Raw genomic sequence first — 56916 nt, forward strand, 5'->3', positions numbered from 1 at the left:
GCGGTCCAGTATGGCGTCCAGTGAGGTACCGAGGCGCGCTGATTCGGCCGGGTGCCGCTCATGACAGCCGGTGGCCGACCCCGCGTGCCGTGCCGATGGTCCGCTCGCTGCCTGCCGCGCGCAGCTTTCGGCGCAGGCGGGTCAGATACTGGTCGAGGGTGTTCTCGTGGACCTGGGCACCCTCGGGCCAAGCCGCCCGGACCAGTTCGCGGCGGCACACGATGCCGCCGGATGCAGCCATGAGCGCCGCCAGGAGACGGAACTCGATCGGTGTCAGGTCGACCCCGATGCCTCGGACGCTGACCACGTGCCGGACTGCGTCCAGCGCCAGGTCTCCCGCAGTGACGGCATGCGGTGGTGCGGCCCGTTTGAGGGCTGCCCGCAGGCGGGCCGCGAGTTCGGTGAGGTGGAAGGGCTTGGGCAGGTAGTCGTCGCCTCCAGCCGAGAACCCTGACAGCCGGTCGCTCAGTCGGTGGTGGGCGGTCAGGAAGATGACGGGGGAGAGGAACCCGTTCGCGCGCATGGCCGTGCACACCTCCCGTCCGTCGGCATCGGGCAGCCCGATGTCGAGCACGGTCGCGGAGATGTCGGCGGTGGCAAGCCGCAGGGCGGTGGCGCCGTCCGGTGCGGGCACGGGGTCGAAGCCCTCGGCGCGCAGTCCGCGCATCAGCACGTCACGCAGGGCGTGATCGTCCTCGACGACCAGGATCGTCCGGCGCATGGTCCTCCCTCTGCTCTCGTGGGACGTCCATGTGTTCCGGTGTCGCGTGCGTCCGGCCCCCTGCTGTGCCGGCCGTCGGTTCTGCCGTGCCGCGCGCCGAGTCCGCCTCCGTGTCCGTGTCCGTGTCTGTCGTGCCGAGGGCCCATCGGCCGGGAAGCCAGCGGGCCACAGCGCTCAGATACAGGCCGAGCCACCCGAGGGCGAACAGCCAGCCGCCGACGACGTCGGTGAACCAGTGCACTCCGAGGTAGACGCGGGTCAGCCCGACCAGCGCGCCCCAGCCGCCGATGACCAGGGTGAGTACAGTCCTGCCACGCGGGCCGCGTATGCGGATGGCGATGATCAGCAGCCCCGCGGTGAGGGCCGCGGTGGTGGTGTGACCGGACGGGAACGCCCATCCCGAGGCATGCGTCGCCCAGTCCGTCAGGGGTGGCCGCGGCCGGGTGACAAGTGCCATCACCGCGTACCGCAGCGCCTGGCCCGCCCCAAGGCAGCCCAGACAGAGCGCCACGGCGAGCCCGCGCTGCCGTGGGGTGCGCCCCGCGATGAGCGCGGCCAGCACCGCCAGCGCGTACGGGATGACACCGGTCCCGGTGTCGGTCAGCCCGCGGGCGAGCGCCACCGCCACGTCGGGCCGGTGGCCGACGGACCACGAGAGCAAGTCGGCGTCCGCGAACAGCGGTGTGCCGTCGTGGCCCACCACGACCATGGTCAGCACGCCGAAGGCCGTCCACGCTCCGAGACCGCAGCTGCCGGCCAGTTCGGCGACCTCGCCGCGCTTCACGACACCACCAGCAGTGGACGCAGACGGGTGGCCGCGAGCCGCAGGGCTGCGGCCTCCGCACGCCTGCGCAGTGCCGACATGACGAGGAAGGCGGCGAGCGCGCCCACCACGACCCCGGCCAGCACGTCGTGGGGATAGTGCGCGCCCACCCAGACACGCGAGGCGGCCATCGCGCAGGCGGCCACGACGGCGACCGCACCGAGTCGGCGGGAGACGAACAGCAGGGCGACGGCCGCCGCGGCGGCGATGGCCGCGTGGTTGCTGGGGAAGGACCAGTCGCCGGGCGCCGGACACGCCTCCAGTGTGGTCACCCGCAGGCTCTGGCAGGGCCGGTCCTCGCGCACCAGCAGCTTCAGCACCGCGTCCACCCCGAAGGCCACGACCACGACGAACGGCACGGCGAGTGCGGTCACGGACGCGGTGGCGCCCACACGCCGGGCGTGCCACCAGCCGACGGCCATGAGCACCGCGAACAGGGCGAGACCGTACGTCGACCAGGCCGACACCGTGTCGTCCAGCCAGACGGGGGAGTGCCGGGCGAGGTTCACCACGTCGGTGTAGGCCGGGCCGTCGACCGGCGAGCCGTCAAGTGCGATGATCATCCGCGTGCCTCCTTCGCCTTCGCGTCCCGGCGCGAGCGGTACACCTCGGAGGCGACCGGAATCAGCGACAGGCCCACGATCACCGCGACCATCGGCAGCAGATAGCGGTCCACGTTCGGCACGGAGGAACCCAGCGCGTAGCCCGCCAGGGTGAGCCCCAGGCTCCACACCAGACCGCCGGTCACCTGCCAGACGGTGAACGTCCGCACCGGCACCCGCAGGGCGCCCGCCATCGGGTTCAGGACCGTGCGCACCACCGGAACGAAGCGGGCCAGGATGATCGCCTTCGCGTACCCGTAGCGTTCCAGCAGCTCCTCCGCGCGTCTCGCCCCCTCGTGCAGGCGGGCTGAGCGGCTTCGGGCGAGCAGGGTGCCGCCCGCTCGACGGCCCAGGAGGTACCCGCACTGCGAGCCGGCCAGCGCTCCCACCGCCGCGGCGACCAGGAGCGGGGCGAGCGACAGCTTCAGGCCGCTCCCGGCGGTGCCGGTGCACAGCAGGCCGGCCGTGAACAGCAGGGAATCGCCCGGGAGGAAGAAGCCGATCAGGAGCCCGGTCTCGGCGAACAGCACCACGCCCACGCCCAGCACGCCGAACGCGGACAGCAGCGACCGCGCGTCGAGCACATTGACGGCGAGCTGCGACGATAGGTGTACGGCTGTGGTCATCGTCGGAGGCCCCTTCATCGTTCTTCCGGAGTGTCGGATGCGGCGAAACGCTGAAGCGAGGGCATCCGGCGACTGACTACAATCTTGTAGACGGTCTACTGAACTGTAGACGATGGGGGAGTGAGGGACGTTCCCATGACCGACGCGAGGGACGAGAGGCGGCCGGCAGGCGAGCTCGAAGCCGCCGTCATGGCCGCGCTGTGGGCCGCCGGGGCCCCACTCACGCCAGGGCGGGTGCAGATCGAGCTCGGCTCCGGCCTGGCCCGGACGACGGTGGCGACGATACTGACCCGTCTGCACGAGAAGGGCGTCGTCGACCGGGAGCGGCAGGGCCGCGGCTACGCCTACTTCCCCGTGCAGGACGCGCCCGGCCTGACCGCCCGGCGCATGCACACCGAACTCGACCGTGACACCGACCGGGAGACGGTCCTGGCCCGCTTCGTGGCCCAGCTCAGTCCCGGCGACGAGCAGCACCTGCGCCGGCTCCTGGAGGGTGAGGAGCGATGACCGCTCTGCTGCTCCTCCCGCTGATCCTGCCCTTCCTCGCGCCGACACTGGCCCGCCGAACCCTCGACCGACTGGCTCCCGCCACCGCGCTGTGGGTCCTCACCGCCTCTACCCTGGCGCTGGCGGGAACCTGCGTCGCCGCTCTCGGCGCCCTCGTCCTGACCGGACTGCTCAAACTCCCCGCCTTCGCCGCCCTCGGCGAACTCGTCCACCCCCTGCGGACCCCCTCGGACTACGTCGTCCTCCCCGCCGCCATGGCGGCCACCGGGGTGCTCAGCCTCGGCGTCTGGACTCTCGCACGCTCGGCCTTCCGGCAGACCCGCGCCTTCCAGACCGCCCGCAGGCAGGCCGACCGCCGTCCCACCGCAGGTGACCTGTGCGTGATCGAATCGCCCGATCCGGACGCGTACGCCCTGCCCGGACGGCCCCACCGCATCGTCGTCACCACCGCCATGCTGCGCACTCTGGGACCTGCCGAGCGTGAGGCCCTTTTCGCCCATGAGCGCGCCCACAACCGGGCCGGCCACCACTACTTCCTGGCCGCCGCCGAACTCGCCGCCCACTGCCACCCCGCCCTGCGCGCCACCCGCGCCACCATCCGGTTCGCCGCCGAGCGGGCCGCCGACGAGGCCGCCGCGGAGGTCACCGGGGACCGGCGCCTGATCGCCACGGCCATCGCCCGCGCCGCCCTCGCCGGAAACGCCTCTGCCTCCACCCGACCGGACTTCGCGCCCGCGGCGACGACCGGACCGGTGCCGCAACGCGTCGCGGCGCTCCTCGCGCCCGCCCGGACCCGCCCGCGCACCACCCGCCGTACCGCGTTCCTTCTCGTGGCCTGCACGGTCCTGTCCGTCGCCGCCGGAGCGGCAGGCGTCGTCGACTTCCACCACGAGGTCGAGGTCGCCCAGGGCGAGGAGGCTCCCTGACCGGTTCCGCCCCGGAGGCCCACCGCCGGAGACGGGATCGGCCCGCCGCGTGATCATTCGCGGGCGAGGACCAGCTCCAGCAGCCGGAGCAGGTCGCCGGTCGCGTCGGCGGCGCCCAGTGCAGTGAGGGCGCCAAGCGCCAAAACGGTCCCCGCCCTGCGGCCACAGGTGTGGAGGTGGGGTGGCCTTGAGGGCGACTATACGGCGGGAGACCGCGCGGCCGGTGGAGCCGAATCCGTGCGGTGGCGCCGGGCGGCCGGCCCGCGAGCGCTGCCCGGGCGAGGGCGCGGGCGGTCGACGCGCGCTCCGTGACCGCCGCTTCTGCATGGAGTATCTCCTTGCCGGCGGCGCCACCGTACTGCTTCCCACCCCGAGTGGTCCGGGCTTGCCGGGGTGCCGGCAGCCGCGGCCCTGTCGGCGGTCTTCGGCTACCGGCCGCTGGCGGCCTGGCTGCCACTGTTCCCCGGCCTGCTGGTGCCGGGGCCAGTGATCCGCCGCTCCGTCCTGTGATGCCGGCTGATGCCAACGGAATCCGAGGCTGCACGGCGCCCTGCCGGCCGCCGTGCCGTCCTGCGGCGCCTGGCGAGCGGTGCCCCCGCGCGAGTGCGGGCCCTCTGGTCCCGCCTCCCCCACCGCACGTCATGACGAGCGCCTTCCCTGGGGCCCCTGTGCCACGCGGGTACTGGCCGACGCCGCGTCGGACGGCGAGGCCCCTGGTCGAGAAAGGGCCCGGTGCGCCGCAGGCGCTGGGAGGGCGCCCGCTGTGACGGCTGTGGGGCCGGCGAACACGGAAGCAGCGCAAGTGGCCACGTAGTACCGCGGTACTACGCGCCCGCCGCGGTTCAGCCTCCCGGTACCACCGGATCCGGGTGATTCGGCACCTAGCGTTGCCGGTGAGGCGTCCGAAGTGACGGACGCCGGAGCCCGACAGGGAGAACGCGAATGATCGACGCACGGCGGTTGACCAAGAGGTACGGCGAGAAGACGGCCGTCGACGGGCTGGACTTCGTGGTGAAGCCCGGCACGGTGACCGGCTTCCTGGGGCCCAACGGCGCGGGTAAATCCACGACCATGCGCATGATCGTCGGCCTTGACGCGCCGACCAGCGGTTCCGTCACCGTCAACGGCCACCACTACGCCCGCCACCAGGCTCCGCTGCAGGAGGTCGGCGCCCTCCTGGAGGCCAAGTCGATCCACCCGGGCCGCTCGGCGTACAACCACCTCAAAGCGCTCGCGCTCACCCACGGCATTCCCGGCAGCCGGGTCGACGAGGTCATCGGCCTCGCCGGGCTCGACAGCGTGGCGAAGAAGCGGGCCGGCGCCTTCTCCCTGGGGATGGGCCAGCGGCTGGGCATCGCGGCCGCGCTGCTGGGCGACCCGCAGACGGTGATGCTCGATGAGCCGGTCAACGGGCTGGACCCGGAAGGGGTGCTCTGGATCCGCAACCTCCTGAAACGACTCGCCGACGAGGGTCGGACGGTGTTCGTGTCCTCCCACCTGATGAGCGAGATGGCCCTGGTGGCGGACCACCTGATCATCGTGGGACGCGGACGGCTGCTGGCCGACACGACCGTGGCAGACCTGATCCGCGAGGCCGGCGGCGACACGGTGAAGGTCGTCACCCAGGACCCGGCCCGGCTGCGAGACGTACTCGCCGGGCCGGACGTCGACATCACCGGCCGGATCGGCTCCGAGGAGCTCCAGGTGACCGGGCTGACCGCCCGCGAGATCGGGTTGAAGGCCGCCGAGCACGGGATCGCGCTGTTCGAGCTGAGCGCGCGGAGCGTGTCACTGGAGGAGGCGTTCATGGACCTGACCAGGGATGCCGTGGAGTACCACGGCTCCACGACCGGCATCGACACCCTCGGGAGGCCCGCATGAGCACCCTCACCGCGACCGCGGAGGAACCCAGGACCACTCCCGCCCGCCCCGCCTACCGGGTGACCGGACGGCGCGTGCTCGCCTCCGAGTGGGCCAAGCTGTGGTCCCTGCGCTCGACCTGGATCACCCTGGGCCTCGGCCTGCTCTTCCTGGTGGCCTTCGGCCTGATCTCCGCGAGCCGCTACAAGTCGGGGATCGGCTCCGGCCACATGGACCGGGACTTCGCCGATTCGACGGCCGTCAGCCTGTCCCTCTTCGGCACGAACTTCGCCGAGCTGGCCCTCGGCGTGCTCGGCGTGCTGGTCACGGCAGGCGAGTACTCGACCGGCATGATCCGTTCCACGCTCGCGGCGGTGCCCCGCCGGCTGCCCGTGCTGTGGTCCAAGGCTGCTGTCTTCGGACTGGTCGCCCTGGTCGTGGGGACGGTGGGTGGATTCGTCGCCTTCCTGTTCGGCAGTGGAATCGTCTCGGGCACGCCCGCGGCCATGAGCCTCTCGCACGCCGGCGTACTGCGGAGTCTGCTGGGCGCCGGGCTCTACCTCGGCCTCGTCGGAGTGATCGGAACCGCGCTGGGCGCGCTGCTGCGGTCGGTGGCCGGTGGGATCTCGGTGCTGGTCGCCGCCCTGATGCTGATCCCGGGGCTGATCTCCCTGCTGCCGAGTTCCTGGCGGGACGACATAAGCCCCTATCTGCCGTCCAACGCGGGTGAGTCGATGTTCGCGCTGACCCACGACTCGACGACCCTGTCGCCGGGCGCCGGGCTGATGGTCTTCCTGTGCTGGACGGCGCTGGCGCTGGGCGGCGCGGCGTACCGGCTCGCGCGCACCGACGTCTGACGCCCGCACCATGGACAGGTGACGTCCGTGACCAACGATGACATCAGCGGGATGGGACCGCTGGTCGCCCGGCTGTCCCGGGGTGGCCAGCGGTTGCGGCAGGCCGACCGGACACATCCGTGGGTGCTGGACACCGCGGTCCTGATCGTGGTCTTCCTGATGTTCTGCCTGCCCGACCTGCTGCGCGGCGGTGTGGACGACGGCGACGGACCACGCCGCTTCCGGCTCGCCTTCACCGAGCTGCCCGTCGCGGGAATGCTGGCACTGCAGGCAGGACTGGTGCTGCCCCTGCTGTGGCGGCGACGCAGGCCGATGGCGGCCTTCGGCGTCATCGCCGCGGTGTTCGTCCTCCAATGGTCCCTGGGCGCGGCGCTGCGCGCTGACGTCGCCCTCTTCATTGCCCTGTACAGCCTGGCCCTGCACGGTCGGCTGCGGCAGCTGCCGTGGGCCGGTGCGGTGATGGCCGGGGCCATGCTGCTGGTCGCCGTCCGCGCGTCCTCGGCCGTGTCCGTCTGGGACGCGCTGTTCTTCCTGCTGAGCACGGCGACCGCGGCCCTCGCGCTCGGCCTCGTGGTACGAATCCGCCGGGCCCAGCTCGCAGGACTGCGGGACCGGGCGGCCCGGCTGGAGATCGAGCGCGACCAGCGCAGCAGACTCGCGGCCGCCACCGAACGCACCCGGGTAGCGCGCGAGATGCACGACATCGTCGGCCACAACCTGTCCGTCATCATCACGCTCGCCGACGCCGGCGCCTACGCCACCGACATCGCACCCGAACGGGGCAAGGAGGCCCTGCGGCTCATCGGCGACACCGGCCGGCAGGCCCTCGGCGAGCTGCGGCGCGTGCTCGGCGTACTGCGCGAGACCGGGGACGGCCCGGCCGGCGGGCCCGAGCTCAGCCCGCAGCCCGGCATCGCGGACGTCGGCGCCCTGTGCGCCACGGTGCGCGCCGCTGGACTGGAGGTCGTCTACCGGACCTCCGGCGACGCCGAGGCCCTGGACGACGGGGTCCAGCTGACGGTGTACCGCATCGTCCAGGAAGCCCTCACCAACACCATGAAGCACGCCGCCGACGACGCCCGGGCGCACCTGGCGGTCGCCGTGACGGACACCCGGCTGAGCATCCGGGTCCAGGACACCGGCCCGGCCGCACAGCCGGGACCGCCGAACGAGGAAGGGCACGGCCTGGTGGGCATGCGAGAAAGAGCCGCTCTGTACGGCGGCACCGTCAGCGCGGGACCCACGGACGACGGAGGGTGGAGCGTCGAAGCCGTCCTCGACCTCACGCCCCGGGGCGGTGACCGGTGACCACCGTCCTCATCGTGGACGACCAGCCGCTGCAACGCTACGGCTTCCACCTGCTCCTGGACTCCGTCCCCGAGACCGACGTCGTCGGGGAGGCCGCCCACGGCGCGGAGGCCGTCCGCAAGGCCGCCGAACTGCGCCCGGACGTCGTCCTCATGGACGTCCGCATGCCCGGCATGGACGGCATCGAGGCCACCCGCCGTATCGTCGCCGCCGGCGGCCGCTCACGCGTCCTTGTGCTCACGACGTTCGACCTCGACGAGTACGTCCACGCCGCGATCCGGGCCGGCGCCAGCGGCTTCCTCCTCAAGGACGCGCGCCCCGAGGAACTCCTCGCTGGCATCCGCGCGGTCGCCTCCGGTGACGCCGTGATCGCACCCGCCCTCACCCGCCGCCTCCTGGACGAGTACGCCCAGTACGTCCCCGCCCACCGGGGGAACGCCGCCGACGACCCGAGGCTCGGATCCCTCACCGACCGCGAACGGGAGATCCTCGTCGCCGTCGGCAAGGGCTGGACCAATGGCGAGATCGCCGCCCGGTTCGTGCTCTCCGAGTCCACCGTCAAGACCCACGTCGGCCGCGTCCTGGCCAAGATCGGAGCCCGCGACCGGATCCAGGCCGTGATCTTCGCCTACGACCACGGCCTCGCCCGGCCCAACGCCGACTGAACCCGATGAGCGGCGGCCGGGAAGACCGGCGGCCTGCTCGCTGCTGCCGCGCCGCGGGGCCCGTCAGAGTTCCAGGCGGTAGCCGTGCCCGCGCAAGGTGCTGATGCGGGGCAGGACGGTGGGGCGGACCGAGGCGTCGGCGGCCTGCGCGAGGCGGCGGCGCAGGCCGGCCATGGTGACATCGAGGGTCTTGGTGGAGCCGAACCAGTTCTCGTCCCAGACCTCGGCCATCAGGGTCTCCCGGGAGACGGCCTCCCCTGCGTGCCGGGCCAGGACGGCGAGCAGGTCGAACTCCTTGGGACGCAGGTCGATGTCCACGTCGAGCAGCGTGCAGCGGCGGGCCACGACGTCGAGGACGAGGTCGGCCAGCCGGACGGGTTCCTGCGGCGGCGAGGCGACGACCCGGCGGCGCAGATGGGCGCGGAGCCGGGCGAGCAGCACGGTCAGAGTGAAGGGCTTGACGAGGTAGTCGTCCGCCCCCGCGTCCAGCCCGGCGACTACGTCGATGTCGTCCGTGCGGGCTGTCAGGATGACGATCAGCAGGTCAGGGTGCCGGGCGCGCACGGCGCGCGCGACGTCCAGACCGTCCATGTCGGGCAGTCCCAGGTCGAGCAGCAGCACGTCGTACGGCGTCCGCGCGGCCTCGGTCAGCGCCGCGGAGCCCGTCCGGCTCCAGGTCGGTGCGTAGCCGTTGCCGCGCAGGCCGGTCTCCAGGTGGCGGCCGATGGTCTCGTCGTCCTCGACGATGAGGACGCGGTGACGGCTCGGGTCGGCGGTCGCGTGCGTACGCATGCTGGACAGCGTAGGAGCGGGCGACGCACGCGGCCCGTCCACTCCCGTCCGCTCACAGGTCACGCAGCTCCTCCACGGCGGGCCGGCCGGCGCTGCGGATGCCGTTCAGCGCGGCCGCCAGTACGGCGACGACGGCCGCGCCCGCGGTCAGGGCCAGGTAGCCGCCCGGCACCGACAGACTCGCGGGCGGCGGATCGAAGACACCCGTCAGGACCTTCACGAGCATCTCGGACAGGGCCCAGCCGATGAGGGCGCCGCCCGCCAGGCCACCGGCGGCCAGCAGCAGGGCCTCGGTGAGGACCATGCCGCGCAGTTGGCCGCTGCGAGCGCCCAGGACGGTGGCCACGGCGAAGGTACGGCGGCGCTCGGCGAGGCCCAGGGCGAGGACGAGCCCTCCCGCCCCGGCGGCCAGCAGCACCGCGAAGGCCAGCTCGATCCGGGTGAGTCCGGCCAGGTCGACGGAGGTCAGACTGGTGCCGACCGTGCCGCGCGTCTGCGTCAGGTCGGTGACCGTGGCGCCGGTGCCCAGCTGCTTGCGCAGATGCGCGGCGATCTGCTGCTGGTGGCTGCCGCCCGTGTCGAGCAGGAAGGCGCCGACCGCGTCGCTGCCGGTCGCCCTCGCGACGTACGCGGCGTTGGCGACGAAGAAGCTGTCCTTCGGCGCGGTCGGGAACTCCTTGACGATCCCGGCGTAGTGGAAGGGCACGGTGCGCAGCGTTTTCGTGCGGGCGTCCTGGATCCGGAGGTTGACGGTGTCGCCGGGGGAGAGCTGGAAGTCGTGCACGGTCTCCGCGCTGACCAGCAGGTTGTCGGGGCGCTGGGCGAGCCGGTGCATCAGCTGACCGGCCGTGCCGCCCGAGAAGTAGGCGTCCTGGAGCGAGGTCGCCTTCGCGACGGTGGCGGGCCGGACGCCGTAGAGGTCCTGGAGGTCGGAGCCGACGTAGGCGTAGCGGTGCTGGAGGGGCTCGACGTTCCGGACGCCGGAGACCTTCAGCGTGTCGGCCGCGCTCGCCCGGACCTGTGCGCCGGGCGGTTCGGTGACGGTGACGTCCGCGCCGTTGGTGAGGCGGGCGTCGACTTCGGACTGCTGACGGTAGGTGGAGTTGAAGACGGCCGTCGAGATCGCGAACGACACGGCGAGGGCGAGCAGTACCACGGAGCGGGCCAGCGGCCGCCGGTCGCGGGAGAGCACGGCCGCCGTGGTCGTGGCGAGGGTCGCGGTCAGCGGCCGGGCGAGGCGGGCCAGGGCCGGCCGGCCGTGGGCGAGGACCAGCAGGGTCAGCCGCCACAGCAGCAGGGCCGCGCCCAGCCACAACAGGGCCGGGCCGAGGAACGCCCAGTAGGAGACGGACACGCTGGGTACGCCCTCCGGGGCGAGGACGAGGGCGTACTGGTTGCCGGAGGAGGCGCGGAACACCAGCCAGGAGCCGGTCAGCAGCGCGAAGTCCAGGCCGTACCGCAGCCACCAGGGCGAACGCGACCCGCGCGGCTCCCGCCTGGTGTCGGCGACGGTCACCGTGCGCAGATCCCGCAGGGCGGGCACGAGCACGGCGGCGGCGGCCACGGCCACGCCGAGGACGAAGGCGACGGCGTACCAGAGGGCCCAGGTGCCCGCGCCCGCCCCGAAGGAGGCGGCCCCGAAGGCGAGGCGGCCGGTGAGCGCGGCAAGCCCGAGCCCCGCCAGGCCGCCGACGGCCCCGACCAGCGCGGCCTCCAGGCCCGCGAGCGCGGTGACCTGACGGGGACGTAGCCCGCGCAGCCGTAGCAGGCCCTGCTCCCGGCGACGCCGTTCGCCGCCGGCCGCTGCGACCGCCACCGTCAGGGCGGCGGCCAGGACGGCGCCGGGCACGCCGAGGAAGAGGAAGAGGATCTGGGCGTAGAGGGCGTCCTGGCGGGCGGAGTCGAGGGCCGCGCCCAGGTTGTTGCCGACGAGCGCGGAACCGGCCGACCTGGCCTCCAGGTGGTGTGCGGCACCGGTGACCGAGGTGAAGGCGGCGGCCGGGTCGGCCGGCAGTCTCGCGTCGCGGGCCACGTGGATCTGGGTGGTGACGTCGGTGGCTCCCCGGGTGAGGGAGGCGAACCGGGCGGCGGGCAGGAGGACGACGTTGTCCGGGGGAGCGGTCGGCTGGGACTGTGTTGGCGCGCCGACCTTCTGGAACAGGGAGTCGGCCTGGGGCAGGTCGACCACGCCGTCCACCCGCACCTGCCGCAGTCCGGCGCCGGGCAGCCGTACGCCGATGGTGTCGCCGGGGGCGGCGTGCAGGTTGGAGGCGGTCTGCTGGGCGAGCAGGACGCCGGTGCCGGAGCCGGAGAGCGTGCGCAGTTCGTCGGGGAACTGGCTGCGGTAGCCGGCCGGCAGGCCGAGCGCGACGCCGGGGCCGGTCGTCTGTGTGCTGCCTCCCACGGTGGCGGTGAAGCCGGTGGTGCGGGCGAAGCCGACGGGCAGCGCGGCCCGGGTGCCGCCGGCGGCCTGCACCAGCGACCGGACGGCGTTCGGGTCGGCGCCCGGCTGTACCTCGACCTGCCAGTCCACGGCGACCGAGCGGACCGCGCGCTGGGTCATGGTCGCCTTGGACGCGGTGAGGAAGGAGCCGAGCGCGGCGACCAGGGCGACGGCGAGGGCGATCCCGGCGACGGCGGCCAGGAGCCGTCCGATGCGGTGGCGGGCCAGTCCGGCCGCCCAGGCGGTGATCATGACAGGCTCCCTCGTGGGTCCGGCGCTGGTGCTGCTTCGAGGGCGAGCAGCCGGCCGTCGCGCATGTGCCGCCGAAGGGTGAGCCGGGCGGCGACGGCGGGGTCGTGGGTGGTGACGACGAGGGCCGCGCCCGTCCGGTCGGCCGCCGCGAGCAGGGCGTCCAGGACGCGGGCGCCGGTGGCGTGGTCGAGGCGGCCGGTGGGCTCGTCCGCGAGGATCAGCCGCGGCGCCTGCGCCAGCACCCGGGCCACAGCCACTCGCTGGGCCTGGCCGCCGGAGATCTCGTCGGGCAGCCGGTCGGCCAGCCCGGCCGCGCCGACCACGTCGAGCGCCTCGGCGACCGGACGGAGGGTGTCCTCCTGCGGACGTCCCGCCAGGACGAGCGGCAGCGCGGTGTTCTCCGTGACGTCGAGGGCGGGGATGAGGCTGTCGGCCTGGAAGACGAGGCCGATGTCCCGGGGGGCGTGGAGTCCGGGCCGGGTGATCGTGCCGCTGGTGGGGCGTTCGAGCCCGGCCAGCAGATGGAGCAGGGACGACTTCCCCGACCCGGACGGTCCCACGATCGCCAGCCGGTCGCCGGAGCGGACGTCCAGATCGGCGCCGTGCACCGCCACCACGGCGGTGTGGCCCCGGCCGAAGGTGAGCGCGACGCCCCGGCAGGAGACGAGCAGGTCAGCGGAGGACATGGCTGCTCTCCTTCGCCTGAGCGGTTCCCTCGTGTCCCTCGTGTCCCTCGCGGGCCCGCCCATCGTCCAGTGTGATCACTCGGTCGGCGCCCCGCACCGCTTCCGCGCTGTGCGTCACGATCAGCACCGCGCAACCGTCTGCCGCCCGGTCCCGCAGCATCCGCAGCACCAACTCCTCGGTCACGCCGTCGAGTTCGCCGGTCGGCTCGTCGGCCAGTAGCACGGCGGGGGAGTTGGCCAGCGCGACGGCGAGCCCGGCCCGGGCCAGCTCACCGCCGGACAGCTGCCGCGGCAGCGCGCCCGACCGCCGCCCGAGCCCCATCTGTTCCAGCAGCGCTGCGGCCCGCACGGCGGGACGGCCGCGCACCGCATGCTGGGCGAGTCGGATGTTGTCGCGCACGGTCAGATGCGGCAGTAGGTTATGGGACTGCAGGAGCACTCCCACATGGCGCGCGCGCAGCCGGGCGCGTTCGGTCTCGGGCCGGTGGCTGATGCGCACGCCCGCCACCCGGACCTCGCCGCCCGACGGCTCGTCGAGCCCGGCCAGGCACGCCAGCAGGGTCGACTTGCCCGCCCCTGACGGGCCGACGACGGCGACCGTCTCCCCCCGCCGTACCCGCAGTGACACTCCGCGCAGCGCGAGCGTCTCCTCCTCGCCGGCCCGGTAGAAGCGGTAGAGCTCCCGGGCGGCCAGCACCACGTCGTCGTCGGACGGTCCGGCGGGCATCGCACTCACCGCCACGCGAACGAGTCGCTGACGATCCGCCACGGGTCGACGTTGTCGGCGTTGACCGGGCCGGACAGCGTCAGGTCCACCTCGTGGCCCTGCCGGTAGAAGGCGTACCGCTCGAACGCGTCGCGCACCACCTTGCCGGTGACCGGGTCCTTGGCCGAGTCGCCCTGGTAGGCGAGGAGGACGACGGGGCCCGCTTTACGGGTCACCTGCGACACCTTCGGCGATGCGAACTTCGGCACCTGCCCGCGCAGTCGAGGTACGACCGTGTTCTTGACGGAGGTGACGGTCGGGGCGGTGGAGGCGTTGGCCGTGGCGATGGTGACGCTGTTCAGCTTGTCCGTGAAGACGGTCGTTGCGCCCTTGTCGGTGCGGGCCCAACCCTCCGGTACCTTCACCGTGAATCCGGTGAAGCCGCCGGTGGGACGGTAGGCCACGAACACCTGGTTGTCGGGGATGTCGCCGGGCGGGTTCGACTCGGTGGGGGCCGGGTTCGCCGCCCGCACCGGGGCCGTCGAACCCGAGCCGGAATGCGCCCCGGACGACGATCCGGAACACCCCGCGATCACGGCCGCGACCACCGTCACTGCGACGAGGCCGGCGGAGATACGTTTGTACGACATGCCACTGCCCTCCCGAGCTACTGCCGGGTCCTGCTCTCCTGCCATGTCACCGACGCTAGAGAGCCGTCGGTTAACGCCCCGCACGCCGACGGTTAGACGACGGCAAAAGCGCGTGGCGCACCGCCCACGGACCGGCCGGGCGCCCGCAGGATGGGGGCATGAGACAGCGCGTGGTGCGAGTCGCCCTCACCGCCGCCCTGGTCGCCGTCGTCCTCCTCGCCGTCCCGCTGGCCCTGGCGATCAGGTCGTCCCTCTACGCCGACCAGCGCGACACCCTGGAGCGGGCGGCTCTGTCGGGGGCGGTACGCGTCAGCCCGGACTACGCGACCGGCGACCCCGTGGAACTGCCCGCGCCACCGCCCGACGGCGGTCTCGGTCTGTACGACCCCTCGCTGCGGCTGCGGGCCGGCACCGGCCCCCGCACCGGCGACGCGGCCGTGCGACGGGCGCTGGCCGCGGAGGTGGTGCGCGGCCGGCCGGGCGGCGACCTGGTCGTCGCGGTACCCGTCTCGCACGCCGAGCGGGTGATCGGCGTCGTACGGGCCTCCTCGCCCGCAGCCGCCGTACGCCACCGGGTCCTGATCGCCTGGGCGGTCCTCGCCGGGGTCTGCGCCCTCGCGCTGACCGTGGCCGTCCTCGTCGCCCGCAGGCAGGCGCGGGTGCTGGCCGCGCCGCTGGAGGACCTCTCCCGGCACTGCCGGGCCGTCACCGCAGGCGACCTGAGCGCCCGGGCCGCGCCCAGCAGCGTCGCCGAGATCGACCAGGTCGCGCGGACCCACAACGAGATGCTGCACAGCCTGACCGAACTCCTGCGCCACGAGCGCGACTTCACCGCCAACGCCTCCCACCAGCTGCGCACCCCGCTCGCCGGGCTGCAGCTCACCCTGGAGGCGGGGATCGCCCAGGACGACGACGCCCGGCTGCGGCCCGCCCTGGAGGAGGCCCTGGCCACCACACGCCGCCTGCACCGGACGGTGGAGGAGGTGCTGCGCCTGTCCCGCTCCCACGGCCTGCCGCGTCGGCCCGCCCCCGACACGCCCGTGTCGCAGCTGCTGCGCGAGACCGAGGAGCGCTGGCACGGACTGTTCGCCCGCGACGGCAGACGCCTGGAGGCCGCGGTCCTCGAGACGGGGGACGACGTTCGCGTCCTCGGCGCCCCCGTCACCGAGATCCTCGGCGTCCTGCTGGAGAACGCGCGCGTCCACGGGCGCGGCACCGTGCGCCTCACGGCCCGCGACCTCGGGGAGGCCGTCGCTTTCGATGTGACCGACGAGGGCGCGGTGGACGGCGAGGCGTCCCGGCTGTTCGACCGCGGCCGCACCGGCGCGGGGGAGGGCTCCGGCATCGGCCTGTCCCTCGCCCGCGATCTGGCCGTGTCCCTGGGCGGCAGACTCTCCCTGACCAGCCGCCGTCCAGCCGCCTTCACCCTGCTCGTCCCCGTACGCCGCGAGGAGCCCGGCTCCGAGGGCGACGGCTGAGGAGGGTTCAGGCGCCTGCTGCGGTGGGAGCCGGTCGCAGCCGGGTGACGATCCGGTTCGCGGCAATCTTCTGCAGCAGCCCGTAGGCGAGGACCGGCAGCAGCAGGTGCGGTTTGTCGGGCAGGGACGTGGTGATCAGCACCGCGCTGGCGCTGCTGTTGTTCATGCCGCAGGCGAGCGTCAGCGACGAGGCGGTCCCCGCCTCCAGCCGCAGGAAGTGGGCGGCGACCCGGCCGAGGACGAAGGAGAGCAGGCAGACCAGGGCGGCCACGGCCAGGGCAGCGGCGAGCAGGAGCGGTCGTGGCCGTGTGAGGACGGATCCGAGGGCGCCGCTGGCGTTGACGTAGGTCAGGACCAGCGAACCGGCCATGGCCGACGGCGTCACCGTCGTGACCAGGCGGCCCAGCCATCGCGCGGGCAGGACGAGTGCACCCAACAAGCCCGCCGCGCAGGGAAGGACCACGGCGGTGAGGGCGAAGTCACCCTGGGTCAGCCGGCCGGTCGCGGCGAGGGTGTGCGCGTAGCCGCCGCTGAGCAGCGGCGACAGCGTCGCCAGCAACACGGGGGTGGTCAGCGGGCTGAGGAGGGTGGAGGCCAGGACGAGACCCACCATGGTCGGCTGATCTCCGTCGCCCTTGTCGGTCCACACGGTCGCCCCGGCGGCGACGGGCATCGCCACGACGAGGATCATCGCGGTGAGCAGTCCGCTGCCGCCGTCGGCGTCCGGGGTGCGCCGCAGCAGGAGGGCGACGAGCGGCACGACCGCCAGTGGGATCGCCAGGTGCAGCACGAGGCCGGAGAGCAGGGCCTTCGGACGCCGCAGCAGGGTGCCCAGCGCGCGGACGGGGACCTGGAGCCCGGCCGAGAACAGCACCAGGGACAGCAGGAGCGGTGCGGTGTGCACTGTCAGGTGCGACGGCGGCAAGTGGTGGGGGCGGCGCAGCCACAGGCCGGGGGCGGGCAGGACCAGGGCGAGGGGGTAGGACAGGACGATGGCGCGGCCGAGCCGGTGCCGCAGCCAGGACGCGGCGCTTGTGTGCATGGCCCCATCGTGATCGGGCCTGACCTGGCGGGCCGGGAAAGCCGCGCGGCAGTCAGGATGCGTTCAGGTCACCGTCGGCAGCGTCCCGCCCACCTGGGAACTCTCCGAGACTCCCGGACCCGGCACAAGTGCCTCCGCTCGCCTTTCCACCGTCCGCGCTGAAACAAGGTCCCCGAGTCACCGGCTACATTCGGATCACCGAGGTGCTGATCGTCGCCGCCATCCAGGCCGCCGCGCTGGTTGTGCTGTGGTGCACCCGGGCCGTGTGGTTCACGCCCGCCGCTGAGTGGTGCACGTGCGAGCAGGCACCGGGCGTTCCGGTCACCACGCCGCTGCGCGGCCGAGCATGGAGCGACGGACACGTTCGAAAGCCGGGGTGACACGGCACGGGGACGGCCTTGAGGAATCTGTGTCAGCTCGTGAGCATCCCGCGGCCGAACCAGTCCTTGGTGTCGCGGACTCCGGGCAGGGCGAAGAAGTAGCCGCCGCCGGTGGGTGAGATGTAGTCGACGAGGGGTTCGTCGATCAGCCGGGTCTGGGTGGCCTCGAACTGGCGCTTGAGGTCCTGCTGGTAGCAGCAGAAGACCAGGCCCATGTCGAGGTTGCCGACATCGTCGATTCCGCGGTCGTAGTTGTAGCCGCGGCGCAGGATGCGGGAGTCGTCCGTGGCGGCGGTGCGTGGGTTGGCGAGGCGGATGTGGGCGTCGAGGGGGATCGCGTTGCCGTGCGGATCCTTGGCGTAGTTGGGGACATCGGTCTCCTTGACGCCGTCGAGCGGGGCGCCGGTGTCCTTGCGGCGGCCGAACATCTTCTCCTGCTCGGTGAGGGAGACCCGGTCCCAGAACTCGACGAGCATGCGGATGATCCGTATGACCTGGTAGCTGCCGCCCCTGGCCCATGCGGGCTCGCCGGCGCCGCCCCCGACCCATATGAGGCGGTTGCTTTCTCGGGACGAGGTGACGTCTGGGTTGGCGATGCCGTCCTTGAAGCCGAGCAGGTTGCGCTGGGCGCCGCTGGGGCGGGGCGTGTTCTGGAAGCCGTCGATGCGCCACTTGATCTGCATGGCCCCACGGGTGTGCCGGGCGATGTCGCGCAAGGCGTGCAGGACGGTGTCCTGACGGTTGGCGCAGATCTGCAGGGACAGGTCGCCGTGGCACTCGGCGGGCTTGAGGTTGTCGTTGGGGAAGGTCCGCATGGGAGTCAGGCGGCGGGGCTTGGCCGTGGCGAGGCCGTAGCGGTCGTCGAAGAGGGACGCGCCGACGCCGACGGTGATGGTGAGTCCGTCGGCGGGGACGGTCGGGCCGAGGATGCCGTTGTCGGAGGGCGGGGCGCCGACGCCGAGGTCGGCGGGGGTGCCGCCGGAGGTCAGGAAGCGGGCCCGGCTGGTGAGCGTCTTCAGCAACTCCACCAACTGCGCGCGGTCTTCGGCGATGACGGTGAAGGAGACGAAGGTGGCAGCGGCCGGCGCCGGGGTGATGATGCCGGCCTGGTGGAGGCCGTGGAAGGGCACTTCGGCGGCGTTCTCCGTCTGCGCGGCCGCCTGTGCGGTGCCACCGCCGCTCTCGGCGAGCGCGAGCCCGCCGCCGGCCAGAACCGCGCCGGCCGCTCCGGCGCCGAGGGCCGTCTTCACGAAGGAGCGGCGGTCGGCGCCGGCCGGGCAGCCACCCTGCGGGGCGGGGGTTTCGGCGGACGGCATGGGGGCGTTCCCTTCGGTGCGTGCGAGGTCGTCGATGCGGTGGTGTGCGGTGGTCATCAGGCGGACTTCCGGATCTCCAGCAGGTCCGGGACGGGGGAGAGGTCCTCCAGCAGCTGGCCGGTGGCCCCGTTGACGCGGGCGCGGGCGGTGGCGCCGAGCTGTCCGACGGGGGTCCAGTGGCTGCCATGGTGGGCGGAGTCCAGGAGCTTTTGCAGTCGTGCGACGTCTGCGTCGACGGTCGGCAGCAGGTGCGGAGAGCGTCTGGTGAGCAGCGGCCTGAGGACGGTGAGTAGCTCGCGGGTGCCGGCGAGGTTGGCGTCGGCGGTGGCGAGGTTGGTGTGGCTGCCCCCGTCGGTGTCGCCGGTCAGCTCGAACTGCAGTGTGTTCTCGAGGACCTCGTGGGCGCGCAGTGGCAGGTCGGACGGGTCGAAGTCCTGGTGCGGGAAGGCTTTCCGCAGGCCGGCGGCGTCGGCGGCCAGTCGCTGGGCCGGCGCGGTGAGCGAGGCGGCGGGCTCGCCGTGCCACAGGCCGTACTCGATGCGGTGGAAGCCGGTGAAACCCTTGTCGTGCACGCCGTCCGGCAGTCCGTCGGCCCTTCCGTCGATCTTCCGGTCGAAGTCCTCGAAGGTGCCGTAGGCGGCGCCGAGGGAGGCGTAGGTACGGTGCGCGGTGAGCCAGTCGGTGCGGGCCTTGCCGAGGTGGTTGTGCCTGATGTCGTCGGCCAGGGTGCGGGTCTGGGGCACGAGAGCGGCCAGGCCCTCGTCGACGTACGTCCGGTACTGCGCGAGCGGGCCGGAGAGGTCGTGTTCCGAGACCGGGACGACCGCCTTCGCGGCCCCGCCACCGGTGACGCGGAGGGCCTCGGAGGTGACCGCGGTTCCGCCGCTGGGCACGCACCGCCAGGCGTATGCGCCGCCGGCGACAGTGGCGACCAGGGCGCGGGTGGTGCCGGGGGCCAGGCCCTCGATCTCGCCGTAGACGGCGTTCGTGGCCGGGTCGATGAGGTACACCTCGGCGGTCTTGTCGCCGGTGTTGTGCATCTGGAAGGTCTGCCGGCCGGGCCTGGGCGCGGTGAAACCCTCGCCGCAGTCCTTCTCCGAGACGGCGACGGTCTGGGCGGCGCCGGGCTTGGGACGGCCGAAGGCGACGGCGAGGCCCGCGAGGAGCGCGGGGACGGTGACGACGGCGACGGGAACCACCCAGGCAGGGCGGCGCCGCGCGGGCGTCGGGGCGTCCGGGGCCGGTGCCGCCTTGCCGGAGGCCGGCTTCGGCGCCGCGGCGCGCAGGCCGCGCACGAACAGCGTCATGACCACGGCGAGATAGCCGGCGTAACCGAAGACCTGCAGCCAGGTCATGGCCGGCGTCAGGTTGAACACGCCCTGCACCAGCGTGCTGTACCAGGAGCCGGCGTCGATACTGCCGCTCAGGTCGACCGCGTAGGCAGCCTTGCCGGGCAGCACTCCGCCCTCTTGCAGGTCGCGCAGCCCATAGCCGAGAACGCCGGCTGCGATCACGATCAGGACCACGCCGGTGGCGGTGAAGAACTTCGTCAGGTTGATCTTCAGGACCCGCCGGTACAAGCCCCAGCACAGGGCGGCCGAAAGGATCAGCCCGATCGCGGCACCGGTCAGAGGGCCGGAGGACTCGCCGGCTGCCTGGGCCGTGGTCCACAGGAACAGCGCGGTCTCCAGACCCTCCCGGCCCACGGCGAGGAAGGAGGTGAGGATCAGCACACCCGAGCCCATGGCCAGGGCTCCGGTGATCTTCTCCTTTATCTCACCGGACAGGCTGCGGGCCGAGCGGCGCATCCAGAACACCATGGCGGTGACGAACGCGACAGCGATCACGCTGAGGGTGCCGCCGAAGGCTTCCTGCGCGGTGGCCGACAGGGAGGCCGCGGTGAAGGTGAGGACCGCGCCGAAACTCATGGCGAGCGTGATCGCCGCGAGTACGCCCGTCCACACCTGCGGCAGCCGGGAGCGGGCATCCGCCCGCACAAGGGTCGCGACGAGGATGGAGACGATGAGTCCTGCTTCGAGCCCCTCCCGCAGCCCGATCAGGAAACTCGGAAACGCGTCATCCCACATGCGACCCTCCCCGGGCGGCCTCCGTACGAGCAGCGCCCATTAGCGTAGGCAACCCTAACCACGGCTGGACCATCTTGACTACAGACCTGTAGTCAGATGGTCATGGGGCGGTAATGCAGGAGTAAAACCCGGGAGCTCTTCCACTGCGGTCTGCGGGACGACGTCGCCTTCGCCGGGCCCGACGGTACGGTTCTGTGCGGGTCGGCCCGCACGTGGGGCCGTCAACAGTGGCCTGCCCCACACTCAGCGGCTGACCAGGGAAGATGGAGAACTGGGACGGGAGTATCTAGGGTCGGCGCGTGGCTTTCATCATGGTGTGTGAAGACGACGCGGCGGTCCGCGGCGTCCTCAAGCGCGCCCTGGAGCACGACGGGCACACCGTCTCCGTCGCCGCCACGGCCGACAGCCTGCTGCGGCAGCTCGCACCGGCGCCCCACCTGGTCGTCCTGGATCTCGGCCTCCCGGACGCCGACGGCCGAGACGTCTGCCTGGCCCTGCGGGCTCGCGGCGTCGACGCGCCGGTGTTGATGCTCACCGCCCTGGACGGCCTGCATCACAAGGTGGGCGGCTTCGAGGCCGGCGCCGACGACTACATGACCAAACCCTTCGACATCCCGGAACTGCTGGTCCGTGTCCGGGCGCTGCTGCGTCGGGCCACCGTGGCGCCCGCGCCGCGCGAGGTCGTCCTCGATCCGGCGAAGCACGTGGTGACCTACGATTCTGTGAGCATGAGCCTGACCCCGACGGAGTTCCGGCTGCTGGGCCGCCTGATCGCCTCGCAGGGCGACGCGGTACGCCGCCACGCCCTCGTCGCTGCCGGCTGGCCGCACGGGGCGCAGGTCAGCGACAACACCCTCGACTCCTATGTGCGCCGGCTGCGGGCGAAGCTGGGTGCGCTGGGTGTGGCCGAGCGGCTGGCGACCGTCCGTGGTGTGGGCTACCGATGGCAGTGACGGGATTCCGTAAGCGGGTCGTCGCACTCACCGTGCTGATCGCCACTGCCGTGGTCGCGGTCCTGGTCGTGGTCTCGCACGTGCTGCTGAGCCGGGTGACGGACGCCGACGCGCACGATCTGGCACGTACTCGGGCCGAGGCGGTGGCGGCGAACGTCACCACCAAAGGCAGCCGTGTCGTACTTACGGAGAACGGCAGTGAGGCGCTGGACGAGGTCGCCTGGGTGTATGCCGACGGCCGCCTGATCGACGGAAACGTCCCGCCGAGCCTGGTCGGTCGCGTCGAGGAGCTCGCGGACTCGGGGCGCTCGCAGACCGCGTCGGCCGGCGACTACCTCCTGTACGCGCGGGAGGGCCCGATGGACGGCCACCACGTCATGGTGATCGCCCGGGTGGACCTCACGCCCTACGAGACATCCGAGCAGCGCAGCCTGACCTTGTCCCTGATACTGGGCGGCCTCACGATCCTCCTCGCCGGCGGGGTCGCACACCTCGTGGTGCGCCGCGCGCTGCGGGTCGTCCACGAGATGGCCGCCCTCGCCGACGACTGGGGCCAGCACGAACCCGGGCGCCGCTTCAACCTCGGCGTCCCCCGCGACGAGTTCGGGGAACTGGGGCGGACTCTGGACCACCTCCTGGAGCGCGTCGACAACGCGCTGGCCGATGAGCGCCGGCTCACCGACGAGATCGCCCACGAGCTGCGGACACCGCTCACGGTCCTGCGGGCCGAGGCGCAGCTGGCGCAGCTGTCCGGCGAGCCGGTGCCCACGGAGGCGGTGCTGAGCGAGGTCGACCGCCTCGATACGGCGATCACGACGCTGCTGCGCGCCGCGCGCGCACGGACGGACGAGGGGACCCGGTGCGACCTGCGCTCCGCCGCGCGGCAGGCGATCGCCGGCCGTGCGGTCGAGGTCGCCTTCCCCTCGAAGGTCGAGGTGGCCGTGGCGGCCGACGTCGCCGTGTCGCTGCTGTCGCCCCTGCTGGACAACGGCCTGCGGCATGCGAAGTCCCGGGTGTGGATCACCGCCCGCGACCAGGGAGAGGCCATCGTGGTCGATGTCCTGGACGACGGCCCCGGGATCGATCCGGCGGACGTCGACCGGGTCTTCGAAGCGGGGGTGACCGGCGGCGGCGGGTACGGGCTGGGGCTGCCGGTGGTGAGGCGCATCGCCGCCTCGGCCGGTGTGGAGGTCCGCGCGATCGCGGACGGCCGCGGGCATGTCGAGGTGACACTCCCGGCCGCCCGTGCAGCCGCGTAGTCAGGTTAAGTGCAGATTCCCCGCGTCAACCTCCTCGCATGACAACGGCAACGGAAGCACGCGCGCGCAGCGGGCGTCTCATGCTCAACAAGGTTCCCGAGGTCACCGTCTGGTTCTGGGTGATCAAGGTCCTGTGCACGACCGTCGGTGAGAGCTTCGCCGACTGGATCAACATGAAGCTGGGCGTCGGCCTGGTGAACACGGCCTGGATCTTCACCGCGGTGTTCGTGGTGGTCCTGGCCGTCCAGCTGCGGCTGAAGCGGTACGTCCCGTTCCCCTACTGGCTGACCGTGGTCGTCGTCAGCGTCACCGGCACCCTGTACACCGACATCCTGACCGACCAGCTCAATGTGCCGCTGTGGATCAGTTCCGCGGTCTTCTCGGTGCTGCTCGCGGCGGTCTTCGGCGTGTGGTGGGCGCGGGAGCGCACACTGTCGATCCACTCGGTCACCACGCTTCCGCGGGAGTCGTTCTACTGGCTCGCCGTTCTCGTCACCTTCGCGCTCGGCACCGCGACCGGCGACTGGACCCTCGAACTCACCGGCTGGAGCCCGGGAGTCTCGGTCCTGCTGCCGCTCGGCCTCATCGCGGCGATCACCGCGCTGTGGAAGTTCGGCGCCAACCCGGTGCTGTCCTTCTGGCTCGCCTACATCCTGACCCGCCCGCTGGGCGCCAACATCGGCGACTGGCTCGCCTCCCCCAAGGTCGCCCAGCCGGGTGAACCGACCGGTCTCGACCTGGGCACGTTCACCACCAGCCTGATCTTCCTCGGCCTCATTCTGGCGACGGTGGTCTACCTGACGGTGACGCGCCCGGATGTGACCGAGACCCACGAGGCGACCCACGCCGCACACACCACCGGCGACCCGCGCAAGGAGCGCGTCGCGCTGGCCGGCTTCGGACTGCTCGCCGTCGCCACCGCGGGCCTGCTGGTCTGGGCCCATGGCCAGCCGCACGTCGGCCCCGCGCCGGAGGAGGACAACACCTCCGCCGTCCAGATGGCTCCCGGCCAGGCGGTGAAGAAGTTCCCGCCCGCCAAGGTCGCCGCGCTGAAGACCCTCGCCTCCACCTCGCTCAAGGACGCACGCTCGGGGGACGCGGCCGGAGCCCATGCGGCCGCCCAGAAGCTGCGTGACCTGTGGGACGCCGACCAGGCATCGCTGCAGCCGCTGGACCAGACCGGCTGGACCTCCATCGACGCCCAGATGGACAAGATGCTCAAGACGTTCGGCATCGACCACTCGAACCCGCCGATGTCGCCTGCGCAGCAGGAGAAGGAACTGAACACCCTGCTGACGGACATGGGCTGACAGGCCGCACAGCGCCCCGGCCGGGCAGGCTCGGTGTACCGAGGCAGCGCAGAGAACCGCCATTCCTCGGCACACGCCCGGGAGCCTCGGACACCGCAGTGCGGCCGCAGCCTCGCGTGGGGCGGTCGCTGACCGGATGGCGTGGGCCGAATGGTGCCCTCCGCAGGTCCAGCGGAAGCGCCATTCTGATGCGCTGATGCTGCTGCATCTCACATCTGCCGGTCGGGCAGCGCTCTGGCCGGACGGCCGGCGTGAGTCGCCGCGGAGCGGCTGTGAACGCATCGCGCTGGTAGGGCCGTAGGGACGGCCTGCTATTCCGGATGGACCGACACTACCGAGAAGAGTCGCGGTTGCACGTCCGACGCGATCTTGGCGGCCTGGTCCATGTGGACGCGGGCCTCGGGGTTGTCGAGCATCGCCCTGTAGTGCTCCTCGCTCTCCCACTGGGCGTAGTTGACCACCCGCTCGCCGTCGAGGGAGGCGTGGAAGTTGGCGCAGACGAAGCCGGGTTGGTGCTTCATGGTCTCCTCCGTCGCGCGGGCGAGCAGCTCGATCAGCTCCTCCTGGCGGTCGGGGGAGACCGTGAACACGTTGATGAGGGTGGCCACAAGGCGGGTGGTGTCGACCTGAACGGTAACAGTCATGTAGTTACTACTCCCCTTACGGCTGTGGGGTTGTTGCTTTCGGCTGCTGCATTCGCTCGAACGGATGCGAGCCGCAAGACTGCGGTAATGGGCGAGAGTTGTCGGTCCGGACTCCGGGACGTGCCGCGTACTGGACGCCGATGAGGGCCAGTTGTGCCAATCCGCCGCCCCGGAGTCTGTTCCGATCACCATGACTCCAGGGCACTCGGCACGGCGGGCTCCGGGGGCTACAAAGGCTGGACGGCCAGGGCTCGGGCGGGGTGGCGGGGGCCGAGGAACACCGCGATGCCGTGGCCGTCGGGGGAGGGGTGGGTGGCCTGGGTCCAGCCCTGGCGACGGTAGAAGGCCATGGCCCGGGGCGACTTGAGGGAGGTGAGCAGCCAGGCGCGGCCGTCCGGCGCGTCCTCGGTCACCGCTCGTAGGAGGCCGGCAGCGATTCCGGTGCCATGGACGGTGGAACGGACGGCGAGTTCATCGATCTCACGGGCACCGCACAGCCACTCCTCGGTGCGGCTCGGGCCCAGACCGGCGGCAGCTTGTGGATGGCAACGGTCGACCGGGAAGGGGGTGGGAGTGGCCCAGGCGGTCGCGAAACCCACGATGTCCGGCCCGTCGAAGGCGAGCGCTGCGGTGAACCCCGGACGCCGTACGTCCGAGCCGAGCCGTGCGAGGAAGGCGTCCGCCCTTTCCTCGTCCTCGTTCCAGGGCGGCGCGCAGAACGCGTCGGCGTAGACGGAGCGCAGAGCCGCGCTGTGAGGCAGGAGAGCGTCGTACGGGACGACACGGATGTCCGTCACGCCGCCACCGCTCCGGCCACGACCGGATGCAGGGCCGCGTACTGAAGCGGTGCCGACGGGTCGATCGACACGTCCAGCGGGGCCGGCTCGGCCCCGGCCCGTACGAGGAGGTCGCCGACGGCGGCGATCATCGCGCCGTTGTCCGTGCACAGGCTGAGCGGTGGCACCCGCAGCGTGATGCCGGCCGCCCGGCAGCGCTCCTCGGCCAGCGTCCGCACCCTGGAGTTCGCGGCGACCCCGCCGACTACGACCAGCGTGCCGACTCTGTGCTCCACACAGGCGGCGACGGCCTTGCGGGTCAGGACGTCGGCGACCGCCTCCTGCAGTGACGCGGCCCCGTCGTGGACGGGCAGCTCGCGGCCGGCGTGGGACTCGGCCCAGCGGGCCGCCGCCGTCTTCAGTCCCGAGAAGGAGAAGTCGTACGACCCCGGAAGCGGGCGCGGGAAGGGAACGGCGCCGGGGTCGCCCTCTCGGGCGGCCCGGTCGATGGCCGGACCGCCGGGGTACGGCAGACCGAAGACCCGCGCGACCTTGTCGAAGCACTCTCCGGCGGCGTCGTCGAGGGTGTCGCCTAGGTGGGCGATCGGGTCGCGGGCCAGGTCGCGCACGAGGAGCAGCGAGGTGTGGCCGCCGGAGACGATCAGCACCATGCTCGGGTCGGGCAGCGGTCCGTGCTCCAGTGTGTCGGCGGCGACATGACCGGCCAGGTGGTGCACGCCGTGGAGCGGGACGCCGAGCGCGTAGGCGATGCCCTTCGCCCCCGCGAGGCCCACTTGAAGGGCGCCGGACAGCCCCGGGCCCGTGGTCACGGCGACCGCCCCGATGTCGGAGAGCCGCAGCCCCGCCTGGGCCAGTGCCTGACGCACCACCGGGCGCAGGGCATGCAGGTGGGCGCGGGAAGCGATTTCGGGCACCACTCCGCCGAAGCGGGCGTGCTCGTCCATGCTCGACGCCACGGCGTGCCCGAGCAGGCGCCCGTCCCGGACGAGCCCCGCACCGGTCTCGTCACACGACGACTCGATCCCGAGCACGATCGGAGAGCCCATGCCCTCCCCTTCCTGCGGCATCTACGTTATTGCGAACAGTGTGCAATAAGATCCGACCGGATGTGAACCCGGACTCGGTCGCACGGGTGATCGCTTAGTAGAGTGCGCCTCTGTCGCACCCCTGAACTTCGAGGTAGCCAGCAGTGACCCCCGCCCGACAAGGCCCGCCCTCCGCCGTCACCGTCGTCGGGACAGGAGCCGACGGCTGGTCGGGTCTGGCCGAACCCTCCCGCGCGGAACTGCGCCGTGCCGACGTTCTCATCGGGGGTCCGCGCCAGCTGGACCTGCTGCCCACCGAGTGCGCCGGCGAGCGCGTCGCCTGGCCCTCACCCCTGCGCCCCGCCGTCTCCCGCCTGCTCGCCGCTCACGCAGGCCGCCGTATCGCCGTCCTGGCCAGCGGTGACCCGATGTTCTACGGCATCGGACGCACGCTCGCCGAAGAGGTCGACGCACTGCGCGTCCTTCCTCACCCGTCGTCCGTGTCCTATGCCTCCGCCCGGCTGGGCTGGCCGCTGGAGGACGTCGAGGTCGTCACCCTGGTGGGCCGCCCCACCGCCCGCCTCGCCGCCGCCCTGCACGACGGCCGGCGACTCCTCGTCCTGAGCGCCGACGCCCGCACTCCCGAAGACGTCGCCGCGCTGCTCATCGACCGCGGCTTCGGACCGAGCAGGATGCGTGTCCTGGAACAACTCGGTGGCGACCGGGAGCGTGTGACCGCCGAGACCACTGCCGACGACTGGGCGCGGACCCAGCAGTCCGGCGATCCGCTCAACATCGTGGCCGTCGAATGCCGCCGGGCACCGGACGCCCTGCGACTCGGTGCGGTGCCGGGGCTGCCGGACGAGGCGTACGAGCACGACGGGCAGCTCACCAAGAGGCACATCCGGGCCGCCACGCTCGGTGCGCTGGCCCCCGCCCCGGGCGAACTCCTGTGGGACGTCGGTGGCGGGTCGGGTTCGATCGCCATCGAGTGGATGCGCACCCACCCGTCGTGCCGGGCCGTCACCGTCGAACGCGACCAGGTACGTGCCGAACGTATCCTCCGTAACGCAGAGCGGCTCGGCGTGCCGGGACTTCGGGTGGTCACCGGTGACGCTCCGGGCGCGCTGGCCGAACTCCCCGCGCCTCACGCCGTGTTCGTCGGCGGGGGACTTACGGCCCGCGGTCTCCTCGACGCCTGCTGGGCGGCCCTGTCACCCGGCGGGCGGCTCGTCGCCAACACGGTCACGCTGGAGTCCGAGGCGCTGCTCGCCGACGCTCACCGCCGCCATGGTGGTGAGCTGGTGCGGCTCGCGGTGGCGCACGCCGTGCCCGTGGGCGGCTTCACCGGCTGGCGGCAGGCCATGCCGGTCACCCAGTGGTGCGTGCAGAAGACCCCCAACCCCCCTCCAGGAGCAGACAGATGACCGTGTACTTCATCGGCGCCGGCCCCGGCGCCGCCGACCTGATCACGGTGCGCGGCGCCCGGACGCTCGCCGCCTGCCAGGTCTGCCTGTACGCGGGCAGCCTCGTCCCGCGCGAGCTGCTGGCCGAGTGCCCGCCGGACGCACGCCTGGTGGACACCGCCCAGCTCGATCTGGACGAGATCACGGCCGAGTTGCTTCGCGCCCACCAGGAGGGGAACGACGTGGCCCGGCTGCACTCGGGCGACCCGTCCGTCTTCAGCGCGGTCGCCGAGCAGATGCGACGGCTCGACGCGGCCGGGATCCCCTACGAGGTCGTCCCCGGCGTTCCCGCCTTCGCAGCCGCGGCCGCCTCCCTCAAGCGGGAGCTGACCGTGCCCACCGTCGGCCAGACCGTCATCCTCACCCGCGTCGCCAACCGCGCCACCGCCATGCCGGACGGCGAGGACCTGGCCACGCTGGGCCGCAGCGGCGCGCTGATCGTGCTGCACCTGGCCGCCAAGTACGTGGACCGCGTGGTGGAGGAACTCCTCCCGCGCTACGGCGCCGACTGCCCCGCCGCGGTCGTGGCCTACGCCTCCCGCCCGGACGAGCTGATCATCCGGGGCACGCTGGAGGAGATCGCCCAGAAGGTGAAAGAGGCGGGTGTGCTGCGTACCGCGGTCATCATGGTGGGGCGGACGCTCGGAGCGGAACAGTTCCGCGACAGCCACCTGTACTCGCCGGAGCGGGAGCGTCATGGCTGCTGAGCAGGTGATTCCCGTCCTGCGGGTGAGGGACGCCGCCGAAACTGTCAGGTGATACGCACGTCTGGGCTTCACTCAGTGCACCGGTCCGAGCCGGGACTCCCCGTTTTCACCGAGGTTGCCCGAGGCCAGCTACGCGTCTTCCTCTCGGAGCACGGGGGCGACGCGCGGCCAGACACCTTGGTGTATCTGAGGGTCGCCGATATGGGCGCCGTGGCCGCCGAGTTCGGGGTCCGTGTCGAGGAGGCGCCGTGGGGGCGCGAGCTAGACTCCGCGACCCCGACGGGAACCGCATCAGGGTGGGGCCGGCCTACGAGTGACCGGCGGGCCCGGTGCCTCGGCGCGGGTGAATCATGTCACCGTACTGCGGCCCACGACCGTCCCTGCACGGTTGATGCAGATGACGTCCACCGCGACGGGCGCGCCGCGCAGCACGGCCAGCGCCTCGTCGCGGGCCGTCCTCGCCACCAGGTCGCCGAGCGGTACCCCGGCGGCCTGGCACAGCTGGAGCGCGGCGAGCCCTGTGTTCGCGTCGGCCACGACGGCGGCCAGCGTCTCGTCCGCGCCGCCCCGCCTGGCCAGTTCGGCGAGGAAGCCTTTGTCGACCTGGGAGCGGCCGGAGTGCAGGTCCAGATGGCCGGCGGCGAGCTTGGAGAGTTTGGCGAAGCCACCGCAGATCGTGAGGCGGTCCACCGGGTGCCGGCGGATGTACTTCAGCACGGCGCCCGCGAAGTCCCCCATGTCGAGCAGGGCGTCCTCGGGCAGGCCGTACTCGGCGACGACGGTCTTCTCGGACGTCGACCCGGTGCACCCGGCGACATGGGTCCGTCCGGCCGCGCGGGCCACGTCCACGCCCCGCCGGATGGAGTCGATCCAGGCCGAGCAGGAGTACGGCACGACGATGCCCGTGGTGCCGAGGATGGACAGGCCGCCGAGGATGCCGAGCCGTGGGTTCCAGGTGGAGCGGGCTATCTCCTCGCCGTGGTCGACGGAGACGGTGATCTCCACGTTGCCGCTGCCGCCGTGCCGGGCGGCCACTTCGGCGACGTGCTCGCTCATCATGCGACGGGGCACGGGATTGACCGCCGCCTCACCGACGGGCAGTGGAAGGCCGGGCCGGGTGATCGTCCCCACGCCGGGTCCGGCCTTGAAGACGACGCCACTGCCTGCGGGCAGTCGCCGGACGGTGACCCGGACCAGTGCGCCGTGCGTGACGTCGGGGTCGTCTCCCGCGTCCTTCACGATCCCCGCCATGGCGGAACTTTCGGTCAGCTCCTCGGCGGCCAGCGCGAAGGACGGTGTCTGACCCTTGGGCAGTGTGATCGTCACCGGGTCGGGAAACTCACCGGTCAGCAGGGCGGTGTACGCGGCCGTGGTGGCCGCCGTCGCGCAGGCCCCCGTGGTCCAGCCGTGCCGCAGCCCCGTGTGCTCGAGCTGGGCGCGGCGACCGCCCTTCACCTGACCGGAACCGTGCGCCCCGCCCGCCTGCACCACGTCTCGTCCCTCACTGCCACTCATGAACGGACCCACACCCTCATGCACGTACTGATCCTCGGCGGAACCACGGAAGCCCGCCGCCTTGCCGAACTCCTCCACGGCACTCCGGGGCTGAAGCTGACCAACTCCCTTGCCGGACGCGTCGCCAGCCCCAGGCTGCCCCCGGGCGAGACCCGCGTCGGCGGCTTCGGCGGGGCCGAAGGGCTGGCGGCGTGGCTGAGCGAGCAAGCGGTCGATGTCATCGTCGACGCCACCCATCCCTTCGCCGGGAAGATCAGCTTCAACGCGGCTCGGGCCGCAGCCGCCACCCATGTTCCCCTGCTCGCCGTACGCCGGCCCGGCTGGGTCCCCGTAGAGGGCGACCGGTGGCACGAAGTGGGTTCACTGGAGGAAGCGGCACGGGCGCTGCCCGCACTCGGCCGTCGTATCTTCCTCACCACCGGGCGCATGGGCCTGGCTGCCTTCGCGGACCTTGACGACCTGTGGTTTCTCGTACGATCCGTCGATGCACCCGAGCCACCCCATCCGGCCCGCATGGAGGTACTGCTCGATCGTGGCCCCTTCACCCTCGACGGGGAGCGAGAGCTGCTGCGGCGCCACCGCATCGACGTCGTGGTCACGAAGGACAGCGGCGGGGCGGCCACGGCGCCGAAACTGACGGCTGCCCGCGAGGCGGGGTTGCCCGTGCTCGTGGTCCGCAGACCATCCGTTCCCGAGGGAGTGGCCGTCCTCCCAGATGCCGAGAAGGCGGCCCAGTGGGTTCGCGAGCACCTTGAGCAGGGAGCTTTTCCGGCCGTTGACTGAAATCTGGCGCCGACTTTACTGCGGCCTTCTTGTAGCTGCAACTTCTTCGCAGAAACCTGGAAGGCGCGGCTGAAAACAGCCGCTCGCCGAGAAGTAAGGGTCACGCTCCATGACCACCGCTCCTGATTCCGCTTCCGCCAGGCCGACCGCTCCGGCCACCGGTCGCGGCATCTCGTGGCACCGCATCCGCACGTCAATGACCCGCAAGGAATGGGTGAGCGTCGGCGGAATGGCCGCGTTCATCCTGGCGCTGCATGTCATCGGCTGGTTCACGCTCGTGGCGATCGTCGCCCCGGAGCACTACAGCCTCGGCACGAGGACCTTCGGCATAGGTATCGGAGTCACCGCGTACACCCTGGGCATGCGGCACGCCTTCGACGCCGACCACATCGCCGCTATCGACAACACGACCCGCAAGCTGATGAACGAGGGCCAGCGCCCGATGTCGGTCGGCTTCTGGTTCTCCCTGGGGCACTCGTCGATCGTCTTCGCGCTCGCTTTCCTGCTGTCTCTGGGAGTCAAAGCGCTGGCAGGCCCGGTCGAGAACGACAACTCCACGCTGCACAGCATCACCGGCTGGATCGGTACGACCGTCTCGGGCACCTTTCTCTACGTCATCGCGATCATCAACATCGTGATCATGGCGGGTATCTGGAAGGTGTTCCGGCAGATGCGCACCGGCCACTTCGACGAGGCGGCCCTGGAGGAGCAGCTCAACAACCGCGGCTTCATGAACCGCCTCCTTGGCCGCCTGATGAAGTCGATCACCAAGCCCTGGCAGATGTACCCCCTGGGCCTGCTTTTCGGTCTCGGCTTCGACACCGCCACCGAGATCGCGCTCCTCGTCCTCGCCGGCTCGGGCGCCGCCTCCGGCCTGCCCTGGTACGCCATCCTGTGCCTGCCGATCCTGTTCGCGGCCGGCATGTCCCTGCTTGACACCATCGACGGCTCGTTCATGAACTTCGCCTACGGCTGGGCGTTCTCCAAGCCGGTCCGCAAGGTCTACTACAACCTCACCATCACCGGCCTGTCCGTCGCCGTCGCCCTGATCATCGGCACCGTCGAACTTCTCGGTCTGGTAGCCGAGAAGGCGGACCTGCACGGCGCGTTCTGGGACTGGATCTCCGGACTCGACCTCAACATCATCGGCTACGTCATCGTCGGCCTGTTCTTCGCCACCTGGGCCGTCGCCCTGGTGGTGTGGAAGGTCGGCCGCATCGAGGAGAAGTGGACGGCCGGCCTGGCCCAGCCGGCCACGGCTCAGGAGCACGGCGAGTAGAGCAGGAGGCGGTGCCGCCCGCACGGCGCGGCACCGCTCACCTCACGCCTGCGGATACCGGCGGGGCGTCCAGACGATCTCCTCGCCGTCTCCGCGCCGCACCACCTGGGTCTGCGAGGAACCGACCAGCAGGATCGTGCGCATGTCGACCTCGGCGGGATCCAGCTCACCCAGCCGCACGATCCGCACCCGCTCACCCGGGCCGCCGACGTCCCGGGCTACCACCACCGGAGTGCCGGGCGCCCGGTACTCCAGCAGCAGCTCCTGCGCCTTGCCCACCTGCCAGGTACGGCTGCGCGAACCAGGGTTGTACAGGGCCAGGACCAGGTCCGCCGAGGCCGCTGCCCGCAGTCGCTCCGCGATGACCTCCCACGGCTTGAGCCGGTCGGAGAGGGAGAGGGCGGCGTAGTCGTGTCCGAGCGGGGCGCCGGCCCGTGCCGCGGCAGCGTTGGCGGCGGTCACGCCCGGCAGCACGCGCACCGGCACATCCAGGTGCTCGGGCTGCGACGCCACCTCCAGCACGGCGGTGGCCATCGCGAACACACCCGGGTCGCCGCCGGAGACCACGGCCACCCGCCGCCCCTTGCGGGCCAGTTGCAGCGCGAACTCGGCGCGCTCGGCCTCCACGCGGTTGTCCGAGCCGTGCCGGGCCTGGCCCGCCCGCTCGGGCACCCGGTCCAGGTAGGTGGTGTAGCCGACCAGATCGTCGGCGGCGGCCAGCGCGCCCCGCGTCTCGGGTGTCAGCCACAGCGGACCGGCCGGCCCCGTCCCGACCACCACCACCTCGCCCCGCTCCCGTACAGGCCGCTCGGCGTCCACCTGACTGGGCAGCACGGCCACCGAGAAGTACGGCACCGACTCCGCGTCCACCGCCGCGAGTTCGGCGACGCGCTCCTTGCTCATGGTGGCCCGTTCCACATAACGGGCCTCGGCCAGGCGTCCCGAAGTCTCCAGCGCGCGGCGCACCTTGGGGAAGGTGCGGCCGAGCTTCATCACCACCGCGGCGTCCGTCGTGGCCAGGCGAGCGGTCAGCTCCTCCTCGGGCAGGGTGCCCGGCAGGATCGTCAGCACCTCCTCGCCCTCGGCAAGCGGTGCGCCCAGGCGGGCCGCAGCGGCCGACACGGAGGTGACGCCGGGGATGACCTCGGTGTCGTAGCGGTCGACGAGCCGCTTGTGCATGTGCATGTAGGAGCCGTAGAAGAGCGGATCGCCCTCGGCGAGTACGGCCACGGTGCGCCCGGCGTCGAGGTGGGCCGCGAGTCTGGCCGATGCCTCGGCGTAGAACTCCTCCATGGCGCCCTTGTAGCCGCCGGGATGGTCGGTGGTCTCCGTCGTGACCGGGTAGACCAGTGCTTCCTCGATGTGGTCTTCGCGGATGTGCCGCGCCGCGATCGACCGGGCGATGGACCGCCCGTGCCGGGCGCTGTGGTACGCGACCACGTCCGCCCCTGCGATGACCTCGACGGCCCGTACGGTCATCAGGGAGGGATCACCGGGGCCCAGGCCGACCCCGTACAGCTTGCCGCTCACTCTTCCTCGCTCGCGATCGCGTTGAGTGCGGCGGCCGCGATGGCGCTGCCACCGCGTCGGCCGCGGACCACCAGGTACTCCAGCCCGGAAGGATGCGCGGCCAAGGCGTCCTTGGACTCGGCCGCGCCGACGAAGCCGACCGGGACGCCGATGACGGCGGCGGGCCGGGGCGCGCCCTCCTCGATCATCTCCAGGAGGCGGAAGAGGGCGGTAGGGGCGTTGCCGACGGCAACGACCGCGCCCTCCAGCCGGTCCCGCCACAGCTCCAGCGCCGCGGCGCTGCGCGTGGTGCCCAGCCGTTCGGCCAGCTCCGGGACGGCCGGGTCGGACAGGGTGCACAGGACGTCGTTCCCGGCGGGCAGCCGTTTGCGGGTCACGCCGCTGGCCACCATCTGCACGTCGCAGAGGATAGGGGCGCCGGCGCGCAGGGCCTCACGGGCCCGGGCCACCACCGCGGGCGTGTAGGCCAGATCCTCGACCAGGTCGACCATCCCGCAGGCGTGGATCATGCGTACCGCGACCTGGCTGACATCGGCGGGCAGACGCGTGAGGTCCGCCTCGGCGCGGATGGTGGCGAAGGACTGGCGGTAGATCGCCGCTCCGTCCTTCTCGTAGACGTGGGTGGTCACGGTGCTCTTCTCACTGCTCTCGGTCGTCGTGCGGGTCATGAGATGATCGCCGCCAGGGCGGCGCCCATCCGGGAAGGGTCTGCTGCGGAGGCGGTTCTCGTCTCACCGCCTGCCGGGGCGACCGACAGGCGGTAACCGCCCTCCGGGGTCGCGAGCACGTCGACGTGCTCACCACTCGGGTGTCCGCAGCGCCGTGCACACCCGGACCAGTACAGGGGGAGGGCGGGGCGGCCTGTCGCTTCGAGTGTGCGCGCCACGTCCGCCCGGACGTCGGCGTGTGCCTTGGCGCATCCGGGGCGGCCGATGCAGGCGCCGACGCGGAGCCAGGGGGACGCGGGGTCGGTGACCAGTCCGGCCGCACGGAGACGCTCGAGCGACTCGGAGACTCGTGCAGCGGTGGCGGCCACGGTGGGGACAACGACGCCACGCCAGGGGGTCAGCCGCAGCTCAGTGTCCGCGACCATCGTCAACGCCTCCCACTGGAGGGCCGAGAGCCGCCCCAAGGGAACGTGCGCGGACAAGGCTTCGCCCACGACTCCCGGGGCCGGCCCGTCGGCCGAACCGACCGGCTCGGGACCTTCATCGTGCGCGATGCCCGCGGCCGTCAGCCGATCACGTATCAGGCGGTCCAGCTCGCCTTCCGGCAGGGGGAGTTCTGAGACCCTCCAGGTGTGTGCCGTGTGCGATCGCGCGGCCTGAAGGAACGTCTCGGCTGCCACCAGTGCTGCGAGCGGCGCGTCATCGACCGCCACGCGGACCGACCCGGGGGTGAGCCACGCCGCGCCGTCCCGTATCGCGCGCACCGTGACGTCGGCGCCGAGGCCGGCCACATCACCGCGCCCGTCGTCCAGAGCGAACAGGAACCGACCCGACAGACCCCGGGCGGCATCGCTCCCGCACAACGCGGCGTCCAGGGCCGTCAGCCATGGCCGCACGTCCCGCACGCCTTCGCCGTCCAGGCCGGACAGGGGCGAGGCGACGATGTTGCGCACCCGCTCGTGCTCCCGTGAGGGAAGCAGACCGGCCGCGTCCAACGCCTCCGCCAACTCCCCGCCACACCCGGCTGCCAGACCGCGCAGCTGCACGTTGCCGCGCGACGTCAGGTGCAGGTCGCCATCGCCCAGCCGCCGGGCGACGCGCCCGAGTGCTGCCGCCTGCCCGAGCGTCAGGACTCCACCGGGAAGCCGGACACGGGCAAGGGCCCCGTCGTCCGCCGCGTGCAGGCGCAGCGCTCCGGGGCAGGCGTCACCGCGCTCCCGTGTGGCCGGTGTGGCCTGGGGCGTTGGAGGAAGGGCTGCCGTGGGCATGGCGGTGAGCATACCTACGATCATGGGCGATGTATGCCCCGCGCTGTTCCAGTGACCCTTACTATGCTCCCCAGTGGATCACCCGGTCCACGAACCGCCATCACGGCGACAGGAGAGGAAGCCGGTGCGAATCCGGCGCGGTCCCGCCACTGTGATCTCGGCCTCCCCAGGCCGGGTGAGCCAGGAACTCCCCTCCCTCGCCCTCGGCTTGGTCCGAGGGGGAGACCCATTCCGACACCGCCCGGGGCGCGGACCCCGAGGAAGGCCAGGCGACGCATGCCCACTCCGTCCGGGGAGCGAGTCCCACCCGCCCACGAGATCCTGCTCCTGTCGACGTCCGACACGGACCTGCTCAGCGCCCGCGCGGCCGACGGCCCGGTCGGCTACCGCTTCGCCAACCCCGCCCGCCTTCCCCTGAACGACCTCCCGGCCCTCCTCGACGGCGCGGACCTGGTCGTCGTACGCCTCCTCGGCGGTATCCGCGCCTGGCAGGACGGCATCGACCTGCTGCTCGCCGACGGCCGCCCGGTGATCGTCCTGACCGGCGAACAGGCCCCCGACGCCCAGCTGATGGCCGCCTCCACCGTCCCCGTCGGCATCGCCGCCGAGGCCCACGCCTACCTCGCCCACGGCGGCCCCGCCAACCTCGAACAGCTCGCTCGGTTCCTGTCGGACACCGTCCTTCTCACCGGCCACGGCTTCGACGCGCCGGCACCTGCTCCGACCTGGGGTCCGCTGGAGCGCCCGGATGGTCCGGCCGACGGTCCGACCATCGCCGTGCTGTACTACCGCGCCCACCACATGAGCGGCAACACGGCCTTCATCCATGCACTCTGCGACGCCATCGAGGACGAGGGCGGCCGGCCGCTCCCGCTGTACGTCGCCTCCCTGCGCGCCCCGGAGCCGGAGCTGATCGCCGAACTCCGGGCCGCCGACGCCCTCGTCACCACGGTCCTGGCGGCCGGAGGCACCAGGCCCGCCGAGGCATCGGCCGGCGGCGACGACGAGTCCTGGGACGCGGGCGCGCTCACCGCCCTCGACGTCCCCATCCTCCAGGCCCTGTGCCTGACCGGGTCACGCACGGCCTGGGAGGAGAACGACGAGGGCGTCTCCCCGCTGGACGCCGCCAGCCAGATCGCGGTCCCCGAGTTCGACGGCCGCCTGATCACCGTGCCGTTCTCCTTCAAGGAGATCGACGCCGACGGACTCCCGGCCTACGTCGCCGACCCCGAGCGTGCGGCCCGGGTCGCCGGAATCGCCGTACGCCACGCCCGCCTCCGCCACATCCCGCCCGCCCGGAAGCGCCTGGCCCTCGTCCTGTCGGCGTACCCCACCAAGCACTCCCGGATCGGCAACGCGGTCGGCCTGGACACTCCCGCCAGTGCCGTATCCCTGCTCAGGCGCCTGCGGGAGGAGGGTTATGACTTCAGCTCCGACGCGGACATCCCCGGCCTGGCCTCCGGTGACGGTGACGAACTGATCCGCGCGCTGATCGAGGCGGGGGGTCACGACCAGGACTGGCTCACCGAGGAGCAGCTGGCTCGCAACCCGATCCGGATCCCGGCCGCCGACTACCGGCGCTGGTTCGCCACGCTCCCCGAAGAGCTGCGGACGGCGGTGGAGGAGCACTGGGGCCCGGCGCCCGGCGAGATGTTCGTCGACCACAGCCGCAACAAGGAGGGCGACATCGTCCTCGCGGCACTGCGCTTCGGCAACCTGCTCATCCTCATCCAGCCCCCGCGCGGCTTCGGCGAGAACCCCATCGCCATCTACCACGACCCGGACCTCCCGCCCTCACACCACTACCTGGCCGCCTACCGCTGGATCGCCGCCCCGCAGACGGAGGGCGGCTTCGGCGCCGACGCGATGATCCACCTCGGCAAGCACGGAAACCTGGAGTGGCTGCCCGGCAAGAACGCCGGCCTGTCCGCCGCCTGCGCCCCGGACGCAGCCCTCGGCGACCTGCCCCTGATCTATCCCTTCCTGGTCAACGATCCCGGCGAGGGCACCCAGGCCAAGCGCCGCGTGCACGCCACCCTCGTCGACCACCTCGTCCCGCCCATGGCCCGGGCCGACTCCTACGGCGACATCGCGCGCCTGGAGCAACTCCTCGACGAGTACGCGCAGATCTCCTCGATGGACCCGGCCAAGCTGCCCGCCATCCGCGCCCAGATCTGGACCCTCATCCAGGCGGCGAAGCTGGACCACGACCTCGGCCTGGAGGACCGGCCCGACGACGACGGCTTCGACGACTTCCTCCTCCACGTCGACGGCTGGCTGTGCGAGGTCAAGGATGCCCAGATCCGCGACGGCCTCCACGTCCTCGGCAACCCGCCCACCGGCGCCGACCGCGTCAACCTGGTCCTCGCCATCCTCCGCGCCCGCCAGATCTGGGGCGGCGCCAAGGCCCTTCCCGGCCTGCGCGAAGCCCTCGGCCTGGACGAGTCCGCCGCGACCCGCACGACAGCGGACGCCGCCGAGGGACAGGCCCGTGCCCTGGTCCAGGCGATGGAGGACGCGGACTGGGACCCGGCCGCCGTACCCAACGAGCACGGCGAACAGGTTCGCGCGGTCCTGGACTTCGCAGCGCGCGAAGTCGTCCCGCGCCTGGCGGCGACCACCGCCGAACTCGACCACACGGTCCACGCGCTGGCCGGCGGCTTCGTCCCGGCGGGTCCGTCCGGCTCACCGTTGCGCGGCCTGGTGAACGTCCTGCCGACGGGGCGCAACTTCTACTCCGTCGACCCCAAGGCCGTCCCCTCCCGCCTCGCCTGGGAGACCGGCCAGGCCCTCGCCGAGTCCCTCCTGGAGCGCTACCGCGCGGACAACGGCGACTGGCCCACCTCCGTCGGCCTGTCCCTGTGGGGCACCAGCGCCATGCGCACCGCCGGCGACGACGTGGCCGAAGCCCTCGCCCTGCTTGGCATCCGCCCCGTCTGGGACGACGCCTCGCGCCGTGTGACCGGCCTCGAGCCCATCCCGTACGAGGAGCTGGGCCGTCCCCGTATCGACGTCACCCTGCGCATCTCGGGCTTCTTCCGCGACGCCTTCCCGCACACCATCGGCCTCCTGGACGACGCCGTGCGCCTGGCCGCCTCCCTGGACGAACCGGCCGAGACCAACCACGTCCGCACCCACGTACAGGCCGACCTGGCGGCCCACGGTGACGAACGCCGCGCCACCACGCGCATCTTCGGCTCCCGCCCCGGAACGTACGGCGCGGGCCTGCTGCAGCTCATCGACTCCCGCGACTGGCGCACCGACGCCGACCTCGCCGAGGTCTACACCGTCTGGGGCGGCTACGCCTACGGCCGTGAACTCGACGGCCGCCCGGCCCGCGAGGAGATGGAGACGGCGTACAAGCGGATCGCGGTCGCTGCCAAGAACACCGACACCCGCGAGCACGACATCGCCGACTCCGACGACTACTTCCAGTACCACGGCGGCATGGTCGCCACCGTCCGCGCCCTGCGCGGCACGGCCCCCGAGGCGTACATCGGGGACTCCACCCGCCCCGAGACGGTCCGCACCCGCACGCTGGTGGAGGAGACTTCCCGCGTCTTCCGCGCCCGCGTCGTCAACCCGAAGTGGATCGAGGCCATGCGCCGCCACGGCTACAAGGGCGCCTTCGAACTCGCCGCGACGGTCGACTACTTGTTCGGCTATGACGCCACGACCGGAGTGGTCGCCGACTGGATGTACGACAAGCTCACCGAGACCTACGTCATGGACCCGGTCAACCGGGAGTTCCTTCAGCAGGCGAACCCCTGGGCCCTGCACGGCATCGCGGAGCGGCTGCTGGAGGCGGAGTCGCGAGGGATGTGGGCGAAGCCCGACCCGGCGGTCCTGGACGAACTGCGGCAGGTGTACCTGGAGACGGAGGGCAACCTGGAGGGCGACGGGTGAGAGCTTATTGCGAATGACTCGCAATAACGGCTAGATTCGATGAAGGTCGGCCGGCTGGGGTGCTGAAGCGGTACCCCGCCATCGGCCGGGTGCGGGACGTCGTCATGCCTTGACAGCGTCCGTTCCGACGGCGGCGTCCCGCACCCGTGACGGAAACTCACTTACGTGCTGCATCGCGAACACCGGCCGTACAGCAGCAGCGAGCCTCCTGCACCGGCATGCAGTCCGGTCAGTTCGGTGATCCGTTCCACGGCTTCACTCATCTGAGCGATCGCGACATCCTGTACGCGGCCACACTCCTCACACACGACGTGATGGTGCGGGACGGAACTGACGCCGTAGCGCTTGGGGCCCGGGCCGAGCACGGCGTGCGCCAGGCCCACCTCCGTGAAGATCTCCAGGGTCCGATAGACGGTCGCCTGATCGAACGGCAGACCCATCTCCTGCAGTTGAGCGCAGACTTCGGCGGTGGACACATGCTGCCCGGACGCGGACAGCAGCCTCAAGGTGCACAGCCTGCTCGCGGTGCAGCGCAGGCCGTGGCGTCGCAGCAGTACCGAGTGGTCCGGTGTCGCCGCGCCGTGCTGTGCTGACGGCGGGGTCATGGTCACGTGTCTGCCTTCCTTGCCGCCGCCGAGAAGTCCGGATCGCGGACTGCCAGCCCCCGGCCGGCGGCGCGACATGGGGGAGGGGGTCCTAGGTCCAACGCCTGATCGCAAGGTACCGTTCTTACTGCTAGCGTGCACCTGCATACGATTCGCAATAACGTCGGAGGACGTTGGACATGGCGCTTTACACGCTCCCGGAACTTCCGTACGACTACTCGGCGCTCGCCCCGGTCATCAGCCCGGAGATCATCGAGCTGCACCACGACAAGCACCACGCGGCGTACGTGAAGGGTGCGAACGACACCCTGGAGCAGCTGGCCGAGGCACGGGACAAGGAGTCGTGGAGCTCGATCAACGGCCTGGAGAAGAACCTGGCCTTCCACCTGTCCGGCCACATCCTGCACAGCATCTACTGGCAGAACATGACCGGCCCGAAGGACGGCGGCGGCGAGCCGCTGGCCCAGGACGGCGTCGGCGACCTGGCGGACGCGATCACCGAGTCCTTCGGTTCCTTCGCCGGCTTCAAGGCCCAGCTGACCAAAGCCGCCGCCACCACACAGGGCTCCGGCTGGGGCGTCCTGGCGTACGAGCCGCTGAGCGGCCGGCTGATCGTCGAGCAGGTCTACGACCACCAGGGCAACGTCGGCCAGGGCTCCACCCCGATCCTGGTCTTCGACGCCTGGGAGCACGCCTTCTACCTCCAGTACAAGAACCAGAAGGTCGACTTCATCGACGCGATGTGGGCCGTCGTCAACTGGCAGGACGTGGCCAAGCGCTACGCCGCCGCCAAGGAGCGCGGCGACAGCCTGCTGCTCAAGCCGTGATGCCGTAGCCGCGCCGCACAGACGTCCTGCTCGTGATCGTCTTCTCACCCTTCACGGAGCAGGCGGTACAAGGGAAGGCTCCCGCAGGCCCGATGCCTGCGGGAGCCTTCCTGTTACAGAGGCCGGCGCGGGGGGCTGTGGTGCGGGCTCAGGCGGTGGTGAACCGCAGCTCGGGCCGTTCCCAAGGGACCTTCGGTGGTGAGGGGGCAACGGTTCCCACTCGCTCAGCGCCCAGGCGTCGGTAGAACTCCTCGGCGGGGGACGGGAGACCACCCGCACCTCGGTCAGGCCGGCGGCCCGGGCCTGGCGGATAGTGTGCTCGATGAGGAGCCGGCCGACGCCCCTGCCCTGAACGTCGTCGGCCATGAACGCCCAGCTCCGGGGGCTGTTCCAGCAGGGCGTAGAAGCCCTGAGGGCGTTCGGCCGTATCGACGGCCACGAAAGCCCGGTGTCTGGCGATGTAGTCGGGGGGTGCCTCTATGTCTTTCGTCAAGCGAGGCGTGGGGTTCTGGGTTCGTAGAAGGTGCCGTCGCGGAGCATCGCGAACAGCACGTTGACCCGTTGTCGGGCCAGGCGGAGAAGTGCCTGGGTGTGGGTCTTTCCGCGGGCCCGGCATCGGTCGTAGTAGGTGCGGGAGGCGGGGTCGTGCAGCGCGGCGAACGCGGAGAGGAACATCGCGCGTTTCAGGACGCGGTTGCCGCCGCGGGGTGCGTGTTCGCCGTGGATCGAGGTCCCGGACGACTTCGTGGTCGGCGCAAGGCCGGCGTAGGAGGCCAGGTGGGCGGCGGTGGGGAAGCTGGTGCCGTCGCCGACGGTGACCAGCAGGGTGGCGGCGGTCCTGACGCCGACGCCGGGCAGCGACGTCAGGACCTTGGAAAGAGGGTGTGCCTCCAGCAGGGCTGTGATCTGGGCTTCTGTGGCCCGGCGTTGTTCGTGGACGGCGCTGAGGGAGCGGGCCAGGGAGGGAATGACGATGTCGAGGGTGCCGGTGCCCGGGACGACGACGGTCTGCTCGTCGAGGGCGTCGAAGACGTCGTCGATCAGCCGCGTGGCCATGCGCGGGGCCTTGGGGCGGATCACCTCGACGAGTTTGCGGCGGCCGGCTTTTCGCAGGGCGGCTGGGGATCCGTAGCGTTCGAGGAGCCAGGTGACGGCCTGGTGGTCGAGCCGGGGGCCGAGGACTCGTTCCAGGGACGGGTGGAACTGGGTGAGCAGGCCGCGGATCCTGTTGCTGGTGCGGGTGGCCTCGGCGGCCAGGTCCTGGTCGAAGCCGACGAGGACCGTGAGTTCAGCGGTGATCTCGTCGGTGAGTTCCAGCGAGCGCAGGGTGTGCGGCATGGTGCGGGCCGCGTCGGCGATCACGGCCGCGTCGCGGGCGTCGGTCTTCGCCTCGCCCGGGTAGAGGTCGGCGATCCGCCGCATCGACAGGCCGGGCAGGTAGGCGACCTTGCAGCCGGCATCCCGGGCCACCGTCAGCGGCAGGGCGCCGATCGAGGCGGGCTGGTCCACGATCACCAGGACGGTGCCGAACTTGGTCTTCAGCTTCTCGAAGACGTCCCGCAGTTTCGGCTCGGTGTTCGGCAGCTGCTTGTCGAAGACCTTCTTGCCGCCCGGGGTGAGTCCGTGGCCGTGGTGGTGGCTCTTGCCGACGTCCAGGCCCAGGAAGACGCCTATCTCGTCGCTGTCGTTCAAGCCGTCCTCCGATGCGGGGTTGTGCGGTGCTGGCCGGGGCGTTGGCGTCGTGCGCGCATCCACGTTATGCAGACCTGCCGCCTGCGAAAGGCCGGGCGTTGCGCTCGGCCGGGCGGTAGTCAGACCTCTCATCAGCGTCTCCAACGGCGCCTCTCGGGCCCGGTGGCACCACCCCCCAGGTCATGCCCTCGACAGGGGGGAACAGCCATGCCGGGCCCGGAGGCCAGCGATCCTCTTGCAGGACCGCGGAAAACATAACGGGGGACCCGGTAGCCGGAGATGATCGAGGCGTATGGTCCCCGGCAGGCGCCGGAGTCTGGATCAGGCTGGTGAGGCGGTCTGCGTCCTGCGCGACGCCGCGCTTGATGGTCGTGGACTGCATCCGTTTACTCATGGACTGCGACGGTCAGTTTCTTCCAGTGGACGGTGCGGTCGCACCAGCGGTCCAGGAGCACCTGGTCATGGCCGACGGCCAGGAGTCCGGCGCCGGTGGCGGTGCGGTACTCCTCGACGGCTGCCACCAGCGCGGCGGCGGTGGAGGCATCCAGCATCGCGGTCACCTCGTCGCAGATCAGCCAGCGCGGACGCAGGACGAGAGCGCGGGCGAGGCAGGCGCGTTGGAGCTGGCCGTCGCTGACCTCGTGGGGACGGCGGTCCATAAGGTCGGGTGTGAGGCCGACGGCCGGGGCCAACTCGGCCAGGCGCTCTGGTATTTCGTCGCGGCGGCCAGTGGCGCGCAGGGGCTCGGCGATCAGGTCGGTGAGCCGCAGCCGGGGGTCGCAGGAGAGACGGGGCTGCTGGAAGACCACGCCGATGGCGGTGCGCTGGGTGCGTGGGGCGCGGTAGCGCCAGCCGCGTACGGGATCACCGTCGAGGGTTACGGTGCCGGCCTCAGGGCGGTGGAGCAGAGCCGCGACCCGGGCCAGGGTGGACTTGCCGCAGCCGCTGGGCCCCAGCAGGCCGACGCTCTCGCCGGGGGCGAGGGCCAGGGTGGCGTTGCGGACGACGGGGGCTCCTCTGCCGTATCCGGCGGTGATGTCGTGCAGTTCAAGCACGGAGGTCCTCCGGTACGTGCGGGTGGTGGCAGGCGATGCCGTCGGCCTGCTGGGGCAGTGCGGTGCAGGCGTGGGTGGCCCGCGCGCAGCGTGGGGCGAAGGCGCAGCCGTCGGGAAGATTGCCGAGTTCGGGCGGCATGCCGGGGATCGGGGTGAAGGCGCGGTGGGGGAGGGCCTGGAGGAGACCCCGGCTGTAGGGGTGGCGGGGGCCCGGCGTGCCGAAGAAGGCTTTCGCGTCGACTAGTTCGACGATACGGCCCGCGTACATCACGGCCACGCGATCGGCGATGCGCTCGGCGGCAGCCAGGTCGTGGGTGATCACGAGCAGGCCCCGATGGCCGGTGTCGGCGTGGCGGCGCAGTTCGTCCACGGTGTGGTCGACCAGGTCGCGGTCGAGGCCGGTGGTGGGTTCGTCGGCCACGAGCAGGGGTGCGTCGCCGACGAGGGCGAGGGCGGTGGCGGCGCGCTGGGCCAGGCCGCCGGAGAGTTCGTGCGGATGGCGGTCGAGGTGGCCGGCAGGAAAGGCGGCACGTTCTGCGGCTGCCTCGGCCGCGGATCGTACCGCTGCCCGCCCTCGCCCGCCGGTCAACGCGGCCACGGTTTCCTCCAGTTGGGAGCGGACGGTGCGCACGGGCGTGAGGTGCGCGGCGGGGCTCTGCGGGACGAGGCCGATCAGGCGGCCCCGTACTGTCCGCGCCAGCGTGCGTTCGTCGGCGGCGAGCAGGTCCAGGTCGCCGAGGCGGGCCTGGCCCGCGGCCTGGGCGTTGGCGGGCAGCAGACCGAGCAGGGCGGAGGCGAGGACCGACTTGCCGCAGCCGCTCTCGCCGATCAGGGCGAGACACTCGCCGGCCGCCACGTCGAAGTGCGCGTCGGTGACGGCGGCGATCCGCCGTCCGCCCGGCATGAGGAAGCGCACGGACAGCCCGCGTACCGAGAGGACCGGGGTTCGGGCGGTCACAGCATCAGCTCCGATCGGCGGCGGGGGTTGATCCGTTCCCGCCAGGCTCCGGCCAGCCCGGCGATGGCGAGCGTGGGGATGATGATGAACAGGCCGGGGAAGAGGGTGGGCCACCACTGCCCGGCGAGCAGCGAGCCCCGCGCGCCCTGGATGAGGTTGCCCAGGCTGGCCATGTGGGTGGGCAGGCCGAGGCCGAGGAAGGACAGCGCGGACTCGTGCCACATGGCGTGCGGCACCATCAGGACGGCGGCCAGTGCAGCCTGGGGCAGCACGGCGGGCAGCAGATGCCGTACCGCCACCCGCCACCGGGAGGCGCCACCGGAGACGGCTGCGTCGATGTAAGGGCGGGCGCGCAGGGACAGCACCTCGGCGCGGACGATCCGGGCGGTGGACAGCCAGTGGGTGAGTGCCACCGACACGACCACCGGCCACACCCCGGGCCGGAACATGGCCACGATGAAGATGCCCAGCAGCAGGTGCGGTACGGAGGAGAACGTGTCGACGACCCGCATGAGACCGCGGTCGGCCCAGCCGCCCAGCGCTCCGGCAATCCCCCCGACGGCCGTGCCGATCACCGTCGCCGTGAGCGCTGCCGCCACCCCGACCAGGAGGGACACGCGCATACCGTAGACACAGCGCAGGAGCAGATCCCGGCCGAGATCGTCGGTGCCGAAGGGGTGCGACCAACTCGGCGGCAGTAGTTTCGAGGACAGGTCGACGGCCTGCTGGTCGAGGTGGACCAGGGGCGGGACGAGGAGTACGGCCAGCACGATCGCGGCCACGAGGGCGACGGAGACGCGTACGCGTACCGCCCGAGTGGAGCGGCGGCTGGCGCCGTAGGACCGCCAGCCGGGATCCGCCGTGGTCGTGGGTTCACATGTCACTGAACTTCACCCTCGGGTCGAACAGGCCGTAGAGCAGGTCGGCGAGGAGGTTGCCGATGAGCACCGCGGCGGTGGCGAGCGTGGTGAGCGCGGCGAGCAGCGGGAAGTCGACGGCGGTGGCCGCCTCCACGGTGGCCGCCGCGATGCCCGGCCAGCTGAAGACGCTCTCCACCAGCAGGGCACCGGTGATGAGTTCGGGCACCCGGGAGCCGACCAGGGTGAGGACCGGCAGCAGGCCGGAACGCAGGGCATGGCCGAGCAGGACCGTTCGCTCGCTCAACCCCCGTGCGCGGGCACCGCGTACAGGGTCCTCGGTGAGCGCATCACCGACGCCCTGACGGACGTACAGGGTGAACCAGGGCAGCTGGGAGACGGCGAGCACCCCGGCCGGCAGCACGAGGTGACCGGCTACCTGATGGGCTGTGACCTGCTCGCTCGCGGTGTCGGTCAGACCGCCGGCCGGGAGCACTCCGAGTTGGAGGGCGAACAGCCAGACGGCCAGGAGGGCCAGCCAGAAGACCGGCGCCGCCTCCAGCGAGTAAGCCACCGAGGTGATCATCCGGTCGAGCGCGGATCCGGGACGGCGGGCGGCCAGCACACCCAGCACCGTGCCCGCCAGCACGGCCACCACGAACGCGACCGCGCACAACAGCGAGGACCACACGAGGCGTTCGCCGATGACGTCGGCCACCGGCTGTCTCAGCACGCTGGACTGGCCGAGGTCGCCCGTGAGGGCCGCGGTCAGCCAGTGCCACCAGCGGGAGATGAACGGCTGGTCCACGCCCAGGTTCTCGCGCAGCCGCTCCAGCGTTTCGGCGTCGGCGCCGAGGGCGGCCGTGCCGGCGTATGCCTTGACAGGGTCGAAGGGGGAGGCGGCGGCGATCGCGAAGACACCGAAGGTCACGACGAGCAGGATCGGGACGGCAAACAGCAGCCGCCGCCCCGCCAGTCGTGCCATCGCTCCCCAGGGAAGGGAGACCCTCACTTCTTCGGCTGCCAGGCTTCGAGGTTCCACCACGGGCCGGAGGCGAAGCCGTGTTCGTGCGGCTCGACCTGCGTGGTCAGGCCCTCCCAGCGGTCGGCGAGGACGTACACGTGGTCGATGTGGGTGAGGAAGGTGTAGCCGGGGTTCTTCACCAGTTCGCGCTGCAGGCTGTCGTAGGCGGCCTTGCGGGCCGTCGTGTCCGAGCTGTGGCGGCCGGTGTCGAGAGCCTTGTCCACGACCGGGTCGTCATAGCGGGCCATGTTGTTGAATCCGTCGCCGGCAAGGGAGGAGTGCAGCAGCGTGTAGAGGCCGTAGTCCGGGTCGCCGCTGCTGCCGAAGCCGGCCAGGACCGCGTCCGTCTTCATCCGCGGCTCGATCACCTCCCAGGTGGCGCTCTCCACCTTCACCTCGATACCGGCCTTCTTGGCATCGGAGGCGTAGGCGAGGGCGTGGTCCTGGCGGACCTTGTCACCGGAGGGGTAGAGGAGGGCGAACGAGGCCCGCTGCCCGTCCTTGGCACGGATGCCGCCCTCCCCGCTCTTCCAGCCCGCCTCATCCAGGACGCGCCTGGCCTTGGTGAGGTCCTGCTTGCGCTCGATGCCCTTGGCGAACCAGGGGTCGTCGACCGGCAGCGGCCCGTACGCCGGGCGCCCGGCGCCGTCGAGGATCTTGTCGACCATGGCCTGCCGGTCCACGGCCGCGTCCAGGGCCTGGCGGATGGCGCGGTCGCCGGTGACCTTGTTCTCCTGAGGAAGGGTGACCGTGCGGAAGTCGTACGTCTTCGCGTCGTACGTCTTCTTCGCCTTGTCGTTCTTGAAGGTGGCGGCGAGGTTGGGCGGCAGGATCGCGCCGTCGAGGTCGCCGGACCGCAGCCGGGTGGCCCGCACGTCGTCGTCCTGGATGATCGCCATAGTCACCTTCTTCACCTTCGGTGCACCGCCCCAGTAGTTGGGGTTGGCCTTGAAGGTGAGCTTCTCGCCCTCGCTCCAGGAGGCGAGCAGATAGGGGCCGGTGCCGATCGGCTTGGTGTTGAAGGAGCCGGTGTTGGGGTCCTGCCTGCCCGCGACGTGTTCGGGGACGATGGGCAGCACCGTACGCCCGGCGAAGGGGGCGTACGGGTACTTGAGGGTGAAGACCACCTTGTCGTCACCCGCTGCCCGCACGTCCTCGATGGCGTCCAGTTCGCTGCGGTTGGTGTTGTTGGTCTTCGCGTCGAGGATCGTGTCGTACGTGAAGACGACGTCGGCGGAAGACAGCGGCTTGCCGTCGGAGAACTTCACGCCGTCGCGCAGGGTGTAGGTGTAGGTGAGGCCGTCGGCGGTGACCTCGGGCAGGGCTTTCGCCAGCGCCGGTCTCAACTTCAAGCCGGCGTCCCGGGCCAGCAGACCGTCGAAAATCTTCGAGTTGCCGTCCTTGCCGTAACCGAGCAGCGGACTGAGCGTGTCCGGCTCGGAAGCCACGCCGATCACGACGGAGTCGGCCGCCTCGCCGCCTTCCGTGCCGTTGCCGGGGGCCGAGCAGGCGGCGACACCCGTGAGCATCGCCGCCGCGGCGGCCGTCCGTATCCGTCGGACCGTCATGGACCTCACACCCTTATTGATGATCATTAGCTGTTGCATGTTAATCGCAATAAGAGCTACCCGGGTCGGTGGGCGGACAGTCCGCCGCGGTGTCAGGCCGTGGACACCTCCTGGCGCACCTCCCGGTGGTGCATGCGCCGGATCCGGGCCGGGTGAGTCAGCACGGGCTGGAGCTGGTCATGGCCGTCTGCTCGCACTTCGAGGTGCACCGCGAGCCGGTCGGAAAACGGGTGATGGCGGCGGTGATGCCGGCCGACGATGCCCTCCGAGACACGGCCGGCCGCCCGGGCTGACGACGCTGACCAGGAGGAGAGGGTGACGCGGCCGGTTGACACTCGGGTGACCGATCGGTCCGGGCAACGTTGGGCGGAGCGTGTGTACCGGCGCTCCGAGGTCCCCGGCTTGCTTCCTGCTGTCGCGCCGGGGCCATGGCAGACGTCCCATGGCCGTCACCGGCCCGGTAACCGGCCAAGGGACGTCGCAGATCAGGCGGCTTCGTCGGTGCCCCTGCAGCTGGTGAATGGCCGCCAGGACGGCCGGTCCGGATCGGCGATCGGTGATAGGCACGTCGCGGAGGGCGCGGTGGGAGAATTGCTCGAGTGATGGCAAGAACCCCCGATATCGAGAAGGCAGTCGAGGTACTGCGCACCGGCGGCCTGGTGGCCCTCCCGACCGAAACCGTCTACGGTCTGGGCGCCAACGCCGAAGATCCCGTCGCCGTTGCCCGTATCTTCCGGGTCAAAGGGCGCCCGCCGTCCCATCCGCTGATCGTCCACATCGGCGGCGCGGAGCACCTGGACGATTGGGTCCAGGAGGTGCCCGCCACCGCGCGCCTGCTGGCCGAGCACTTCTGGCCGGGACCGCTGACGCTGGTCCTGCGGCGCGGCCGACGGGTGCCGCTCGAAGCGACCGGCGGATTGGAGACGGTGGCCGTGCGCGTCCCCGACCACCCCGTGGCACTGGCGCTGCTGTCGGCCTTCGGTGGCGGTGTCACCGCTCCGTCCGCCAACCGCTTCGGCTCGGTCAGCCCCACCACCGCGGACCACGTCCGGGCGGAGCTCGGTGATGCCGTCGACTTCGTGCTGGACGGCGGCCCCTGCGAGGTGGGTGTCGAGTCGACCATCGTGGACGCCACGGGCGACATCCCGAGCATCCTGCGGCCCGGCGGGGTGACCCGCGAGGACCTCGAAGCGGTGCTGAAGTGCCCGATCACGGTCCCTTCGACGAGCCAGGTCCGCGTGCCGGGCCAGCATCCGTCGCACTACGCGCCCCGGGCGCGGGTCGTCCTCGTCGAACCGGAGAAGGTCGTCGCCGAAGCGGAGCTCGCCCAAGAGCTGGGCCACCAGGTCGGCGTCTTCCTTCCGCCCTCCCTCACCAACGCCTCCGTGAAGGTGCACGCCGTGGTGGCCCTTCCCGCCGCGACGGCTGCCTACGCGCGCGGGCTGTACGGATTCCTGCGCGAACTCGACCAGCGAGGGTGCGACCTCATCATCGCGTCCTTGCCGACGGAGGAGGGGCTGGGACTGGCGATCGCCAACCGGCTGCGCCGCGCCGCCGGGCCCCGGCCCACGGTGTGACCAGCACCCACGCCGCTCGGTGTTCCCGTCGGCGCGACCAACCCTGATGGCGCCCGTGGAGTCCCTTCCAGCCGCGGCACATTCTCGGGGCAGCCGCGGCCGGGGTGGTCAGGGCGCGGTGGCGACGTGCGTGTCGAGGCCGCGGGCCGCAACGAGCTGCGCGCTGCCGTCGGCCAGCCGGTAGCACAGGCCCACCACGGCGGCCTGGCCGGCGGCCACCTTCTCGGCGAGGACGCGAGAGCGGTCCAGCAGCAGGTCGACAGTGTGCCTTACGTGCTCGGCGAGGACCTCCTGTGGCTCCACCCGTCCGGCGGCTCGCGCCGCCAGCACGCTGGGGGTCACCCGCTCGACCACATCCCGGATGTAGCCGGCCGGGGCCATGCCGTCCTCCAGCGCGGCGCACGCCGCGCCGACCGCCCCGCACGAGTCATGGCCGAGCACCACCACCAGCGGGCAGCCCAGCACGTCAACGCCGTACTCGATGCTGCCCAGCACTTCCGCCCCCACCACGTGGCCGGCGGTGCGCACCACGAACAGGTCGCCCAGGCCGCGGTCGAAGATGATCTCGGCGGCCAGCCGGGAGTCGGAACACCCGAACAGCACGGCGAAGGGCTGCTGGCCCGGGGCGATCTCGGCGCGGCGGGTGGCGTCCTGGTTCGGGTGCTCGGGGGCGTTGGTGACGAAGCGCTGGTTACCGGCCAGCAGCAGTTCGAACGCTTCCGAGGGCGTCGCAGTGGGGATATCGCTCATGGCCCGCAGCCTACGAGACGGCACCAGCCGTCGCACCGCCTGATCGCCTCGGTCGTCGCCGGGGCGGCGCCTTGGGCATCATCCCCAGCCGCGACGCCAGAGCGGCCTCGGCCCGTGTCCTCAGCGCGCCACCCAGTCGCCACGCCTCCTGCGGCCAGCTGCCGCAACGCCGAATTCGACTGCCGGCTGGCTTCACCGGACGAGTTCGCTGCGACCATGGACCGTTCAGGACTGCCCTGCGTTCGTGCCGTGGCCGACGAAGGACAGCCGGTAAGGCAGCGGCAATGACTGGCCGTCAATGCCGGTCACTAATGGGCGACTAGCCAAACCATCGTCAGCCTGCCCAGGCCAGGTTGAGCACCGGTTCGGAAGAAGCCATCCGACAGTGATCGAGTCATGCCGTTGTGCCGAGATCAATGGGACGGTTACGCAGTGCCGTCCCGCACGGGGGTCTGACTCATGAGATCTATGACCGAAGTGTCCAGTCACGGACCTGTCGACTGCCGTTGCGGAATGCTGCCTGCCACCGAGCCACAGGGTGTGTCCCTATAGGGGCCTTGCCGAGTTTCAGGCGCCATCACGGTTCAGACCGCCCGAGCGGGCCGGTGCCATCCACCCTGCACCTCACACAGCGGGAGGCGAACCATCATGACGACCAGACAGCGCGATACTTCCTCCAGTACGGATCCTCCCGTTCGGCGCGAGGGCGTTCTGGGCGTGGACACGCACGGCGAGGTGCATGTCGCCGCCGTGATCTCCCCGCTCGGGAAGGTCCTGGGAACCGAGTCCTTTCCGGCAACGACGGCCGGCTATCGACAGCTTCTCGTGTGGGCCCGCAAGCGGGGGACGGTGCGCCGGGCCGGTGTGGAGGGCACCGGCACCTTCGGCGCGGGCCTGTCCCGCTACCTGCTGGCCCAGCAGATTCAGGTGTTCGAAGTGAACCGGCCCGACCGGTCGGCCCGCCGTCTGCTCGGCAAGTCGGACCCGCTCGATGCGCAGGCCGCAGCGCGAGCCGTGCTCAGCGGTCGCGCCCGGGCCCGGGCGAAATCCGGCGACGGTCCGGTGCACAGCGCCCGGATCTACAAGCTCGCCAAGGACTCCGCGGTCAAGGCCCGCACCCAGGCGATCAACCAGCTCAAGTCCGTCCTGGTCATCGCCGACCCCGCCCTGCGGGAACGGCTGACCAGCCTCGGCAACGCCGAACTGTTCCGCACCTGCGCGCGCCTCGGCCCATCCGATGGCGAGGGAGACGAGGACGCAGTGACCCAGGCCACCAACATGGTCCTGAGCATGCTCGCCCAGCGCATCGAACAGCTCACCGCACAGATCAATGAGCTGAACCAACGCCTGACCCAGCTCGTCGAACAGCATGCCCCACAGCTGCTCGTACCGGTGGGCATCGGCCCGGACAGCGCAGTCACCTTGCTGATCACCATGGGAGACAACCCCGAGCGGCTGAACACTGAGGCATCCTTTGCTGCCCTTTGCGGAGTCAGCCCCGTCGAGTATTCGTCGGGCCGGCGGAGCACGCGCCGGCTCAACTACGGCGGCGACCGCCAGGCCAACGCCGCCCTGCACCGCATCGTCTTCACCCGCCTGCGCCACGACCCGCGCACCCAGGCGTACTACGAACGCCGCACCCAGGAGGGCAAGACCCGGCGCGAGATCATCCGATGCCTCAAGCGATATGCCGCCCGCGAGGTCTTCAACCTGGTCAGGACGGTATCCAGCGTCCCCCTGTTATAGGGGCGTCCGTGAGAGCGGGCGAGCCGCGAAGCTCCACCGGGAGCCATCGCGACGGGGGCTCTTCCCGGAGTCGTGGGACGACGAAGCCTCACCGGAGCGATCCGGTGAGGCTTCGTCGTGTAGTCATCTGCGTCGGCGTGCACGATGCGGTTGGCGCGTCATGCAGTCCGTGTTTCTGCGACGCTTTCGCTGGCACGCTTGTTTGCAATCGCACACATTGGGTGGGGTCCGTAATCCAGAAGCCTGATCAGAACGTCCTGTATGGCCACTCCGCGGAGAGAAGCGCGGTGGGGCGCCCGAAAAAGCCTGACGGGCCTCTGTGCTCTGGAAGTCCGTGACAGATGAGGCCCCCGTCGGATGGTTCCGGCGGGGCCCCTGTCTTCTGTACTGGCCTGCAGGGCGGTGGATGGCGGGGCTTACTCCGTCCCTTTTTGCAGTTCTGTGCTGGCAAGCAATCGTGGCAATAGCTGAAGGTCAAGGGGCTTCTTCGGTGTGGATGCACCCTGGCTCGCTCCTTGTGAGCGGCGCGGCGTGGCCGCCTGAGCGTGAGGGCGTGGCGAGCTGAACGGCCGGTGGTTCGACGCGGCGGCCTGATGTCGGACGAACGGCGTGCAGGTGCTGAACGCTGACGCTTGTGACCGGACCGATGCCGGTAGGGCGCCGTACTCCTGGAAGGGCGAGGCGCGGTGCGGTGCTCGGGTATTTGTTCGAAAAGATTGCCAGTAAGGGCGCAGAGTTTGTGATGTATCTAGCTCTCACCTGCTGATTTCTTCCCCGAGGCCGTCGTGGCATGTGCTGCCGCTTACCGAGCCGGCCTCCGTTGTCAGTGGTGGCCTCTACGGTTCCTAATGGCCGACGCGAAATGCCCGTGTCGGCTTGCGCGAGCGTGGGCGCCGACAGAGCCTGCGGATTCGCTGAGGGCGGGGGATGCCGTCATCCGCAGGGGTCGTGAGAGAGCAGGACGCATGGAATTGGACTACGACCGGTTGGTTGCGTTGCGCAAGCAGAGCGCAGCGTGGCGGCTGCTGACGGCCAACAATGCGGCGTTGATGCTGAGCTTCCTCAACAAGGTGTTCGTCGAGCAGGGGGCGCGCTCGGTTGCTGGTGTGGAACTTGTCGAGCGGCTGGATGACGAGTTGTTCGCGCTCAATGAGCGGCTGGGGCACGGGACGTTTCCCCAGTCCGCCAAGGCGTATCTGGACGACTGGGCGGCGCCGGGGAACGGCTGGCTGCGCAAGTATTACCCGCCGGATTCGGACGAGCCGCACTATGACGCCACGGCCGCGGTCGAGAAGGCCATCTCGTGGATCAGGTCACTTGAGGAGCGTTCGTTCGTCGGTACGGAGTCGCGCCTGAATACGATCTTCGATCTCTTGCGGCAGATGACGTTCGGGACGGAAACCGATCCGGAGGCGCGGCTGGCTGAACTCGCGCGGCGCCGTCACGAAATCGACCTGGAGATCGAGCGAGTTGAGGCCGGAGAGGTGGACGTTCTGGACAGCGCGGCGCTGCGGGACCGATATCAGCAGGTGACCGATACGGCGCATGGGCTTCTGGCCGACTTCCGTGAGGTCGAGGCGAATTTCCGGGATCTGGACCGCGATCTGCGCAGCAAGATCGCGGCTTGGGACGGGGCCAAGGGCGAACTGCTGGATGAGGTGCTGGGCAGCCGCGAGAGCATCGCGGAGTCGGACCAGGGCCGGACCTTCCAGGCGTTCTACGACTTCCTGCTCGCGCCGAGCCGTCAGGACGAGCTCAAGACGCTGCTTGCCGAGGTCGAGGCGATGGAGGCCATCGACGAACCCGATCCGCGCATGCGACGCATGCCCCGGGACTGGCTGGAGGCCGCCGAGCGCACCCAGGCCACCGTGCGACAGCTGTCGGATCAGCTACGACGATTCCTCGATGACCAGGTGCGCTCGGAAGACCGCCGTGTCCTGGAGCTGGTACGCGCGATCGAGACCCACGCACTGGCGCTGCGAGACGTGCCGGGCGTGGATCTGGTCGCCGAGATCGACGCAGCGACCCCGGCCATCGCTCTGCCGATGGAACGGCCGCTGTATACGCCGCTGGTCAAGACACCGATCGACAGCACCAGCATCGAAGCGGGGGACGAGGAGTTCGCCGCCGACGCGCTGTTCGAGGCGGTCTACGTCGATCCCGCCCGGCTTACGGCAGCCGTCCACGACGCCCTCGGCGCGCGCACGCAGGTGTCCTTGGCCGAGACTCTGCGTGAGCACCCCCTGGAGCAGGGGCTCGCCGAACTGGTCGCCTACTTCGCGCTGCCCGACGACGGGTTCGCCACGGTCTTCGACGACCACCGCCAAGAAGAGATCACGTGGATCGGCGAGGACGACGTCCAGCAGGTCGCCACCGTGCCCGTCGTTACCTTCGCCCGCATCAACCCCGGCATCGCCTGGGCCACCGACCAGAAGAAGGAGGGGCGATGACGACGCCTTCCACTTCCGCCCCACAGCCGTACACCCTCTCCTTGCCGGTCAACCAGCTGCTGAAGGGTCCGGTCTTCCGTGACCAGCACGAGCGGGCCTGGGACGCGCTGGTGCACCTGAGTGCTCGGGTGAAGGACTACGTCGAGGTCATGGGGCTGCGCGTGGTGATCGACGAAATGGAGGGCTACGCCTTCCTGCAGTCGATGCCCGACGACGAGGACGCTGTCCGGGACCCTCGCATGGCGCCGCCGCGGTTGATTCCGCGCCGTTCACTGTCCTACCCCGTCAGCCTGCTGATCGTGCTGCTGCGCAAGCGGCTCGCGGAGTTCGACGCCGGCGCCGACGGCACCCGCCTCATGATCACCCGGGACGAGATCGTCGAGATGATCCGCACGTTCCTCCCGGCCGGCAGTAACGAGGCGCGCCTGGTCGACCAGATCGATGGCCACATCAACAAGATGGTGGAACTGCAGTTCCTGCGCCGCGCCCGAGGACAGGAGCAGTTGTTCGAGGTGCAGCGGATCATCAAAGCCTTCGTCGACGGACAGTGGCTCGCCGACTTCGAGACCAACCTGGCCCAGTACGCAGCCTCCCACATCGTTCAGGAGAAGACGCAGTGATCCCCGTTCAGTCTGGCCCTGCCGACCCGCCCATTCCCGCCACCTTCGCCGCGGCCGGGTTTCGGCTGGAGCGCATGGAGGTCTACAACTGGGGCACGTTCGACAAGCACGTGTGGTCGTTCGGCCTCGCCGGCGCCAACGCGCTGCTGACCGGGGACATCGGTTCCGGCAAGTCCACCTTGGTGGACGCGATCACCACCTTGTTCATGCCCGCCCGCAAGATCGCCTACAACCGGGCTGCCGGAGCGGAGAGCGGCGAGCGCAGCCTGCGTTCCTATGTGCTGGGCCACTACAAGTCCGAACGCAACGAAGAGACCGGAGCCACCAAGCCGGTGGCGCTGCGCAAGCCCGGCAGCTACTCGGTCATCCTGGGCGTGTTCCACAACGCCGCGCTGGAATTGACCGTCACGGTGGGCCAGGTGTTCTGGCTGCCCGACGCCAACGCCACCAGCCCCGAACGGCTGTTCCTGGTCGCGGATCGGGCCCTGTCCGTGGCCGGTGACTTCGCGGACTTCGGCACCGAAGTGCGAGCCCTGAAGAAGCGCCTCGAAGCTAGCGATGTCCGTGTCCACAAGTCGTTCCCGCCCTACAGCAAGGACCTACGGCGCCGGATGGGCATCGAGTCCGAGCAGGCCCTGGAGCTCTTCCACCAGACGGTGTCGATGAAGTCGGTGGGCAGCCTGGACGACTTCGTACGCAGCCACATGCTCGAGCCGTTCGATGCGGCCGCGATGACCGACAACATCGTCAGCCACTTCGACGCCCTGACCACCACCTACAACTCCGTGCAGCGGGCCCGAGCCCAGATCGAAGCCCTCACCCCGCTGCTCGCGGACTTCGACACCTACGAGAGCCTGGCCGCCCGGATCGAGGAAGCCGATGCCGAGCAGGCTGCGCTGCGGTACTTCATGGCCGCGCGTACGGCGGTTCTCCACGAGGCAGAACGCGCCGAGCTGGAACGGTCGCTGATGCGTCTGGAGGGTGAGAAGAAGGCTGCCCATGAGGAGCTGGAGCGGCTGCGCGGCCAGGAACGCCGGTGGGAACTTGAGCGTGAGGGCCTGGGCGGCGGGCGCCTTGGCGAACTGGAACGCCAGATCGAGGAGGCGGAGCGGCTGCGCATCGCGCGCGAAAGGCTCGCCCGCCACCACGCCCACCTGCTGGAACAGGCCGGACTGGCTCCGGCCAGTGATCAGGCCCAGTTCACCGACCGCCTTGAGGAGATCTCCCGGGCCCAACACGACGTCGCCGCGGACAAGAAGGAGACGCGAGCGGCCCTGGAGAAGCTCGCCGTTCAGGCCGATCGCCTTCACCAGCAGGCCCAGGACATCAATGAGGACCTGGTCAGCCTGC

The 56916-nt window shown here is 71.2% G+C and carries 48 protein-coding genes, 3 pseudogenes and 1 riboswitch (2 of these 52 running past the window's edge); of the genes and pseudogenes, 22 read left to right on the top strand and 29 right to left on the bottom strand.

The annotated features are described in order from the left end of the window. The 5 genes and pseudogenes from AQJ66_RS02330 to AQJ66_RS02350 form a co-directional block, all read right to left on the bottom strand. Window positions 1-57 (bottom strand): annotated as a pseudogene (locus AQJ66_RS02330) (sensor histidine kinase) (its annotated part extends 654 nt beyond the left edge of the window); the annotation flags it as partial. A 1-nt stretch (window position 58) separates the two neighbouring features. Then, complete coding sequence (locus AQJ66_RS02335) at window positions 59-721, bottom strand: response regulator transcription factor (protein ID WP_061915595.1); 663 nt, start codon at window positions 719-721, stop codon at window positions 59-61. Next, window positions 675-1505: a phosphatase PAP2 family protein gene (locus AQJ66_RS02340; RefSeq protein ID WP_061915599.1), complete on the bottom strand. Its 831-nt coding sequence runs from the start codon at window positions 1503-1505 to the stop codon at window positions 675-677. The genes AQJ66_RS02335 and AQJ66_RS02340 overlap by 47 nt, the downstream gene beginning before the upstream one ends. Next, window positions 1502-2107, bottom strand: a complete 606-nt coding sequence (locus tag AQJ66_RS02345; protein WP_061915602.1) for a phosphatase PAP2 family protein — start codon at window positions 2105-2107, stop codon at window positions 1502-1504. Before AQJ66_RS02345 ends, AQJ66_RS02340 begins: the two co-directional genes overlap by 4 nt. Continuing rightward, a complete protein-coding gene (locus AQJ66_RS02350) occupies window positions 2104-2772 on the bottom strand; it encodes a DedA family protein (RefSeq protein WP_061915605.1) in 669 nt (222 codons plus the stop codon). The genes AQJ66_RS02345 and AQJ66_RS02350 overlap by 4 nt, the downstream gene beginning before the upstream one ends. A gap of 135 nt (window positions 2773-2907) precedes the next feature. On the opposite strand from AQJ66_RS02350, the gene AQJ66_RS02355 reads away from it, so the two are divergent. From AQJ66_RS02355 to AQJ66_RS02380, 6 genes are all read left to right on the top strand, one after another. Then, the gene (locus AQJ66_RS02355; RefSeq protein WP_061915608.1) at window positions 2908-3279 is read left to right on the top strand and encodes a BlaI/MecI/CopY family transcriptional regulator; all 372 of its coding nucleotides are present in this window, start codon (window positions 2908-2910) and stop codon (window positions 3277-3279) included. Further along, entirely contained in the window at window positions 3276-4205 is a 930-nt protein-coding gene (locus AQJ66_RS02360) for a M48 family metalloprotease (RefSeq protein WP_061915611.1), read from the top strand. Before AQJ66_RS02355 ends, AQJ66_RS02360 begins: the two co-directional genes overlap by 4 nt. A gap of 942 nt (window positions 4206-5147) precedes the next feature. Beyond that, window positions 5148-6086 (top strand): ABC transporter ATP-binding protein, encoded by a 939-nt coding sequence (locus AQJ66_RS02365; RefSeq protein WP_061915615.1) that lies wholly within the window; start codon window positions 5148-5150, stop codon window positions 6084-6086. After that, window positions 6083-6922 carry an ABC transporter permease gene (locus AQJ66_RS02370; RefSeq protein ID WP_061915619.1) on the top strand — a complete coding sequence of 280 codons (840 nt, stop codon included), beginning with the start codon at window positions 6083-6085 and terminating at the stop codon, window positions 6920-6922. The genes AQJ66_RS02365 and AQJ66_RS02370 overlap by 4 nt, the downstream gene beginning before the upstream one ends. A gap of 27 nt (window positions 6923-6949) precedes the next feature. After that, window positions 6950-8230, top strand: a complete 1281-nt coding sequence (locus AQJ66_RS02375) for a sensor histidine kinase (protein ID WP_061915622.1) — start codon at window positions 6950-6952, stop codon at window positions 8228-8230. Further along, the gene (locus tag AQJ66_RS02380) at window positions 8227-8895 is read left to right on the top strand and encodes a response regulator (protein ID WP_061915624.1); all 669 of its coding nucleotides are present in this window, start codon (window positions 8227-8229) and stop codon (window positions 8893-8895) included. Before AQJ66_RS02375 ends, AQJ66_RS02380 begins: the two co-directional genes overlap by 4 nt. A 63-nt stretch (window positions 8896-8958) precedes the next feature. Here AQJ66_RS02380 and AQJ66_RS02385 read toward each other — a convergent pair whose 3' ends face one another. The 5 genes from AQJ66_RS02385 to AQJ66_RS02405 are packed head-to-tail and all read right to left on the bottom strand — an operon-like array spanning window position 8959 to window position 14424. Beyond that, window positions 8959-9687, bottom strand: coding sequence for a response regulator transcription factor (locus AQJ66_RS02385; protein ID WP_061915627.1), 729 nt, complete (start codon window positions 9685-9687; stop codon window positions 8959-8961). A gap of 52 nt (window positions 9688-9739) precedes the next feature. Further along, a complete protein-coding gene (locus AQJ66_RS02390; RefSeq protein ID WP_061915630.1) occupies window positions 9740-12382 on the bottom strand; it encodes an FtsX-like permease family protein in 2643 nt (880 codons plus the stop codon). Further along, window positions 12379-13068: an ABC transporter ATP-binding protein gene (locus AQJ66_RS02395; protein ID WP_061915633.1), complete on the bottom strand. Its 690-nt coding sequence runs from the start codon at window positions 13066-13068 to the stop codon at window positions 12379-12381. The genes AQJ66_RS02390 and AQJ66_RS02395 overlap by 4 nt, the downstream gene beginning before the upstream one ends. Beyond that, complete coding sequence (locus AQJ66_RS02400; protein ID WP_061915636.1) at window positions 13055-13795, bottom strand: ABC transporter ATP-binding protein; 741 nt, start codon at window positions 13793-13795, stop codon at window positions 13055-13057. Before AQJ66_RS02400 ends, AQJ66_RS02395 begins: the two co-directional genes overlap by 14 nt. Window positions 13796-13800: 5 nt before the next feature. Further along, on the bottom strand, window positions 13801-14424 hold the full coding sequence (locus AQJ66_RS02405; RefSeq protein WP_061915639.1) for a hypothetical protein: 624 nt from the start codon (window positions 14422-14424) through the stop codon (window positions 13801-13803). A gap of 158 nt (window positions 14425-14582) precedes the next feature. Between AQJ66_RS02405 and AQJ66_RS02410 the strand changes: the two genes are divergently transcribed. Next, a complete protein-coding gene (locus tag AQJ66_RS02410; protein WP_061915642.1) occupies window positions 14583-15902 on the top strand; it encodes a sensor histidine kinase in 1320 nt (439 codons plus the stop codon). Between the two features lie 7 nt (window positions 15903-15909). Here AQJ66_RS02410 and AQJ66_RS02415 read toward each other — a convergent pair whose 3' ends face one another. The 3 genes from AQJ66_RS02415 to efeU form a co-directional block, all read right to left on the bottom strand. Beyond that, a complete protein-coding gene (locus tag AQJ66_RS02415; RefSeq protein WP_061915646.1) occupies window positions 15910-16944 on the bottom strand; it encodes a bile acid:sodium symporter family protein in 1035 nt (344 codons plus the stop codon). A 412-nt stretch (window positions 16945-17356) separates the two neighbouring features. Continuing rightward, window positions 17357-18640: an iron uptake transporter deferrochelatase/peroxidase subunit gene (gene efeB, locus AQJ66_RS02420; RefSeq protein WP_061916661.1), complete on the bottom strand. Its 1284-nt coding sequence runs from the start codon at window positions 18638-18640 to the stop codon at window positions 17357-17359. A gap of 56 nt (window positions 18641-18696) precedes the next feature. Further along, window positions 18697-20727: an iron uptake transporter permease EfeU gene (efeU, locus tag AQJ66_RS02425; protein WP_061915649.1), complete on the bottom strand. Its 2031-nt coding sequence runs from the start codon at window positions 20725-20727 to the stop codon at window positions 18697-18699. Window positions 20728-21026: 299 nt separating this feature from the next. On the opposite strand from efeU, the gene AQJ66_RS02430 reads away from it, so the two are divergent. Genes AQJ66_RS02430 through AQJ66_RS02440 form a run of 3 tightly spaced genes read left to right on the top strand, consistent with a single transcriptional unit; the run spans window position 21027 to window position 24249 of the window. After that, window positions 21027-21680 (top strand): response regulator transcription factor, encoded by a 654-nt coding sequence (locus tag AQJ66_RS02430; RefSeq protein ID WP_061915652.1) that lies wholly within the window; start codon window positions 21027-21029, stop codon window positions 21678-21680. Further along, window positions 21671-22939, top strand: coding sequence for a sensor histidine kinase (locus AQJ66_RS02435; RefSeq protein WP_061915654.1), 1269 nt, complete (start codon window positions 21671-21673; stop codon window positions 22937-22939). The genes AQJ66_RS02430 and AQJ66_RS02435 overlap by 10 nt, the downstream gene beginning before the upstream one ends. A 38-nt stretch (window positions 22940-22977) precedes the next feature. Further along, window positions 22978-24249, top strand: coding sequence for a COG4705 family protein (locus tag AQJ66_RS02440; protein WP_061915657.1), 1272 nt, complete (start codon window positions 22978-22980; stop codon window positions 24247-24249). Window positions 24250-24560: 311 nt separating this feature from the next. Here AQJ66_RS02440 and AQJ66_RS02445 read toward each other — a convergent pair whose 3' ends face one another. The 3 genes from AQJ66_RS02445 to tsaD all read right to left on the bottom strand — a co-directional run bounded on the left by AQJ66_RS02445 (window position 24561) and on the right by tsaD (window position 26736). Continuing rightward, window positions 24561-24893, bottom strand: a complete 333-nt coding sequence (locus AQJ66_RS02445; RefSeq protein ID WP_061915660.1) for an antibiotic biosynthesis monooxygenase family protein — start codon at window positions 24891-24893, stop codon at window positions 24561-24563. Between the two features lie 227 nt (window positions 24894-25120). Next, entirely contained in the window at window positions 25121-25690 is a 570-nt protein-coding gene (locus AQJ66_RS02450) for a GNAT family N-acetyltransferase (protein ID WP_061915662.1), read from the bottom strand. Further along, window positions 25687-26736, bottom strand: coding sequence for a tRNA (adenosine(37)-N6)-threonylcarbamoyltransferase complex transferase subunit TsaD (gene tsaD / locus AQJ66_RS02455; protein ID WP_061915665.1), 1050 nt, complete (start codon window positions 26734-26736; stop codon window positions 25687-25689). The genes AQJ66_RS02450 and tsaD overlap by 4 nt, the downstream gene beginning before the upstream one ends. 143 nt (window positions 26737-26879) lie before the next feature. Between tsaD and AQJ66_RS02460 the strand changes: the two genes are divergently transcribed. Further along, the gene (locus AQJ66_RS02460) at window positions 26880-28142 is read left to right on the top strand and encodes a bifunctional cobalt-precorrin-7 (C(5))-methyltransferase/cobalt-precorrin-6B (C(15))-methyltransferase (protein WP_061915668.1); all 1263 of its coding nucleotides are present in this window, start codon (window positions 26880-26882) and stop codon (window positions 28140-28142) included. Beyond that, window positions 28139-28888 carry a precorrin-4 C(11)-methyltransferase gene (gene cobM / locus AQJ66_RS02465; RefSeq protein WP_061915671.1) on the top strand — a complete coding sequence of 250 codons (750 nt, stop codon included), beginning with the start codon at window positions 28139-28141 and terminating at the stop codon, window positions 28886-28888. The genes AQJ66_RS02460 and cobM overlap by 4 nt, the downstream gene beginning before the upstream one ends. 348 nt (window positions 28889-29236) lie before the next feature. On the opposite strand, the gene AQJ66_RS02470 is transcribed toward cobM, so the two are convergent. Continuing rightward, the gene (locus tag AQJ66_RS02470) at window positions 29237-30403 is read right to left on the bottom strand and encodes a cobalt-precorrin-5B (C(1))-methyltransferase (protein WP_061916664.1); all 1167 of its coding nucleotides are present in this window, start codon (window positions 30401-30403) and stop codon (window positions 29237-29239) included. 18 nt (window positions 30404-30421) lie between these two features. On the opposite strand from AQJ66_RS02470, the gene AQJ66_RS02475 reads away from it, so the two are divergent. Both AQJ66_RS02475 and nicT read left to right on the top strand, forming a co-directional pair. Continuing rightward, window positions 30422-31186, top strand: coding sequence for a cobalt-precorrin-6A reductase (locus AQJ66_RS02475; RefSeq protein WP_061915674.1), 765 nt, complete (start codon window positions 30422-30424; stop codon window positions 31184-31186). A gap of 109 nt (window positions 31187-31295) precedes the next feature. Beyond that, window positions 31296-32465 carry a Nickel transporter NicT gene (gene nicT / locus AQJ66_RS02480; protein WP_208611261.1) on the top strand — a complete coding sequence of 390 codons (1170 nt, stop codon included), beginning with the start codon at window positions 31296-31298 and terminating at the stop codon, window positions 32463-32465. Window positions 32466-32507: 42 nt separating this feature from the next. Here nicT and AQJ66_RS02485 read toward each other — a convergent pair whose 3' ends face one another. Genes AQJ66_RS02485 through AQJ66_RS02495 form a run of 3 tightly spaced genes read right to left on the bottom strand, consistent with a single transcriptional unit; the run spans window position 32508 to window position 35943 of the window. Continuing rightward, window positions 32508-33995, bottom strand: a complete 1488-nt coding sequence (locus tag AQJ66_RS02485; protein ID WP_061915680.1) for a precorrin-2 C(20)-methyltransferase — start codon at window positions 33993-33995, stop codon at window positions 32508-32510. Further along, window positions 33992-34663, bottom strand: coding sequence for a precorrin-8X methylmutase (locus tag AQJ66_RS02490; protein ID WP_208611262.1), 672 nt, complete (start codon window positions 34661-34663; stop codon window positions 33992-33994). The genes AQJ66_RS02485 and AQJ66_RS02490 overlap by 4 nt, the downstream gene beginning before the upstream one ends. Next, the gene (locus tag AQJ66_RS02495; RefSeq protein WP_244162718.1) at window positions 34660-35943 is read right to left on the bottom strand and encodes a cobalamin biosynthesis protein CobG; all 1284 of its coding nucleotides are present in this window, start codon (window positions 35941-35943) and stop codon (window positions 34660-34662) included. Before AQJ66_RS02495 ends, AQJ66_RS02490 begins: the two co-directional genes overlap by 4 nt. Before the next feature lie 102 nt (window positions 35944-36045). Further along, a riboswitch (cobalamin riboswitch) is annotated at window positions 36046-36121 on the top strand. Between the two features lie 86 nt (window positions 36122-36207). Between AQJ66_RS02495 and cobN the strand changes: the two genes are divergently transcribed. Next, window positions 36208-39837, top strand: a complete 3630-nt coding sequence (gene cobN, locus AQJ66_RS02500) for a cobaltochelatase subunit CobN (RefSeq protein ID WP_061915685.1) — start codon at window positions 36208-36210, stop codon at window positions 39835-39837. A 161-nt stretch (window positions 39838-39998) separates the two neighbouring features. On the opposite strand, the gene AQJ66_RS36670 is transcribed toward cobN, so the two are convergent. After that, window positions 39999-40442, bottom strand: coding sequence for a Fur family transcriptional regulator (locus tag AQJ66_RS36670; protein WP_063804010.1), 444 nt, complete (start codon window positions 40440-40442; stop codon window positions 39999-40001). Window positions 40443-40621: 179 nt separating this feature from the next. Here AQJ66_RS36670 and AQJ66_RS02510 point away from each other — a divergent pair, with 179 nt between their 5' ends. Then, window positions 40622-41269: a superoxide dismutase gene (locus AQJ66_RS02510; protein WP_061915688.1), complete on the top strand. Its 648-nt coding sequence runs from the start codon at window positions 40622-40624 to the stop codon at window positions 41267-41269. A gap of 148 nt (window positions 41270-41417) precedes the next feature. On the opposite strand, the pseudogene AQJ66_RS39870 reads toward AQJ66_RS02510, so the two are convergent. The 7 genes and pseudogenes from AQJ66_RS39870 to AQJ66_RS02540 form a co-directional block, all read right to left on the bottom strand. After that, a pseudogene (locus tag AQJ66_RS39870) lies at window positions 41418-41762 on the bottom strand (GNAT family N-acetyltransferase). Then, on the bottom strand, window positions 41759-42961 hold the full coding sequence (locus AQJ66_RS02515; RefSeq protein ID WP_061915691.1) for an IS110 family RNA-guided transposase: 1203 nt from the start codon (window positions 42959-42961) through the stop codon (window positions 41759-41761). The pseudogene AQJ66_RS39870 and the gene AQJ66_RS02515 overlap by 4 nt, the downstream one beginning before the upstream one ends. A gap of 386 nt (window positions 42962-43347) precedes the next feature. Continuing rightward, window positions 43348-44016, bottom strand: coding sequence for an ABC transporter ATP-binding protein (locus tag AQJ66_RS02520; RefSeq protein WP_061915694.1), 669 nt, complete (start codon window positions 44014-44016; stop codon window positions 43348-43350). Next, complete coding sequence (locus AQJ66_RS02525) at window positions 44009-44974, bottom strand: ABC transporter ATP-binding protein (protein WP_061915696.1); 966 nt, start codon at window positions 44972-44974, stop codon at window positions 44009-44011. Before AQJ66_RS02525 ends, AQJ66_RS02520 begins: the two co-directional genes overlap by 8 nt. Next, window positions 44971-45858: an ABC transporter permease gene (locus tag AQJ66_RS02530; RefSeq protein ID WP_061915699.1), complete on the bottom strand. Its 888-nt coding sequence runs from the start codon at window positions 45856-45858 to the stop codon at window positions 44971-44973. Before AQJ66_RS02530 ends, AQJ66_RS02525 begins: the two co-directional genes overlap by 4 nt. Then, complete coding sequence (locus AQJ66_RS02535) at window positions 45848-46816, bottom strand: ABC transporter permease (RefSeq protein ID WP_061915702.1); 969 nt, start codon at window positions 46814-46816, stop codon at window positions 45848-45850. The genes AQJ66_RS02530 and AQJ66_RS02535 overlap by 11 nt, the downstream gene beginning before the upstream one ends. 23 nt (window positions 46817-46839) lie before the next feature. Next, window positions 46840-48423 carry an ABC transporter substrate-binding protein gene (locus tag AQJ66_RS02540; RefSeq protein WP_061915705.1) on the bottom strand — a complete coding sequence of 528 codons (1584 nt, stop codon included), beginning with the start codon at window positions 48421-48423 and terminating at the stop codon, window positions 46840-46842. Window positions 48424-48542: 119 nt separating this feature from the next. On the opposite strand from AQJ66_RS02540, the pseudogene AQJ66_RS02545 reads away from it, so the two are divergent. Together AQJ66_RS02545 and AQJ66_RS02550 are read left to right on the top strand one after the other, a co-directional pair. Then, window positions 48543-48716 (top strand): annotated as a pseudogene (locus AQJ66_RS02545) (ATP-binding protein); the annotation flags it as partial. A 309-nt stretch (window positions 48717-49025) separates the two neighbouring features. Further along, window positions 49026-50000 carry an L-threonylcarbamoyladenylate synthase gene (locus AQJ66_RS02550; RefSeq protein ID WP_061915708.1) on the top strand — a complete coding sequence of 325 codons (975 nt, stop codon included), beginning with the start codon at window positions 49026-49028 and terminating at the stop codon, window positions 49998-50000. A gap of 108 nt (window positions 50001-50108) precedes the next feature. Here the strand turns inward: AQJ66_RS02550 and AQJ66_RS02555 are convergent, their stop codons facing one another. Then, window positions 50109-50750 carry a carbonic anhydrase gene (locus AQJ66_RS02555; protein ID WP_061915712.1) on the bottom strand — a complete coding sequence of 214 codons (642 nt, stop codon included), beginning with the start codon at window positions 50748-50750 and terminating at the stop codon, window positions 50109-50111. A 648-nt stretch (window positions 50751-51398) separates the two neighbouring features. On the opposite strand from AQJ66_RS02555, the gene AQJ66_RS02560 reads away from it, so the two are divergent. From AQJ66_RS02560 to AQJ66_RS02575, 4 genes are all read left to right on the top strand, one after another. Then, window positions 51399-52496, top strand: a complete 1098-nt coding sequence (locus AQJ66_RS02560) for an IS110 family RNA-guided transposase (protein ID WP_061915715.1) — start codon at window positions 51399-51401, stop codon at window positions 52494-52496. Between the two features lie 965 nt (window positions 52497-53461). Then, complete coding sequence (locus AQJ66_RS02565; protein ID WP_208611263.1) at window positions 53462-54946, top strand: DUF3375 domain-containing protein; 1485 nt, start codon at window positions 53462-53464, stop codon at window positions 54944-54946. Continuing rightward, window positions 54943-55566 carry a DUF4194 domain-containing protein gene (locus tag AQJ66_RS02570; protein ID WP_061915718.1) on the top strand — a complete coding sequence of 208 codons (624 nt, stop codon included), beginning with the start codon at window positions 54943-54945 and terminating at the stop codon, window positions 55564-55566. The genes AQJ66_RS02565 and AQJ66_RS02570 overlap by 4 nt, the downstream gene beginning before the upstream one ends. 74 nt (window positions 55567-55640) lie before the next feature. Further along, window positions 55641-56916 carry the start of an ATP-binding protein gene (locus tag AQJ66_RS02575; protein ID WP_079060027.1) on the top strand. Its footprint extends 2063 nt past the window's final position, so only the first 1276 of its 3339 coding nucleotides appear in the window; it begins with the start codon at window positions 55641-55643; the stop codon falls past the right edge of the window.

The organism is Streptomyces bungoensis (assembly GCF_001514215.1).
Lineage (GTDB): Bacteria > Actinomycetota > Actinomycetes > Streptomycetales > Streptomycetaceae > Streptomyces > Streptomyces bungoensis.

Coding starts and splice junctions, on each gene's coding strand:
- AQJ66_RS02335 (WP_061915595.1), bottom strand. CDS start 721: ATGCGCCGGACGATCCTGGTCGTCGAGGACGATCACGCCCTGCGTGAC.
- AQJ66_RS02345 (WP_061915602.1), bottom strand. CDS start 2,107: ATGATCATCGCACTTGACGGCTCGCCGGTCGACGGCCCGGCCTACACC.
- AQJ66_RS02350 (WP_061915605.1), bottom strand. CDS start 2,772: ATGACCACAGCCGTACACCTATCGTCGCAGCTCGCCGTCAATGTGCTC.
- AQJ66_RS02355 (WP_061915608.1), top strand. CDS start 2,908: ATGACCGACGCGAGGGACGAGAGGCGGCCGGCAGGCGAGCTCGAAGCC.
- AQJ66_RS02360 (WP_061915611.1), top strand. CDS start 3,276: ATGACCGCTCTGCTGCTCCTCCCGCTGATCCTGCCCTTCCTCGCGCCG.
- AQJ66_RS02365 (WP_061915615.1), top strand. CDS start 5,148: ATGATCGACGCACGGCGGTTGACCAAGAGGTACGGCGAGAAGACGGCC.
- AQJ66_RS02370 (WP_061915619.1), top strand. CDS start 6,083: ATGAGCACCCTCACCGCGACCGCGGAGGAACCCAGGACCACTCCCGCC.
- AQJ66_RS02385 (WP_061915627.1), bottom strand. CDS start 9,687: ATGCGTACGCACGCGACCGCCGACCCGAGCCGTCACCGCGTCCTCATC.
- AQJ66_RS02390 (WP_061915630.1), bottom strand. CDS start 12,382: ATGATCACCGCCTGGGCGGCCGGACTGGCCCGCCACCGCATCGGACGG.
- AQJ66_RS02395 (WP_061915633.1), bottom strand. CDS start 13,068: ATGTCCTCCGCTGACCTGCTCGTCTCCTGCCGGGGCGTCGCGCTCACC.
- AQJ66_RS02400 (WP_061915636.1), bottom strand. CDS start 13,795: ATGCCCGCCGGACCGTCCGACGACGACGTGGTGCTGGCCGCCCGGGAG.
- AQJ66_RS02405 (WP_061915639.1), bottom strand. CDS start 14,424: ATGTCGTACAAACGTATCTCCGCCGGCCTCGTCGCAGTGACGGTGGTC.
- AQJ66_RS02410 (WP_061915642.1), top strand. CDS start 14,583: ATGAGACAGCGCGTGGTGCGAGTCGCCCTCACCGCCGCCCTGGTCGCC.
- AQJ66_RS02415 (WP_061915646.1), bottom strand. CDS start 16,944: ATGCACACAAGCGCCGCGTCCTGGCTGCGGCACCGGCTCGGCCGCGCC.
- efeB (WP_061916661.1), bottom strand. CDS start 18,640: ATGCCGTCCGCCGAAACCCCCGCCCCGCAGGGTGGCTGCCCGGCCGGC.
- efeU (WP_061915649.1), bottom strand. CDS start 20,727: ATGTGGGATGACGCGTTTCCGAGTTTCCTGATCGGGCTGCGGGAGGGG.
- AQJ66_RS02435 (WP_061915654.1), top strand. CDS start 21,671: ATGGCAGTGACGGGATTCCGTAAGCGGGTCGTCGCACTCACCGTGCTG.
- AQJ66_RS02440 (WP_061915657.1), top strand. CDS start 22,978: ATGACAACGGCAACGGAAGCACGCGCGCGCAGCGGGCGTCTCATGCTC.
- AQJ66_RS02445 (WP_061915660.1), bottom strand. CDS start 24,893: ATGACTGTTACCGTTCAGGTCGACACCACCCGCCTTGTGGCCACCCTC.
- tsaD (WP_061915665.1), bottom strand. CDS start 26,736: ATGGGCTCTCCGATCGTGCTCGGGATCGAGTCGTCGTGTGACGAGACC.
- cobM (WP_061915671.1), top strand. CDS start 28,139: ATGACCGTGTACTTCATCGGCGCCGGCCCCGGCGCCGCCGACCTGATC.
- AQJ66_RS02470 (WP_061916664.1), bottom strand. CDS start 30,403: ATGAGTGGCAGTGAGGGACGAGACGTGGTGCAGGCGGGCGGGGCGCAC.
- AQJ66_RS02475 (WP_061915674.1), top strand. CDS start 30,422: ATGCACGTACTGATCCTCGGCGGAACCACGGAAGCCCGCCGCCTTGCC.
- nicT (WP_208611261.1), top strand. CDS start 31,296: ATGACCACCGCTCCTGATTCCGCTTCCGCCAGGCCGACCGCTCCGGCC.
- AQJ66_RS02490 (WP_208611262.1), bottom strand. CDS start 34,663: ATGACCCGCACGACGACCGAGAGCAGTGAGAAGAGCACCGTGACCACC.
- AQJ66_RS02495 (WP_244162718.1), bottom strand. CDS start 35,943: ATGCTCACCGCCATGCCCACGGCAGCCCTTCCTCCAACGCCCCAGGCC.
- cobN (WP_061915685.1), top strand. CDS start 36,208: ATGCCCACTCCGTCCGGGGAGCGAGTCCCACCCGCCCACGAGATCCTG.
- AQJ66_RS36670 (WP_063804010.1), bottom strand. CDS start 40,442: ATGACCCCGCCGTCAGCACAGCACGGCGCGGCGACACCGGACCACTCG.
- AQJ66_RS02510 (WP_061915688.1), top strand. CDS start 40,622: ATGGCGCTTTACACGCTCCCGGAACTTCCGTACGACTACTCGGCGCTC.
- AQJ66_RS02535 (WP_061915702.1), bottom strand. CDS start 46,816: ATGGCACGACTGGCGGGGCGGCGGCTGCTGTTTGCCGTCCCGATCCTG.
- AQJ66_RS02540 (WP_061915705.1), bottom strand. CDS start 48,423: ATGACGGTCCGACGGATACGGACGGCCGCCGCGGCGGCGATGCTCACG.
- AQJ66_RS02550 (WP_061915708.1), top strand. CDS start 49,026: ATGGCAAGAACCCCCGATATCGAGAAGGCAGTCGAGGTACTGCGCACC.
- AQJ66_RS02555 (WP_061915712.1), bottom strand. CDS start 50,750: ATGAGCGATATCCCCACTGCGACGCCCTCGGAAGCGTTCGAACTGCTG.
- AQJ66_RS02560 (WP_061915715.1), top strand. CDS start 51,399: ATGACGACCAGACAGCGCGATACTTCCTCCAGTACGGATCCTCCCGTT.
- AQJ66_RS02565 (WP_208611263.1), top strand. CDS start 53,462: ATGGAATTGGACTACGACCGGTTGGTTGCGTTGCGCAAGCAGAGCGCA.
- AQJ66_RS02570 (WP_061915718.1), top strand. CDS start 54,943: ATGACGACGCCTTCCACTTCCGCCCCACAGCCGTACACCCTCTCCTTG.